We start from the raw sequence: 57,671 nt of genomic DNA, 5'->3' as shown, positions 1-57,671 counted from the left end.
GCAACAAGGCATTGAGACCGTATTTGGTTACCCAGGTGGTGCCATCATGCCAATCTATGATGCTCTCTACGATGGCGGGGTTGAGCACATCTTATGTCGCCATGAGCAAGGCGCGGCAATGGCGGCGATTGGTATGGCTCGTGCAACGCAAGATATCGCGGTGTGCATGGCAACCTCAGGTCCAGGGGCGACTAACTTGGTCACTGGCCTCGCTGATGCCTTTATGGATTCCATTCCACTGGTTGCTATCACAGGTCAAGTCGCGAGCTCCCACATCGGCACCGATGCATTCCAAGAGATGGACGTGATTGGTATGTCTCTGTCATGTACCAAACACAGCTACCTAGTGACTGATATTGAAGAGCTTGCACCCACATTAGCGGAAGCATTTGTGGTAGCAAAAGCAGGACGTCCCGGTCCGGTTATTGTTGATATCGCTAAAGATGTTCAATTAGCCGAAGCACCTGTACACACTCTTCCAGAGTTTACTCCACCCGCAATTCCTGTCGCGACAACCGATGCCATTGAACAAGCACAATACTTCTTGTCTCAGGCAACTCGCCCTGTTTTATACGTAGGTGGTGGTGTTCAACTGGCGAAAGCGACCGACTCTGTTCGTGAGTTTTTACGCCTTAATCCAATGCCTGCCGTTAGCACATTGAAAGGCTTGGGCACCATCGAACGTGACGACCCACATTACCTTGGTATGTTGGGTATGCACGGCACCAAAGCCGCTAACCTTGTGGTTCAAGAGAGTGACCTATTGATTGTTGTTGGTGCGCGTTTTGATGACCGAGTAACAGGCAAACTCGATACCTTCGCACCACATGCGAAAGTGATTCATATCGATATCGATGCAGCCGAGTTCAGTAAACTGCGCCTTGCCAATGCGCCAATTCGCGGTGACATCAACAAGATCATGCCTCAGTTGGAACTCAGCCAAGATATCTCCTCTTGGATTCACCATTCTGAAGGCCTTCGCAGTTCATTCAAGTGGCGTTATGACCACCCGGGCGATCTGATCTTCGCTCCACTGCTGTTGAAGCAACTGTCAGATATGATGCCAGCAAGCTCGATGGTATCTACCGATGTTGGTCAGCACCAAATGTGGGCTGCTCAACATATTCAGCCTCGCGATCCACAAAATTTCATCACTTCGGCAGGTTTAGGCACCATGGGCTTTGGCTTACCTGCTGCGATGGGGGCATCGGTTAGCCGACCTGATGACCAATCGATTCTGATCTCTGGTGATGGCTCGTTCATGATGAACGTACAAGAGCTTGGCACACTGAAGCGCCGTCAAATCCCAGTAAAAATGGTGCTGCTGAATAACTCTCGTTTGGGCATGGTTCGCCAATGGCAATCACTGTTCTTTGATGGTCGCCACAGCGAAACCATTTTGGATGACAACCCTGACTTCGTGATGCTCGCGAAAGCGTTTGATATCCCGGGCAAAACCATCACACGTAAAGAAGAAGTTGAACCGGCATTGAAAGAGATGCTTGAGAGTAAAACCGCTTACCTACTTCATGTCCTCATCGATGAAGAACAAAACGTATGGCCACTAGTACCGCCAGGTGCTTCAAACAGCGAGATGTTGGAGAACACATAACATGAAAAGATACCTATTAGACATCAAAGCCGATGATAAGCCTGTCCTGCTAGAGCGTGTTCTTCGTGTTATCCGTCACCGTGGCTTCATTGTTAAACAAGTCGCGGGCACTCAAAATCACGAAAGCAAAGTGGCGAGTGTTGAGATCATTGTCGACAGTGAGCGTCCGATCTCTTTCTTGGTAAACCAGATCGAAAAGCTGTGGGATGTGCGTACCGTTGACGTTATCTCTATCAGCCGCAATGAACTACCGAACAACAATTTACAACAAAAGATAAACGCATAAGGAACCGCGAACATGACAGCTAAAACAGCAGACTATATTTGGTTTAACGGTGAAATGGTTCCTTGGGCAGAGGCGAACGTTCACGTCCTGACCCACGCAATGCACTACGGTACGTCAGTATTTGAAGGGGTGCGTTGCTACAACACCCCAAAGGGGCCGGTGATCTTCCGTCACCCAGAGCATGCTCGACGCCTCAAAGATTCTGCCAAAATTTATCGCTTCCCTATTCCTTATACCGAGGAAGAAATTATGGAAGCAACACGCGAAACGCTACGCCAAAACAAACTTGAGTCGGCCTACATCCGCCCGTTAGGCTTTGTCGGCAACGTTGGCTTGGGCGTATGCCCTCCAGAAGGCTCAGAAATGGAGCTGATCATCGCCGCTTTCCCTTGGGGCTCTTACCTCGGTGAAGAAGCGCTCGAAAATGGCGTAGATGCGATGATTTCTAGCTGGAACCGTGCGGCTCCAAACACGATCCCAACCGCAGCAAAAGCCGGTGGTAACTACCTATCTTCACTATTAGTTGGTGGTGAAGCGCGTCGTCATGGTTACGATGAAGGTATCGCCCTGAGTGTTGATGGTTACCTGTCTGAAGGTGCAGGTGAGAACATCTTTGTGGTGCGTAATGGCGTGCTCTCCACACCACCAGCGACCAGTGCAATTCTGCCGGGCATCACTCGTGATTCGATCATGACACTAGCCAAAGACATGGGTTATGAGATCCGTGAAGAGAATATTGCTCGTGAAGCGCTCTACCTTGCTGATGAAGTATTCATGACAGGTACAGCTGCCGAGATCGTTCCGGTTCGCAGTGTCGACAAAATTACAGTAGGTGAAGGCAAACGCGGCCCTATCACTGAAAAAGTTCAAGCGGCTTACTTTGGTTTATTCAATGGCACCACAGAAGATAAATGGGGCTGGTTAGACTACGTTTACCCAGAAACCGCTTCTCAGTAACCCATACACCAACAAATAAGTAGCAACAGCCCAATATTTTATAAGGATTCTAGCAATGCCAATCTATCGTTCAGCAACGACTACCCACGGACGCAACATGGCTGGTGCGCGCGCTTTATGGCGTGCAACTGGCGTTAAAGAGGATGATTTCGGTAAACCGATCATCGCGGTTGTGAACTCTTTCACTCAATTTGTACCTGGCCACGTCCATCTTAAAGACATGGGGCAATTGGTTGCGGGTGAAATCGAGAAAGCGGGCGGTATCGCAAAAGAATTCAACACCATCGCGGTGGATGACGGTATCGCAATGGGCCACGGCGGCATGCTGTACTCACTACCATCACGTGAGCTTATCGCAGATTCAGTCGAATACATGGTCAATGCACACTGCGCCGATGCGATGGTGTGTATCTCGAACTGTGACAAAATCACTCCGGGAATGATGATGGCAGCAATGCGTCTTAATATCCCTGTGATCTTTGTCTCTGGCGGTCCAATGGAAGCAGGTAAAACCAAGCTTTCCGATCAAATCATCAAGCTCGACTTGGTTGATGCTATGGTTCAAGGTGCCGATCCGACTGTTTCAGATGAGCAAAGTGAGCAAGTAGAACGCTCTGCATGTCCAACATGTGGTTCGTGCTCTGGTATGTTCACCGCCAACTCAATGAACTGTCTAACCGAGGCACTTGGCCTATCTCAGCCAGGTAACGGCTCGATGCTGGCTACCCACGCAGACCGTGAAGCACTGTTCATCAATGCTGGTAAGCGCATCGTTGAACTGACGAAGCGTTACTACGAGCAAGATGACGAATCGGCACTGCCGCGCAATATTGCCGACCGCGCAGCATTCGAAAACGCGATGGCACTCGACATCGCGATGGGTGGCTCAAGTAATACCGTTCTTCATCTACTGGCAGCAGCTCAAGAAGGTAACGTTAACTTTGACATGACTGATATCGACGAGATGTCTCGCCGTGTCCCGCACCTCTGTAAGGTGGCCCCTTCAACGCCTATCTACCACATGGAAGATGTGCACCGTGCTGGTGGCGTCATGGCGATCCTAGGTGAGCTTGATCGTGCCGGCCTACTCAACAACCAAACTCGCACTGTACTTGGTCTTACCATGCAAGAGCAGCTTGCTCAGTACGACATCATGCAGACCGAAGACGAGGCAGTGCTTAAATTCTTCCGCGCAGGTCCTGCGGGTATTCGCACCACTAAGGCCTTCTCTCAGGATTGCCGTTGGGACCGCCTTGATGATGACCGCAAAGAGGGGTGTATTCGCACCAAAGAGAATGCATTCAGCCAAGAAGGTGGCCTAGCGGTACTGTCAGGCAACATCGCGGTCGATGGTTGTATCGTTAAGACTGCGGGTGTTGATGAAGAAAACCTTAAATTCCAAGGCCCAGCTATCGTATTCGAAAGCCAAGATAGCGCTGTTGATGGCATCTTAGGTGGCAAAGTGAAAGCAGGCGAAGTGGTTATTATTCGTTACGAAGGTCCTAAAGGCGGACCGGGTATGCAAGAGATGCTCTACCCAACCACTTACCTAAAATCGATGGGGCTAGGCAAGTCTTGTGCACTGCTAACCGATGGCCGTTTCTCTGGTGGTACATCAGGTCTGTCTATCGGTCACGTCTCTCCAGAAGCTGCGAGTGGCGGTGTGATTGGCCTGGTGAACACTGGCGATATCATCACTATCGATATCCCGAGCCGCTCAATCACACTGGATGTTGCTGAAGATGAACTGGCAGCACGTCGTGAAAAACAAGATGCACTGGGCTGGAAACCAGAAAACCGTCAACGTGAAGTGTCATTTGCACTGAAAGCTTATGCAAGCATGGCAACCAGTGCCGACAAAGGCGCAGTGCGTGATAAGTCTAAGCTTGAGGGCTAACTATGAGTGATGACACGGTCAGCCTCCACCAACAAACTGGCGCAGATTATCTGCGTCAGATCCTGAGAGCGCCGGTTTACGAAGCGGCAATCGTGACCCCTCTCCAAGAGATGCCGCGTTTAAGCACGCGTATTGGCAATCAGGTGCAGCTTAAACGAGAAGACCGTCAGCCGGTGCACTCATTTAAGCTGCGCGGTGCCTACAACATGGTATCAAGCCTTTCTGATCAGCAAAAAGCCGCAGGGGTGATTACAGCATCAGCGGGGAACCACGCTCAAGGCATGGCGCTGTCTGGTGCTAAGCTAGGCATTCAAACCACGATCGTGATGCCAAAAACCACACCGGACATAAAGGTTGATGCGGTACGTGGCTTTGGCGGTAACGTCGTTTTGCACGGCAGCAACTTTGATGAGGCTAAGGCAGAGGCTGAACGCCTTTCAGCTGAACACGGCTACACCTTTGTGCCTCCTTTCGATCACCCGCTGGTGATCGCAGGGCAAGGCACAATGGGCATGGAGATGCTTCAGCAGAATGGCCACATGGATTACATCTTTGTGCCTGTTGGTGGTGGTGGCTTGGCCGCTGGTGTTGCTGTGTTAGTTAAACAGCTGATGCCAGAGATTAAGGTCATTGCGGTAGAGCCGGAAGAGTCAGCTTGCTTGAAAGCGGCACTCGATGCGGGTGAGCCCGTGGTGCTTGATCAGGTCAGCATGTTTGCTGATGGCGTAGCCGTTAAACGCATTGGTGAAGAGACATTCCGCCTATGCCAACAGTACATTGATGGCCATATTGCGGTGTCTAGCGATGAGATCTGTGCGGCAGTCAAAGACATCTTTGAAGACACGCGCGCGATTGCTGAACCTTCAGGGGCGCTGGCTCTCGCTGGTTTAAAGAAGTTTGCCGAGCAGAATCAACTGCAAGACAAGCAATTGGCGACGGTATTGTCGGGCGCGAACACTAACTTCCACGGTTTGCGTTATGTCTCTGAACGTTGTGAGCTGGGTGAGAAGCGCGAAGGTTTGCTGGCAGTGACCATTCCAGAGCGACAAGGTGCGTTCTTGGAATTTTGTAACCTGATTGGCGGCCGAGCGGTGACGGAGTTTAACTACCGCCACAATGATGAAAGTCTTGCCAATATCTTCGTGGGTGTGCGTTTGCAAAACGGGCAGGAAGAGCTCGACCACATCATCAATGACCTACGCCAAGATGACTATCCGGTTGTTGATCTCTCTGATGATGAGATGGCCAAACTGCACATTCGCTACATGATTGGCGGTAGACCAGCGAAGCCATTGAAAGAGCGTCTATACAGCTTTGAGTTTCCAGAGTACCCAGGGGCACTGATTAAGTTCCTTGATACCTTAGGCACTCACTGGAACATCAGCTTGTTCAACTATCGCAACCACGGTGCCGATTACGGCCGAGTACTGTGTGGCTTTGAACTTGGTGATGATGATTTGGCGCAGTTCTCATCTCACCTCAGAGAGCTAGGTTATCAATGCAAAGATGAAACCGATAACCCTTCTTACAAGTTCTTCTTGTCTTAAGCAATAGACCTGTAGATTGAATATCAACCCCAAAAGAGCGAGTGAATACTCGCTCTTTTTTATCGGTGAAGATTTGGCTCAAACTTGAAAAGGATCATCCAATAAAGAGATCACTCGATCGCTTCGCGATGATCCAACCAGTCCTGATAAAGTTGCTCGCTCGATCCTAGGTATTTCACCATCCATTCGATCAATTTATGATTATCGTCTTTTCGCCACACCAGACAACAATGACTCTGTGGGCTAGGCTCAGGCAAGATTTTCTCCACCAGCAAGCCTTGCTTGATAATAGGCGCGGCGATATGTCTTGGCATGTAGCCCACTCCAACACCATTTTTGAGACACTCAATCGCACTGTGCCAGTTGGGTAACAATAGCCGTCTTTGATTACCATAGTGCCCAGTGTGGCGTTTAGGTAGCACGCTAGAGGTATCATCCAAACAGATTGCTGGAAACTGACTCACAAACTCTTCATTGAGGCTTTGCTCTCGCACACACGGGTGACTTGGCGACATCACAAACGCCCAATCTAAGCGTCCCATGTCTTTCACCTCAAAGTCACCACCGACTGGAATCGCGGAAGTAGCACCAATCACGATGTCCGCCCGACCCTGTGCAATGGCCTCCCAAGAGCCGTTGAACACCTCCATGTTGATCTGAAGTTCTGCAAACTCAAACGTTTGGTAGAACTCTTCAATCATCGGTTTCATCTTGTCGAGCTTCACCACGTTATCGAGCGTTAACCTCAAGGTTTTCTTCCAACCACGAGCAGCGCGTCGCGTCTGGGCGCTGACCTCTTCCATTTGCCTGAGCAGAGCACGCGCCTCTTCAATGAACAGTTCACCTGCAGGCGTCAGCTCAACCTTTCTCGGTAAACGTCTGAAAAGTAATACATCCAGTTCTTGTTCGACCTGCCTAACACCATAGCTGATCGCTGATGGTACTTTATGCAATTGCTCCGCAGCAGCCGTAAAACTACCTAGGCGAGCAACCGTATCGAGCATTTCTAAAGAGGATTTAGAGAACATAAGCCTTCAAATTTTTTGATTGATAACCACATATTTTAGCGTTTTATTTTATCAGGTCTGAAAAATAGAATGTCAGCATAAATAAACAGGGGCTTTCACTTCTGTCTATCAAACAATTTTTTTGATGATAAATGCATCACTACTTTTAGCTTAATGGCATCTTATGAATATTTCTAAATTTCAATTGGTCTACCTTGCAGTACTTTCAATGCTTGGTTTTATTGCGACCGATATGTACCTTCCTGCATTTAAGGCGATGGAAATCGATTTCGCAACCGGTCCTGAGCAGATCGCCCTATCTCTTACTGTGTTCCTTGGTGGTATGGCTATGGGTCAGCTTCTTTGGGGTCTGGCGAGTGATAAATACGGCCACCGAAATACACTAGCAGTTGGTCTTGTTATCTTTACGGCAGCTTCATTCGGCTTGGCATTCAGCACCGAGGTATGGCACCTACTGACACTGCGCTTCATTCAAGCAATCGGTGTATGTGCACCTGCGGTAATTTGGCAAGCAATGGTGATTAAGCGTTACTCTCAAAGCAGCAGCCAACAAATTTTTGCAACCATCATGCCTTTGGTAGCGCTCTCTCCAGCATTGGCACCTCAACTTGGTGTTCTACTGGCTGACAACTTCGGCTGGCACAGCATCTTCATCACGTTAACGCTGATGGGTACACTGCTGGTAGCAACCACGATGGCTCAACCGAAGGAAGCGCCAGAAGTAAAACAAACATCTATCAAAACAGACATTAAGACACTTCTTAAATCAAAGCCTTACATGGGCAATGTATTGATGTTTGCATCGGCTTCAGCGGCGTTCTTCGCTTACCTAACCGGTATGCCAGAGATCATGGCTCAGCTAGGCTATGAAGCAAAAGACATCGGCTTAAGCTTTATCCCACAAACTATCGCATTCATGGCAGGTGGTTACTTCGGTAAGCAAGCAGTGAAGAAATATGGCGATAGCGTAGTACTAAGAAATCTAATTGGTTTATTCAGCGTTGCTGCAATGCTTATCTTCATCGCATCACAGTGGGAACTGACATCAATCTGGCCTCTACTAGCACCTTTCTGTTTGATTGCTGTAGCAAATGGCGCACTGTACCCAATCGTCGTAAACCGTGCCCTATCAAGTGCGAAGCAAAGCCCTGCAACAGCGGCAGGCCTACAGAACAGTCTGCAAATCAGCATCAGTGGCCTATCAAGCGCATTGGTAGCTGCAATGGCGAGCCAAGCACTAAGCGCAACAGGCATCGCGGTTGTGATTTGTTTGGCCGCATTGTGGGTTGGCTACATTGTTTCGAACAAGGAGCTGTCTGAGCATTTCGCGACACCAGATAACTCTCGAGTAGTCGCTGACGAGAAACAAGACTAGTTCCTCATTTACGGAAACAAAAAAGAGCGAGATTACTCGCTCTTTTTTCTATCTAAATTTTACTTCTACTTATTTCGCAGCGACTTCACCATCGACCACTTCTAGCGCAGGCGCTTTCTGGCGGCTGTATTCATCATAGTTAACCACTCGGCTACGACCCATGTCTTTGGCCATATAGAGTGCGTTGTCAGCCATCTTAACCAGAGATTCGGTATCAGAGGCTGGCTTAGGATAGGTCGCCACACCAATTGAAACTCCAAGCTGACCTAATGATAGGCCTTTGTGTTCAAGGTGCATAGAACGCACAGCATCACACAAGATTTGTCCAAACTCAGTCGCTTGCTGCATGGTGTAATGCGGAAGCAGCAAAGCTAACTCTTCACCACCCAATCGACAAGCAATCTCATCTTCACTCACACTTTGTTTAAGTAGCGCACTGATCTCTTTCAATACGAAATCACCCGCATCATGACCAAAATTGTCATTAAAGCGCTTGAAGTGATCGAGATCGAGCATCAACAACGACAATGGTTGTTCGCTGGTGGCAGAATTCATTGAGTGCTCTTCCAGCTTCTGCTCGAAGAAGCGACGGTTGAATAAGCCAGTCAGTGGATCGCTCAATGCTTGAGAACGCAGTTTCTCTTGCAAGCTGAGGTTGGCCAAAGCGAGCCCCAAGTGCTCCGAAACACTAAAAGCCAACTGTTCAATAATCGGGTCAATCTTGATATCACCTTGACCAAAGTAGAGGTGCATAATACCAATGGTATTGCCGTGTGCTGTCAGTGGAATACACAAGGTTTGATTGTTGTCCATTTCGTGCATGTGACCACAAGTAAGAGAATGAAAATCATTATTCGATAGGTGGGCACGCCCTTTGCGAAGCGACCAGCACTCTTCCGGAGCAAAGCTTACACTGCCTGGCCATGTTTCTCCCCAATCAAGCTGGGTAACCAACTGGTTACGCGAGGCGCGTATCAGAGAGACACTGCCATTCACCTGACCAAGAATACGCGGTAATATATCTGAAACGATCTGCTGCGCCTCAACCATGTTGCTGCACGCGGCCAGCATAGTCGCAAGGCGATGCATCAGCTCAATTTCATGGGTTCTTTGGCGAATGCGTTCATCCTGCTTCTTTTGCTCCTCTTCCACTCGATGAACGATTTGGCGATTGCTCACGTAAGAGGTGCCAATCAAGAAACTTAAGCTCAGCACGACCATGCCTACCAGTATTCCCATTAATTGGAAGTTCATCTGTTTCAATTGATGCATTGGTGAGGAGATCACGACAACGAAATCTTGCCCGTTAACGCTCTCTTTCATTGAATAATAGATTCGGTCTATGGAGGTCACGGTACTAAAACGGACATCACTGCCAATACCTTGCTGAAGCGCTTGTTGGAATTCGGGGCGGTTAGCGTGGTTTTCCACTCTCGCCAATGCATGCTCAGATAAGTCCGTATCCCCTATCACTACCCCATCGGTATTGATCACTTGAATTCGAAGGCGAGTATTGGCTTGAGTTAACCCTCCAATATAGTGATCAACATCCACGCCAGTCGTAAATAACTCACTGTCTTCACGAATTTCATAGATAACATCGGACATCAAAGAAACAAGATGATCGCGCTCATTCTCCACCACTAACTTTTCCAAGGTGACATAAAAGCCATAGAGACCTATTAACATTGAAAAAGACAAAATAATGATCGGCAATGTTTGCCATTTCTTTTCAACCAATATCACGATGCATTAACCCAAACTTACCGAACTGTAACCTGAATACTAACAATCCTCCAACAAAATGCAATTGGCAAATCTATTCTTTAGCTGTCAGTAAATTCTGACAAAAAAGCCAGTAACTTGCGTTACTGGCTTTGATTGGAATTAGATTTTACTAGCTGGTAGCGAAAGGTTACTTCTTCGTCGGACGTTTCCAGTCTGCGATCTTACGCTCTTTAGCTCGGCTGATAACCAGCTCATTTTCCGATACATCACGTGTAACTGTAGAGCCAGCACCCAACGTCGCACCATTACCAATAGTAACAGGTGCTATCAGTTGACTGTCTGAGCCTACAAACACGTCATCACCAATGATGGTCTTAAACTTATTCGCCCCATCGTAGTTACAAGTAATTGCACCCGCACCCACGTTTACGCGCTGACCAATTTCAGCATCACCAAGATAAGTCAGGTGGTTGGCTTTAGAGCCTTCACCAAGGCAAGTGTTCTTCACTTCAACAAAGTTGCCGACGTGCGAATTGTTACGCATATCCGCACCCGGGCGTAGACGAGTGAAAGGACCAACAGTACAGTCTTCACCAACGGTCGCCCCTTCAATTACGCTGTATGGACGAACGATGGTGTTGTCGTCAATCTCACAGTCTTTCAATACACAGCCCGTGCCGATAACCACGTTATCGCCAATGCTTACGCTGCCTTCGATGATAACGTTGGTATCAATCTCAACATCCATACCGCACTGAAGCTCGCCGCGCAGATCAAAGCGACTTGGATCGCGTAGCATAACGCCCTGCTTCAATAGCTTGTCAGCTTGCCCAGCTTGGTAAGCGCGCTCTAGGCGAGCCAGTTGTGAACGATCGTTAACGCCTTCCACTTCAATTGGGCTGACTGGGTGTACGGCTTCAACGGCACGACCTTCATCGTGAGCAGCTGCGATAACGTCAGTCAGGTAGTATTCACCTTGTGCGTTGTCGTTGCTTAGGCCGGATAACCAACGCTTGAGATCGCCGCCCGTCGCCACCATAACGCCAGTATTGATCTCTTTGATAAGCTTCTGCTCATCGGTGGCATCTTTTTGTTCAACGATAGCCACAACTGGGCCATTACGACGAATAATGCGACCGTACCCCATAGGGTTGTCTAACACGACTGTAAGCAGTGCAATGCCACCGTTTGGTTGAGCATCCAATAGGTTTTCAATGGTTTCAGGAGAGATCAGTGGCACATCACCGTATAGCACCAATACTTTTTCATCATCAGCAAAATGCGCAGAGGCCTGATCCACTGCGTGGCCGGTGCCTAGCTGCTCCGCTTGCAGCGCCCAATTAACCGATTCTTCAGCTAAGGTTGCCTTCATCTGATCACCAGCGTGGCCGTAAACCAGATTGATGTTTTGAGCGCCTAGACCATTACAGGTATCGATAACATGCTTCACCATAGGCTTGCCCGCAAGCGTATGCAGAACCTTTGGCATATTAGAATACATGCGAGTACCTTTGCCCGCCGCGAGAATTACTGCACTAAACTTCATTGTAAACCTATCCAACGTTATTTTTATTAAGCAGTCATTGTAACCGTTTTTGACAAATAACTAAAATCAGCAGCTATTTAACCACTTAACCAATACGGATAAATTAGAGAAACGTTTTTGGTCATCCAAATATGCAAAAAGGCGACCCTTAGGTCGCCTTTATCTCAGAGCCAATCATCTTATAAAAGATTAACGGCGCTGCTTTGTCAGTTCGATAACTCGTAACTGAGCAATGGCTTTAGCCAGTTCACCGGCCGCTTGTGCGAAGTCTATGTCGCCATGCTGATTTTGGATATTCTCCACAGCCTTGCGCTTAGCTTCTTCCGCCTTTGCTGCGTCTAGCTCTTCACCACGGATAGCCGTATCAGCCAGTACAGTTGCTGTACCAGGCTGAACTTCTACCATACCACCAGAAACATAAATGATTTCTTCGTGGCCGTGCTGCTTAACAATACGCACCATGCCAGGCTTGATAGCGGTCAGCAGTGGACAGTGACCATGGAAAATACCAAGTTCACCCTCACTACCGGTCACCTGAAACGTTTCAACAAGACCAGAGAAAAGTTTTTTCTCTGCACTCACTACGTCTAGGTGAAAGGTTATTGCTGCCATATCGCCTCCTAGTTAGCCTTATAGCTTCTTAGCATTCTCAATAGCATCGTCGATAGTACCGCAGTACATGAACGCTTGCTCTGGAATGTCATCGTATTCACCAGATAGTAGACCTTGGAAGCCACGTAGAGTCTCTTTAAGAGGTACGTAAACACCTGGGTCACCAGTAAATACTTCCGCTACGTGGTAAGGCTGAGTAAGGAACTTCTCAATCTTACGAGCACGAGATACTACTTGCTTATCTTCTTCAGATAGCTCGTCCATACCTAGGATAGCAATGATATCTTTCAGCTCTTTATAGCGCTGAAGTGTAGACTGAACGCCACGAGCTGTGTCGTAGTGCTCTTGTCCAACAACCAATGGATCCAGTTGGCGAGAAGTAGAATCTAGCGGGTCGATCGCTGGGTATAAACCCATTGCTGCGATGTTACGGTTAAGTACAACCGTTGCATCCAAGTGCGCGAACGTTGTTGCTGGAGACGGGTCAGTCAAGTCATCCGCTGGTACGTATACCGCCTGTACAGACGTGATAGAACCTGCTTTCGTTGACGTGATACGCTCTTGTAGAACACCCATTTCTTCAGCAAGCGTAGGTTGGTAACCTACCGCAGAAGGCATACGACCTAGAAGTGCTGATACCTCAGTACCTGCAAGCGTGTAACGGTAAATGTTATCAATGAACAGTAGTACGTCACGACCTTCGTCACGGAAGCGCTCTGCCATTGTTAGACCAGTCAGTGCAACACGTAGACGGTTACCTGGTGGCTCGTTCATCTGACCGTAAACCATTGCTACTTTTGATTCTTCAGGTTTTTCGATGTTTACAACACCCGCTTCCTGCATCTCAAAGTAGAAATCGTTACCTTCACGAGTACGCTCACCTACACCTGCAAATACAGATAGGCCAGAGTGTTGAAGTGCGATGTTGTTGATAAGTTCCATCATGTTAACGGTCTTACCTACACCAGCACCACCGAATAGACCGATTTTACCACCCTTAGCGAATGGACAAACCAAGTCAATTACCTTAACACCCGTCTCTAGAAGAGCTGTCTCGTTAGACTGTTCTTCGTAGCTTGGAGCTTGACGGTGAATTGCGTAGTGCTCTTCTGCACCGATTTCACCACACTCATCAATCGCGTCACCTAGAACGTTCATGATTCGACCTAAGGTCTGAGTACCAACTGGTACTGAGATTGGAGCGCCAGTATTTTCTACTGTCAAACCACGACGTAAACCATCAGAGCTACCCATTACGATTGCGCGAACTACGCCACCGCCAAGTTGTTGCTGAACTTCAAGAACTAGACGCTCTTTCACTTCATTAACATTCAGAGCATCGTATACACGAGGTACTTCGCCCTGTGGGAACTCTACGTCGACTACCGCACCGATGATCTGTACGATCTTACCTGTAGCCATCGTTAATCCTCTAACTATTTAGTTTTACCTAAGCTTAAAATGAATAAGCGATTAAACCGCTGCTGCGCCTGAAACGATTTCAGAAAGTTCTTGTGTAATAGCCGCTTGACGCGCCTTGTTGTACACAAGCTCTAAATCTTCGATTAGGTCATGAGCGTTGTCGGTTGCAGCTTTCATTGCAATCATTCGAGCCGCTTGCTCACAAGCAAGGTTCTCTACCACACCTTGATACACTTGAGATTCGACATAACGAACCAATAGTGCATCTAGTAGTAGTTTTGGCTCAGGCTCATAAATGTAGTCCCAAGCATGATCGCGCTGCATGTCTTCGCTATCCGATTTCGGCAAAGGAAGTAATTGATCGATCGTTGGTTCTTGTACCATAGTGTTTTCAAACTTGTTGAACACTACGTACAGGCGATCTAATTCACCTTCATCATATTTCTTCAGCATTACGCTTACAGAGCCGATTAAGTCCTCAAGGCTTGGGCTATCGCCTAGGCCAGAAACTTGAGCTGCTACTTTCGCGCCGCTGTTGTTGAAAAATGCTGTTGCTTTTGAACCTACAATTGCAAGCTCAACATCAGCACCTTTACCAGACCACTCTTGCATGTCATTCATGGCTTTCTTGAACAAGTTAATGTTCAAACCACCACAAAGACCACGGTCTGTAGAAACGATGATGTAACCAACACGTTTGGCTTCACGTTCCTCAAGATAAGGATGCTTATACTCAAGGCTGCCGTTAGCCAAATGACCGATCACTTTACGCATTGTTTCTGCATATGGACGAGTAGCCTCCATAGCGTCTTGAGAACGACGCATTTTTGAAGCTGCTACCATTTCCATTGCTTTCGTAATCTTCTGTGTGCTTTTAACACTACCGATTTTATTACGTATCTCTTTTGCGCCGGCCATCGTTACTCTCCGTTAATGGTATGAGGTGACCCTAAGGCCACCCACCAATTACCAGGTCTGGGTTGCTTTGAAATCGTCAACAAGCTTCTTCAGCTCGGCTTCGATATCATTGTTGTAAACACCCGTTGTGTCGATCTGTGTCGCTAGATCTGCATATTGACTACGAGCAAACGACAGTAAAGCTGCTTCAAAATCTAGAACTTTAGAAAGCTCTACGTCTTGAAGGTATCCACGCTCTGCTGCGAAAACGACAACAGATTGGTCAAATACAGACATCGGAGCATATTGTTTCTGCTTCATCAGTTCTGTTACTTTTTGACCATGGTCTAGCTGCTTCTTAGTCGCGTCATCAAGATCCGATGAGAACTGTGCAAATGCTGCAAGTTCACGGTATTGAGCTAGAGCTGTACGGATACCGCCAGATAGTTTCTTGATGATTTTAGTCTGCGCTGAACCACCTACACGAGATACTGAGATACCAGGGTCAACCGCTGGACGTACGCCCGCGTTGAATAGCTCAGTTTGCAGGAAGATCTGACCATCGGTAATCGAGATTACGTTCGTCGGTACGAATGCAGATACGTCACCAGCTTGCGTTTCGATGATAGGAAGAGCAGTTAAAGAACCAGTCTTTCCTTTCACTTCACCTTTCGTGAATTCTTCTACGTAGTGTTCGCTTACACGAGCAGCACGCTCTAGTAGACGAGAGTGAAGGTAGAAAACATCACCTGGGAACGCTTCACGACCTGGTGGACGCTTAAGCAATAGTGAGATCTGACGGTAAGCAACAGCTTGCTTAGATAGATCATCATAAACAATCAGTGCATCTTCACCGCGATCACGGAAGTATTCACCCATCGCACAACCAGCATACGGTGCAAGGTATTGCAGCGCTGCAGATTCAGAAGCCGATGCAACAACAACAACAGTGTTTGCTAGTGCGCCGTGCTCTTCTAGTTTGCGAACTACGTTAGCAATAGTCGACGCTTTTTGGCCGATTGCAACGTAGATAGAGAAAATACCAGAATTTTTTTGGTTAATAATCGCATCGATCGCCATCGCTGTTTTACCAGTCTGACGGTCACCGATAATAAGTTCACGTTGACCACGACCGATAGGGATCATTGAGTCAACTGACTTGTAACCAGTTTGAACAGGTTGATCTACCGATTTACGGTCGATTACACCTGGTGCGATAATTTCTACAGGCGAAGTCAATTTCGCATCAATAGGACCTTTACCATCAATTGGCTCACCTAGCGTGTTTACCACACGACCAAGCATTTCAGGACCTACTGGTACTTCTAGAATACGACCCGTACCTGTAACTTTCATGCCTTCCTGTAGGTCAGCATATGGGCCCATTACAACAGCACCAACCGAATCACGGTTCAAGTTAAGTGCTAGCGCGTAACGGCCACCCGGTAGTTCAATCATTTCACCTTGCATCACGTCCGCTAGGCCGTGAATGCTAAGGATGCCATCGCTTACCGAAACGATAGTACCTTCATTGCGAGCTTCACTAACAACGTCGAAAGATTCAATACGTTGTTTAATTAGATCGCTAATTTCAGTGGAATTAAGTTGCATGCTCCAATCCCCATTAAGACTGCAATGCATCGCTCAGGCGGTCTAAACGACTGCGCGCTGAGTTATCGATGACTAGGTCTCCGGCTCGAATAATAACTCCACTAAGTAGAGTCTCATCTATACTGCAATTCAGCTGAACTTTGCGCGCTAAGCGCTGTTCCAATTTGCTGCTGATCTCTGCGCGTTGTTCTTCAGAAAGTGCAACAGCTGAAGTTACTTCAACGTCGATCTCTTTCTCGTGCTCTTGTTTGAGCAATAAGAACTCTTTACAGACATCAGGAAAAGCCATTAAGCGGCCATTCTCTGCCATTACTTTTATCAAGTTCTGGCCGAATTCATCAAATTGTTCGCCACAAATTACAATGAATACTTCAGCTAATTTTTCAGCAGTTTGAGAACTGCTTAAGAAATTGTGAACATCATCATTTTGTGCCACTTCGGCAGCAAAAGTAAGCATCTGACCCCATTGGTCTAGCTCACCTTTCTCTACCGCAAAGTCAAACGCTGCTTTAGCATAGGGGCGTGCGATTGTAGTCAAATCAGACATATACAGCCCCTTGCTTTAAAGTTTTGCAGTAATGTTGTTAAGAAGATCATCGTGTACATCTTTATCGATTGTACGCTCAAGGATTTTCTCAGCACCAGCAATTGCCAGAGTTGCGACTTGTTTGCGCAGGTCATCACGGGCACGTGTGCGCTCAGCTTCAATTTCTGCTTCCGCTTGCGCTAAGATTTTCTGGCGTTCTGCCTGAGCCTCTTCGCGAGCTTCATCAATAATTTGAGCCTTGCGTTTGTTTGCCTGTTCAATAACCTCAGTTGCGGTGCGCTTCGCTTCTTTCAATTGGTCAGAAGCGTTGGCTTGTGCTAGATCCAAGTTTTTAGCAGCGCGTTCAGCGGCTACTAGACCGTCAGCAATTTTTTTCTGACGCTCTTCAATTGCTTGCATGATTGGTGGCCATACATATTTCATGCAGAACCAAACAAACATAGAAAAAGCAATTGCTTGACCTAACAGAGTTGCGTTCATATTCACAACAGCTACCCCTCGTTAAGAATCAACTACAAAAATTTAATTAACTAATTAACAGTTAATTAGCCTGCTAGTTGACCAACAAATGGGTTAGCAAACGTGAATAGTAGTGCGATTACGATACCGATCATTGGAACAGCATCCAGTAGACCAGCGATGATGAACATCTTAACTTGTAGCATTGGAGCCATTTCAGGTTGACGCGCAGCGCCTTCTAGGAATTTACCACCAAGAATAGCAAAACCAATTGCAGTACCTAAGGCACAAAGACCAACAATAATAGCAACAGCGATTGCTGAAAAACTTAGTACAGTTTCCATTTACGTTCTCCGATTAACATTAATAGTTAGAATAAAACTTAAAAATTTTAGTGATCGCCATCTTCATGGGCCATTGATAAATAAACAATTGTCAACATCATGAAAACAAATGCTTGAATCAAAATAACCAAGATATGGAAGATAGCCCAAGGTAGAGAACCTACCCATTGTAAATACCACGGTAGCATTGCCGCACAAAGAATGAATACAACCTCACCGGCGAACATGTTACCGAATAGACGCATACCGAGTGATAGAGGCTTCGCGAGTAGCGATACCACTTCAATCAGTAGGTTAAACGGAATCATGATTGGGTGATTAAATGGATGTAAAGCAAGTTCTTTGGCGAATCCACCTAAGCCTTTTACTTTGATGCTGTAGTAGATCATCAGAGCAAAAACACCTAAGGCCATTGACATGGTTATATTAACATCAGCTGAAGGAACCACTTTCAAGTAAGGGATACCTAGCCAATGCTCCGCAGGATATGGTAAGAAATCGATAGGCACTAAGTCCATCAAGTTCATTAAAATAATCCAGCAGAATATAGTCAGTGCTAATGGAGCAATCAGAGGGTTGCGTCCATGGAAAGTTTCCTTAACGTTGTCATCAACGAATTCCACTACCATTTCAACAAAACACTGAAGCTTACCAGGTACACCTACTGTTGCTTTCTTAGCGACGGAGCGAAAAACCCAAAGGAATAACACCCCTGTCAACACAGAAAAAAACAGACTGTCTATATGTACGTTCCAGAAACTTGTCTCCTCTACAAGACCAAACTTAGCTAAAGAAAGGTTTTGTAAATGGTGTGCAATGTATCCGGATGCTGTTGGCGCAGCCATAACTCATCCTATTTTTTTATTGTTAATGAAAAGCACTGGCGCAAAGATATTAATACCTAGAACCAGTAAATAGGTCAGTTTGAGGGGAATTAATTCCACCTGCATATACATGTAGACAATAGAGAATAGTAGAACTGTGATTAAGATTTTTAGCACTTCGCCTGCATAAAACGACGCCGTCACTAACTTGGTTGCACGAGCTCCACAAAAGAGGAAAGCGCACACACAAAAAACCACATTCGCGATGACAAAAATACCACCACCAATTAATGCAGCAAAACCCCAATCAGGATTAACAGCTAAACCTAACCCTATCGCCAATAATATAACCGCGCTAAGCTCGATCAATAACATTTGCTTTGCAAGCACTCGTCCTGGTCTTACTAACGCAGTTACCATGTATTCGTTCCTCTTTAAGCCCATTTGGTCACTCAATACAAGGTGACCAGAGAAATTGGCAAAAATTATACGTTCAGCTAAAGTGATTGCAACAACAACACAGCAATCATTTACATTTTTGTATACAAACCTACATTTATTGAAATAATTTGTATTTTTATTACATGATTGAGCGGACTCAATTATCTCATTTAATGTACCAATTTGGCAATAAGTTGCTCTAATTCGTCGGGTTTATCAAGTAAAATTGTCACTTTTGACTTACCACTAACAGAGCGTATAACTGAAACTTTTGCTTGCAACTTTTCAGTGAGTCTTCGAGAAAGCTCTAAGGATTCTTTGTCCTCGGGCTTCAATTTGCTCTCAACCTCTGGTTTTAAACACTTTTTGACAAGTTGTTCAGTTTGACGCACCGTCATTTTTTTAGTTGCTGCAGTGTTGGCCGCATCAACCTGAATCTCACCTTCTAGGGCAAGCAGTGCTCGAGCGTGGCCCATCTCAAGCTGTTTTGATACCACCAAAGCCTTAACGGGGTCAGCCAACTGATTCAAACGTAATAAGTTACTGACCGTCGCTCGCGACTTGCCAATCACCTCAGCCACCTTTTGGTGTGTCAGTTCAAATTCGTTCTGTAAGCGCTCTAGCGCTTGCGCTTCTTCGATAACGTTAAGGTCTTCGCGCTGAATATTCTCGATCAACGCCATCGCAATCGCCGCTTTGTCTTCAACCCTCTTGATTAAGCATGGCACTCGCTTAAGGCCCGCTTGACGGGCCGCTCTCCAGCGACGTTCACCCGCGATAATCTCAAACTGGTCGTGTGCCAGAGGGCGTACAACGATCGGCTGGATAATACCTTGAGATTGAATGGATACAGCCAGCTCTTCTAGTGCTTCCGGCGCAATATCCCTACGTGGTTGATAAACACCAGGTTGTAAACAACCAACAACCAGTTCCGTCAACTCACCATCAGCAGATAAAACCTGACTTTGAGACGCAACTTGCTGTTTTTCACGAGCCAACGAGCTAGTTGCAAGTAATGCATCTAGCCCCATTCCTAAACCACGCTTAGACATTGAGTGAATTCCTTTGGTTAGACCTATACGGGTACTTCTTCACGACGCAACATTTCCCCTGCAAGAGCAAGGTATGCCTTAGCACCTGAGGAATATTTGTCGTAGTACATTGCTGGCTTGCCATGACTCGGCGCTTCTGCCAGACGTACATTTCTAGGGATCACAGTTCGATAAACCTTGCTACCGAAGTGTTTTTTGAGTTGATCAGATACTTCATTTGATAAGCGATTACGAGGATCGTACATCGTGCGGAGAAGACCTTCGATCTTCAAATTTTCATTTACTACCGCAGCAAGCTTACTGATGGTATCCATCAACGCGGTTAAACCTTCTAGAGCAAAATATTCACATTGCATCGGAACCAATACGGAATCAGCCGCAGCCATCGCATTAATTGTAAGAAGGTTTAAAGAGGGGGGGCAATCGATAAAGATGAAATCATAGTTATTACGAACTGACGCCAATGCATTCTTAAGGCGAACCTCACGAGCAAACACTTCCATCAACTTGATTTCAGCAGCCGTGACATCACCATTGGCGGCGATGAGATCGTAATGACCGGATGTCCTTCGACAAACAACCTCATCAAATGGGGTATCTTCTACGAGCAGGTCGTAAGCGGTGGCTTCAACCTGATATTTGTCGACACCACTCGCCATAGTGGCATTACCTTGAGGATCGAGGTCAACAACCAATACCTTGCGTTTTGTTGCCGCCATTGATGCTGCTAAATTGATGCAAGTTGTTGTTTTACCTACGCCACCTTTCTGGTTGGCAATTGCTACTATTCTACCCACTATGGCCTCGCTGATTATCCCTGTCGCGATAAAGTAACTAGATGACGCTCCCCATCAAGCTCTGGAACTTGAAGAGCCTTAATGTCTGTCACTGAACACCATTCAGGTAACAGATCAATTTCGTCTCTAGGATGTTGTCCCTTAAGAGCCAAAAATACACCGGATTGCTCTTTAGGTAAATGGTGACACCACTCTACCATGTCTGTCATTGACGCAAATGCACGACTGAGCACTGCATCAAACTTTTCTTCCGGTTGAAACTCTTCAACACGACTTTGAACGGGCACCACGTTGTCGATCCCCAGTTCATGAATCACCTGCTTGATAAAACGAATACGCTTACCCAAGCTATCTAGCAAATAAAACTCGCAGTCAGGGTTCATGATTGAGAGCGGAATCCCAGGTAAACCAGGTCCCGTACCGACATCGATAAAGCGCTTACCTTGTAAGTGAGTGCTAACAATGATGCTATCTAAGATATGTTTCACCATCATTTCTAATGGATCACGAACCGATGTCAGGTTGTAAGCTTTGTTCCATTTATTCAGTAGCTCAACGTAGCCAACCAACTGGCCACGCTGCTTTTCAGATACTTCAAGTTCAGTCTGGCCAATCAGGTGATCCAGTTTTTCGCGTAATGCGCTCATTATGCTTCCTCACCTTTTTTTAACAGGCCGTGTTTTTTCAAGTAAACCAACAGAATTGAGATCGCTGCAGGTGTGATACCTGAAATTCGCGAAGCAATACCAATTGAGTCCGGTTTGGTGGTGGTTAGTTTAAGAACCACTTCGTTAGAAAGCCCTTTCACTTGGCTGTAATCAATATCAGCCGGCAGTTTGGTGTTTTCATGACGCAGTGATTTTTCAATTTCATCTTGTTGGCGTTGGATGTAGCCTTCGTACTTCACTTGGATCTCAACTTGCTCAGATGCTTGTTGATCTTCCAGTGCAGGAGCAAAACGATCCAGAGCCGTAAGCTGTGAATAAGTCATCTCTGGACGACGCAGAAGATCTTCACCACTGGCTTCGCGAGACATTGGGGTTTTCAATATTTGGTTCAGTTGATCAATATCTTCAGATTTTGGATTAATCCAAGTATCTTTGAGACGTTGACGTTCCTTCTCCATGTTTTCCATCTTCTCGTTGAAACGAGCCCAACGAGCGTCATCAACAAGGCCAAGTTCACGCGATTTTTCAGTCAAGCGGATATCGGCGTTGTCTTCACGAAGTAGCAGACGGTATTCCGCGCGAGACGTAAACATGCGGTAAGGTTCTTTGGTGCCCATGGTAGATAGATCGTCAATAAGCACGCCCATATAAGCTTGATCACGACGCGGGCTCCAGCCTTCTTTGCCTTGGGTAAACAAACTCGCATTCAGACCCGCCATCAAGCCTTGTGCTGCCGCTTCTTCGTAGCCAGTGGTGCCATTGATTTGGCCGGCAAAGAATAGACCCTTAATAAACTTGGTTTCGTAAGTCAGCTTAAGGTCGCGAGGATCAAAGAAATCATATTCGATCGCATAACCAGGACGAACGATGTGCGCATTTTCAAAGCCCTTCATCGAGCGAACAATTTGAACCTGTACGTCAAACGGTAAGCTGGTCGAGATGCCATTCGGGTACAGCTCGTGGGTCGTTAGACCTTCTGGCTCAATAAAAATTTGGTGGCTATTTTTATCTGCAAAACGCATCACCTTATCTTCAATAGATGGGCAATAGCGAGGACCAATACCCTCAATTACCCCCGCGTACATTGGGCTGCGATCGAGATTAGCGCGAATAACGTCATGCGTATTTTCATTGGTATGTGTGATGTAGCATGGAATTTGACGAGGCTGTTGCGCTCGGCTACCCATGAATGAAAATACCGGAGTTGGGTTATCGCCATGTTGGACTTCCAGCTCAGAAAAATCAACGCTACGTGCATCGATACGAGGAGGGGTCCCTGTTTTTAGGCGATCAACTCGGAATGGAAGATCACGAAGACGGTCCGCCAAAGCGATCGACGGTGGATCACCAGCACGGCCACCTGAAGAGCTTTCCATACCAATATGGATCTTTCCGCCTAGGAATGTTCCGACTGTCAGTACCACAGCACTGGCGCGGAACTTAAGCCCCATCTGAGTCACCACACCCACCACTTGATCCTGTTCAACGATCAAATCATCAACCGACTGTTGGAATAGGGTTAAGTTTGGTGTGTTCTCAAGAGCATTACGCACAAAAGCCTTGTAAAGAGCTCGGTCAGCTTGTGCACGAGTTGCACGTACCGCAGGGCCTTTTGATGCGTTTAATGTTCGGAATTGAATACCTGCATGATCAATAGCTTGCGCCATTAAACCACCCATCGCATCGACCTCTTTCACCAAGTGGCCTTTACCGATCCCACCGATAGCAGGGTTACAGGACATTTGTCCTAACGTATCGATATTGTGCGTAAGCAATAACGTACTTTGACCAGTACGTGCAGATGCGAGTGCGGCTTCCGTTCCTGCATGGCCACCACCAACAACGATGACGTCAAATTTTTCGTGATAAAGCATGAACCGACCTCAGGTATTCAAATGTTTTCTAGACAGAGAAAAAGGAGCGATATTCTACCTGTTTTCATAGCATGAGAAAACGTTTTTGGGATTTTTCGAATAAGCGTTTTTTAATTAATATAGATAAGATCTTTAAGGAGATCTTTTATTAGATCTATTATTAGGATCGAGTGCATTTGTGGATAACTCAGAAATGATCAACGAGATCATGGATCTTTTTTTGATCAGATGGTGTGATCTAACTTTGATCAGGATGAGGATTAGCTGGGATCAAAATGGCTACTTATTCACAGATGAAAATTAGCCTAAAACTTGTTATTTGGATAACTATAGGTTAATCACCGTATATGTATGATCTTATCCACAGCCAAAATGGGAAATAGATCGTCAATTTTCGATGTTTTTGATAAAAAGTTATTCACAACCCTGATATTCAGGCGTAAAAAAAGCGGCAAAAGCCGCTTTAGTAGAGAAGGGAGAGGCTAAAACTGGTCACTATGATCGTTATACCACGCCTCTGCGGCATCTTCTGGGACCGGAGTTTCCAGTACATCGATGGTAAAACAGTCAGAAATAGGTTGTGCACCGAGCTCTCTCAGTTGGTTGTGGACTGATTTTCCAGCAACACAGAAGGTGTCGTAACTGGAATCCCCAAGCGCCACGACAGCATAGCGAACCTGACTTAAATCTGGAGATTGCTGGGTCAATGCGCCGATAAACGGTTTAATGTTATCTGGAAACTCGCCAGCACCATGGGTTGAAGTCACCAGTAACCAAAGGCCTTGCTGTGGAATATCATCGTATTCAGGCTGATTATGAAGGCGTGTCTCGTGACCTTGGGCATCAAGAAGATCATTTAGGTGATCGCCGACATATTCGGCACCGCCTAAGGTGCTGCCTGTAATAATGTGGATCATTACGCTGTCCTTACAAAAGAAAAGGCCAGCATAAGCCAGCCTTTTAAAGTTATTTACCAATACAGAAAGTGAAGTTTCCCATAATAGCTGGCCTCGCGCGACGTCTTGGGGACCGATTGGGGACCAAATTACAATTTATGGTCAAATACTTACTTCCCAAGATGACTTCCATCATAGATCAGGATGGGAAAAGTGGGAATGGTGGGAAACGGTTTTCCAGCGCTCGTTAATTTAACGGATCTTTAGTTTTCTTCTGGATGGATAAATAGGTGTGCTTTCCCTTGTTCAAGTAGGTATGGCGTTGTTACGGTTGTGTCGTTGATCTTAATCTGACCAGATGCAATGTACAGGTAAACCCATTCAGGCAGCTTACTGCTTACTGCGGCATACATTTGATCTGTCGGAACATTGCTATCACGCCCAGGAGTCACTCGGAAGCGGTGGTAATACACATTATGGTTAGACTCGAACGCATATGAGTTTTGTGCTGAGCTAACAAATGAAGGGGAGGCGGCTTTGCGAGGTTCAAATATTTCAGCGGCAATGTAGCAGAGATCTTTGTTGGTCATGCCTTGTTGGTACTCTGGGCAACCAAACTCTTCATTGTGGAAGTAGAACTCTACTTTGCGATCAGAATTCCCATTGGTAACTTCATAGCTTAACCCCATTTCCTTGAGGGTATCTTCCATCGCCACTTTCATCAGCTTTACCAGCTTTGCCTGTGCTTCTTCAGAGGTCGCAGCTTCGCTTTGTGGCATCCAAGCAACCACACTGTTACGAGAAGCTGTACCGGGTTGTTCCAAAACCGATGTTAGCAAACCCATACCTAGGCCAGCCCCCAGATCCATATTAGCGCCGAGCGATGAGGTGAATAACAGGGTATTGGTGGCAGTGTTACCAGTGAATTTTAGAGATTCATATTCAGATCGCGGCACGGGACGATCTTTTACTTCGTATAGGCCACCCGCTTGAGCGATATTGAAAGCTTTACTGTGAGTATTATCGTAAGTAGCAGGAGTTGATGTTGTCGCGCATCCAGTCAGCAAAATTGGGGCTGCAGCCAATAGCATGGCTAGCTGGTTTATGTTCATGTAATGATTCCTTTCGTTTTAATCGTAATGCCTTAACCGTGGGAATGGTCTCGCCAGACTTGGGGCTTTCCTTGCTTTCTTTGTGGGTGGTAGCGTAGGCCAGCCTGATGTGCTCCATGCTGGGACCAAAACTGCTGCCAATCTATATAAGAAAATCCTATCCAGAAGAGCTGAGCGAGTAGACGAACCCTGTGAATAAGAAGAAGATATCTTTTGATCCAGCAGGTGATGGGGAAAGTGATCGCAGCAAATTGTCAAAAAGGATCCGAGATCATCAATGCAGATAAGATCACCAATAGTCCTAGTAGATTGATCAAGTGCTTTGCTAATCCACTGAGATTTTTTGATGTTGGTATCAAAAACTACCATCAACGTTTCCATCCATATCAACGTCTATTCCGCCAAGGCCCATCATGGGCGAACCTGTTGCAGAGTTGAACTTCGGTTGTTTTTTCCTTTTGCGGATTCTTCTGGGGTGTTCGTACTGACGGTGCAGACTCCAAACGTGCTTCGCAAAATAAGTTAGCGCAGTAGCTATGCCAAGAAGCCAATGAAAGTAGATAAGTGCTAACCAAAATAGCATTGCAGCCAGGCGTTGTTTATGAATAAAGTTCAGAGGAGTTTGAAGCCAGGCAACAAGTGGGATTGCCGTTAGCGCCAATCCCCATGACTGGTATGTGGCGACTAAACAGCCAAGAGAAAATAAACAAAAGAGCGCAAAATTTATCAATGTCTTCATGCCGTTCTCTCCGCTAATCAAATTTATGCTTAGTTATCCTAAGTATACAGGTATAATAAAAACTTAGAAAATCTAAGCATCAAAGGTTGATGATGATTCTCACTTGTCTAGAACAAACGTATTCCCACAGCGCCTTAAACAGGCTAGAAATCGAGTTGGCATCAGCCAAAGAGAACTCGGTATCCGTTTGGGTATGGATCCAAGTTCTGCGAGTGGCCGAATGAATCATTATGAAAAAGGCCGCCACATGCCTGATGTCGGTACACTCAAGAAGCTGGCAGAAGAGTTGGGTGTACCTGTTGCATTTTTCTTCTCTGACTCTGATAGTTCAGCTGAGCTGGCTTGCCTAATAGAACAGCTTAATGAAAAGGAAAAACAAGCACTCATCACTCAGCTCAAGCAAGAGTTGGATAAGTCAGATAACGCTTAGTTCTACTTCTCCCGCCCTGCGTACCAGAAGACGCCACCTACAGCCGCTACCGTCAATAGTAAGCCGCACAACCATATCCAAAGTTCCATAAGACTTCCTCGATTATTTGTTTACCTTTAGCTTAGCTTTCCTAAGTGTCTACTACCTAAATTTTACCACCGATTTTGAAAATGCAAGCACAAGCGAAAAGCTCCACCCCGAACGGTGTGGAGCAAGCAAACACGTTAAGTATTATATTTTTCTATGGCTTTGGTGAGCTCTTTTACTGCTTTAGTTAGTTTGGTCATGCGGATGACTCGCTGATCGAGCTTCTCTAACTCATCGAGTAAATGCAAATACAGCGGGATCTCCCAGTCCATAGTGTTTGAAAAACGTCTCAATACCCCTTCGGATACTTCTTTTTCTTCAAGCTCTTCGTCTGGATAGCGATGAAGAATGAGGCGATACCATGTGATCTCTGGTAAGCCTTTTGATTTTTTGACTTTGAATTTGTAGCGTATTGGATATTTCACTTTGTACTCAGCTGTCAGAACTTTGCACAGCTTTTTCAATCGTGCTTCAAGGTCTTTAGCCGCATCCATCAGTAGCTTGGATTCATCTGTGATAAATGCAGGTAGCTCGCTTGTTAACTCTGGTAGTGGTGATTGTTCGCTAAGTACAATGTCAAAGTCTGATAGCTTCAATGCGCTGTGATGATTGGTGATACCAACGTTGGGTTCTTTAGTCATCTTGTATCTCCATTTTTTGGAAGTGTTCATGTAGCTTGTGAAGTCGTTTTGTACAGGTTTGGGTCTTCTTCTTGATGGATAGGATTTCATGACGCACTTCTCGTATAAGGGCGAAGGCATCTTCCGTGTACTCTATAAGGTCGGATTCCCATTCAGTGTTAGCTTTTGAAAAGCGGCTCGGCGGGTAGCGAAAGCCTTTGCCTTTGCGGATGTGTGTCGAGCGAACACGGTGCTTTTTGTTGTGTCGTTGCGCCATTTGGTTCTCACTCATGTACCAGTTGTGGTGCCATGCGGCCTCGAAAGCGTTGTCACGGTTGCGGACTCGACAAGCAAAATGACCGGGGTTTGTGTCTTTGTAAGAACGGTGGATGCGCCAGAAGTTGTTGGCGTAGTAACTTGCTAAAAACTCCAACAAGTAAGGCTCTTGATCGGTAAAGTGCTCGACTTGTGCCAGAGCATTGAGTGATTGTGAAAGTGCTAGCTCGAAAGCTTGTTTCTCTTCGGTTGGTTTGCGCTGCTGTGCCATTTTATGCCAGCGATAAGCTGCGCTGTTCTCATCTAACATCGTTAGGTTACTCCTTTTTTTGCTCATTGGTGAGCTATTACCGTAACCCTGATGCCTTTTAGTCATAGCATGCGTAATTGCCCATTTTGGGCGTTAGATAATTGCCCCATATCCCAGCAGCTAAAGCAGCAATAGAAGAGATTCCTTTCCTGGGAGCTGACCTGTCGCTTTCCAAATCTCTATCTTTGTGGGAGGTCGAAGCTAATAATCCATGACTTGTTAATGACGGTTGTTGGGATGCTGATACTCACAGTCCAGTACTTGTGGGATATGGCTTAAGATTTTTGTTTGTTCTGGGATTTGATGAGTGGTAATCCAATTATTGTGGGATGTAGAAGGAATTTATTGCTGATGCCCCTAACGACTTTCACATGTGAAAGCCCATGGGGCTGCACGCGGAGTGCTGTGAGCAAGAGTGCTTTTGGGTTGCTTTTCGATGTGCTAGTTGTATGAGATAGCCAGTTGAAATCTCAAAGTGGTTTTTCGATGGTGTTTTGGCGAGATAAATGACAGACCCGAGAACGATGGTACCGACATTGATGTCGGTACCATGGCTGGTTCAACCTAGTTAGTCGCGTTATTTGTCTTTTTTGAGTATTGCCTTGAGGGCTGCAATATTAGCAAGTGCGCCTTCGGATTCTTTTAAACGGCGGCGTTGCTCAGCAAAGCGCTCAAACTCCAATTTCGCCTTATTATCAGCATCCTTTTTGGAGATTTTTCCCGCTCCGCTTAATACGTCCCGATCATTAAAACTTAGAAACTGGTCTAGCTTATCGGCCCAGTCCTGTAGGAATACCTGCTTGCGGCGAAGCGCTTGATCTTCAGCAAAATCGAGCCACATATTGACGATGCGATTGAGTTCTTTAATCTCATCTTCGCGCAGGTAGTTCTTGGCAATGGTTACGTCTGTTTTGCGTACTTCGTCACCTTTGAAACTGGTTAGGCCCATATCAGGTTTACTAGCATTCACACGACTTGCAATCAGTTCAGCAGCAGTCATACGAGTGCTGGCGTAATGGAGTTTATTCTGAATGGTTTGGAAGAAGAGGGTAGTCTCTTTATTGGAAGGCTCGTAGTCTGCCGCCATGGTAAAGATCTCTTTAACTCGCAGATAAACACGACGCTCACTGGCTCGAATGTCGCGGATGCGTTCGAGCATCTCATCAAAGTAATCTGGCACCGCAGAGTGGCCGACGGGTGGGTTTTTGAGGCGTTCGTCATCCATTGCGAACCCTTTGATCAGATACTCCTGCAAAACTTGTGTTGCCCATTGGCGGAACTGGGTACCACGGTGTGATCGTACTCGGTAACCAACAGCCAGGATAGCTTCTAGGTTGTAATGATCTATTTGGCGATTGACCTGCCTTGCCCCTTCTAATCGAACTATCCGGAATTTCCGGATGGTTGCGTTTTGAGCAAGTTCTCCTTCGTTATAAATGTTAACAAGGTGCTCATTGATGGTGCGGACATCTTTGTCATAAAGCTCAGCCATCGCAGCTTGTGAAAGCCACAAGGTGTCTGATTCAAAGTGGCACTCTACGCGAGTTCTACCATCTGCACTGGTAAACAGAACGAACTCACCATGCGGAGCTTGTGGGGTGTTATCTGTCATTGAATTAACCTTCTTACGTTACTTATAAGGGGCTATTTTTTATCCATAGCGGTTACAGAGTTAGCGAGTCTTTTTTCTTTGCCAAATGGGGTCGTATAGAAGCGTTGTTCAATGCCATAAAGCAGTAACTTCAACTCATCGTCAGTAGATATTTCAAACTTCTGATTTTCTTTGTCGAATTTAAGCTTTTGCTCACCACAATATCCGTCGATATAATCAAGCATGTTGGCTTTATCATCAGCAGACATCGCATCAAGTGTTGTCATAGCGAGACCAATACGCTTTCTATTGGGCTTTGATACGTTGTCTACGTTGTAGTCGTTACCGAGCTCTATAAACTGTGCATCTAAGAACTGCTTAACCTCTTCTTTTGTTGCTTCTTTGTATAACTCATCAATACCTTTAAAAATGCTTGATATTGTTGCCAGGTTCTTGAATATCAAGGTATCCGCCGCCTTGAAGTACAGCGCATCAGGTAAAGCGTTTATCACTAAACGTGTTTGGCTTTTCTCTATTTCTGCGGCTTCACCAAAAACAAGTGTTTTGCGTTTTACGAATAGGCTTGGAGTGATTTTTTGAAAGTAAAAATCACTCCCTTGAATTGCAAATAAGTAGGAAATCTTAGCGAAGTTATCTTTGGTTAAATCATCGTAGTCTTTTGAGTCATAGTCTTTTTTTAGCAGCTCAATACAAAACTTTTTTTGGCTAAAGCCTTCAATTTTAAACCATGAGTCTTCGTCAAGGTTATGGTCTGGGTTGTATGGAATACAGGCATTTAAGTCGATTGTGACGGTATCAAAAAGAGATTGATCAGATACCAACTTGAAAATGCGTTTTTTTGCTCTGGTTTTTATGTGTGCCAGTATATGGTCCATCATTATTCTCGCTCGATAAATGTGTAATTATTGATTCGATAAGCCACAGGTATTTCGATGTCATCTGGCTTTTTGTAGCGCTCTCGGCTAATCAGGAAAATGGCCGTTCCGTTTTTGGTTGTAATGTTATAAAACTCATAACCAAACAGTAAAAACAATGGGTTAAAGTAGAGTGCTTGCGATAAGAGAGTAAAAACAAACAAAACTCCGTAAACAAACCACAATGTTTCCCAGTTACCAATGCTCAATGCTACGAAAAAGTAACCCAAATAACTTGGCAGGAAGCTGTTGTTGGCATGCTCAATACTTGCTATTTCACCAGCTTTAAACTCGTCTTTCCCCAAATATTTACTCAGCCAAATACTCAATCCAGTCGATAAAACAGGGATAAGAAAATAGAGTAAATATGATACTGCGTTCGGAAATGCTGCTATCCAATCGAAGCAAGCTAAATCACCAAAGAAATACCCGAGCGAGTACCCTTTTTGTACTGCAAAGATAATCACTAGTAGGGATGTTGCATTGAAAGTAAGTAACACTCGAAACGCAGTATTCATCATTTCGCCTCCACCTGTTCTGCACCTTGCTTCATCATGTCAAAAATCAGCTCAACATAACTTGCCATTACCTGAGGGTCTTTGAGTAGCGTTCGGGCGATATCGCCTTCTTTCAGCAGAGCTTGGACAACGGCTTGCTTCACCGCTTGAGGCAAGTCGCCTTTGAGGGCTATCGACTTGTCGTGCTTTTCTACCTGCTCAACCACAATCGGGTTTTCCGTTACACGGGTGATCGTACCGTTGGCAAAGTTTCGGCGGCCAGGTTCATCGCCGACATCGCCAAACAGTTCATTGAGGCGGCGGATGATATCGGCAAGAAACGCCTGTTCGCGATCGGTTGGGTCGTTGTAGTTGGGGCGTATAGGCTCAAGTACCTGATTTACCGCTTCTGGAATGGGCTCTTTGTCGTAGCTGATTTTGAACTTCTCTAACACCAGAGCGCTAAGGTCGATATTTTCTGGTGTCACGCCTTTTAAACGACGTGCTAGCAAGTGAGCAAACGCGGCAAAGTTTTCCAGCTCAGGATCACCAAACTCAATCAATTGCGCCATGTAGCTGTAGTGCTTCACAAATCGAGCTAAATCCGACTTAAAACGCATCAGCGCTTCGCGCTGCTTGGTGAACTCACTGCGTTGCGACTCTGCGTAGTTCGCCGCTTTCTCATCACCCGCAAGGTGCGCTTTGTTGTATTGCTGATCCCAATGGTTTGCAGCATCAACCAGCTCTTTAAGCTTAACGTTGAACACATCGGTAGGGCGCTGTGAGGCAGCAAGCAGCTTTTTGTGCGCGTGTGACTTTTTGTCGGGTGCTTGGCCGAGAATCGATTTACCACGCGCTTGCTTAAACAACTCTAAATCTTGATGATTGTAGATGCTTTGCTCATCCAGAATCTCTTTGATGTCATAGATGACGTTTACATCTTGTACTTCGTTGAGTTGCGCGCCTTTGTCGTACTTTTTAAACGCATTGAGAATGGTCTGCGGCTCATTGGCAAAATCAATCACATAAGTGGTGTCTTTGCCTGGGTAGGTGCGGTTTAAGCGGGACAGGGTTTGTACCGCTTCTACATCTGAGATCTTCTTATCCAAATACATGGCAACCAGCTTTGGTTGGTTAAAGCCAGTTTGGAACTTGTTGGCGACTAACATGACGCGATATTCGGTTTTCTCGAACTCGTGGCGCAGATCAGCCCCATGTGTGTCGGGATTTAAGTTGTACTCGGTGTACTCTTTGTCGAAATCAATCCCCAGTGGGTCTTGGTTGTCTTCATCACCCAAGTCTTTACCGGGTACTTTGCCTGAGAAGGCAACCAAGGCTTGAATACCTTCGATACCATGCTTTTTGATGTACTTATCAAAGGCAAGCTTGTATTTCACCGCCTGCGGCCTGCCAGATGTGACCACCATGGCTTTGGCTTCACCTTCCAGAAGGTGAGCGATATTGGCCTTGAAGTGCTCAATAATGAATTCGACTTTTTGGCTGACAGTGGTTGGGTGCAGTGACATCCAACGAGCCAAAGCGCGACGGGCTTGCTTGCTGTCTACGCGCTTCTCATCCAGATTGTTCTCACCAATTTTATAAGCCGTGTCGTAGTGGGTGTAATTCTCCAGCACATCGAGAATAAAGCCTTCATCAATGGCCTGACGTTGGGTGTAGAGGTGGAACGACTCTGGTTTGTTTTCATCTGACACTGGCTGGCTAGGGTCTTTCGGGCGACCAAACAGCATCTTAGTGCTGTGCTTGGGTGTTGCCGTAAAAGCAAAATGCGAGACGTTCTTGGGCATGGCACGCGCTTCTTGCACCTTAGTAAGAATGTCCTCAATACTCATTTTCTCCAACTCCCCCGGGCTCAGGTTTAGCGTAAGCGCTGCGCGTAAACCTTTGGCGGTAGAGCCAGTTTGCGAGGTATGAGCCTCATCAATGATCACCGCAAAGTTACTTTGTGCCAAAGATTGATTGGTCAGAATTGCTTCTAACGCATACGGGAAGGTTTGGATGGTAGCAACAATGATCGGCGTGCCAGTTAGCAGCGCTGCAGTCAGCTGCTTTGATTTCGACTCGCTACTCTTTTCGCGGTCAATCGCCTTAATCACCCCATATTGATGATCGAGCTGCTGCACCGCATCTTGCAACTGCGAATCCAGCACGGTGCGGTCGGTCACAGTGATTACGGATTTAAAGACCGCTTTACCATCGGTGCTACGCAAGCGGATCAAATCATGGGCCGTCCAGGCTATAGTCGAGGTTTTGCCTGAGCCAGCGCTGTGCTCGCAAAGATACTGCATGCCTGCACCGTTGTGGCGGGCATCGTCAATCATCTTGTTTACCGCATCAAGCTGATGATAACGGGGAAAAATCTGCGTCTCTTTACGCTGAACTTTGCCGTTGCTATCGGCGACTTCTTTGGTTTCAACATACACAAAGCTGTAGAATATACGCAACCAGTTATCTTTTTGGGCGATCTCTTGCCAGAAATAGCTGACCGGATACTCACCATCTTCACCCGGTAAGTTGATATGCACGGGTAAATCAGAAGTAGAACCGTCATGGCCTTTGTTAAAGGGCAGAAAATAGGTGTTTTCTCCCGCCAGTTTGGTCGCCATGGCAATTTCAGTATCTGACATAGCAAAGTGCACCACGGCACCGCGTTTAAAGGTTAACAGCGGCTCTTTGCGCTTGGTATTTGGGTCAACGGGCAAACGGTCTTGTTTGTACTGCGCAATGGCCGATTCTATCGACTGAGTGAAATCGGTTTTTAGCTCGGCGGTGGCAACGGGTAGGCCGTTGATAAAGAACACCAAGTCAATTTCCCACTCGCGGGTCGGGCAATATTTCAGTTGGCGAACCACGCGCAAAATGTTGTGCTCATAACGGGCAATACGCTCTTCATTGCGCGCATCTTCGGGTTTGCGTTGGCCCATGGCAATGGTGCCGCACCCTGCAATGGTAAAGCCTTTACGCAACACATTAATGGTGCCACCTGTTTTACTGGTAAGTGCTTTTTCTAAGCGCTCCAGTAGCACCTGCTCGGCATTCGCACCATGCATTTTATTCAGTTTATGCCAGGCATCTGGCTGGGTAGCCTTTACCCAATCCATAACATCTTGCGGGTAAAGGGCGCGTTGTTGGTCATAGTGGCTGGAGTGGCCTTCTTTCCAGCCATTGTTCACTAACTGCTCGGTAATATATTGTTCAAAATGCACTTCATGATGTGCTGCCATTACACCGCCTCCCTGACGTCAATTTTCCCAGTTACAGCCTCGCTGATTAGAGATGTACGGCGTTCCTTTAGTAGATCAATCGACCGACTGGCTTCAGTAATGAGCTCATCGATCACATCAGCATTCGCTTTGGCACTTTCAACAATTTGTTGCTGCTCAAACTCCGTAGGTAATGGAATTCGGAGTGCTTTGATATTTGCGAAGGTAATGGTAGGCACAAGCCCTGGAGAACATAAACTAGCCATATCAATAAGAGTCAAAACCAGATAAAGATAATGCGGGTTGATTCTTCTAGGGATAACTCCGAAGAGGTTATCATCAACTACCGCATCATCACTCAACAGTCGTCGTTTATTTGTTAGTAGTGCGGCTCCAACTCGGGGAAATATAACTGTTCCTTTTGGAAATAAATTAACCTTGAGTTCTTTAGTTAGCTGATAACTAACGTAGTTGGTTGAGCTATTCATTTCAATTTCATTGCCAGAGCGATTCATATCGTTAACCTTAAACCAGGCAACTTCCCCAGAAGAATTTCCTTGATAGGCGTGAGAAAATGCAAAGCCCTGGTCAACAGTACCAACTCTGCGTATCTGAACCACATCCCAATGCTTCGGCACTTGCCCAACCCATTCGATACCAGAATCCTGCATCTCCACGTTAGGGTTAAGCCCCTTAGTGACCACATGGCTGATCAGTGCTTGGCGTTTTTCTTTGAGCAGCTTGATAAAGTTCTGTTTTTCTTCGATCAGACTGTCGATGCGCTGGGTTTCGCGATCGAGGAATGTCGCAATGGCTTTTTGTTCAGCTATTGGCATTAAGGGAACGAAGATATTCTTCATGTCTGAATATCTCGTACTCCATAAGTCCGCTACTATTCCTTTACCGTACTTATAGAACTCTTCCTGAAAGTTGTAAGAACGCAACAGATGATGAGCAAATTTAGGTTCATATAAGCGTGGTTCTAAAATGATCGAAATTAAAGATACAGAACCATCATAGTCAGAAGTTCCTGATGAGCCTTTTCGGTCTGAGCGACTATTTATTACAAAGTCGCCAATACAAACCTTTTTTCGGTTATCCCCTGCATCAGTTTTTGCAACGTGTTCCATTTGAGGAAGGATGCCGTTTTTGGTAACGGATAACGCAGCAAAATCTTTGTCACTGACTTTTTCATTTCTTTCCGTGAAGCAAGCCCCTAGCTTGACCAAATCCCAATGAGATGGGATGTCGCCAAGCCAGTCTAAGTTTGAATCTTTGTATGCACTATAGGGGGTCATCATTCCGCCACCTCATTGAGCAGTGCCTGAATACGTGCTTCACATGCCTTTAGCTCGCCGTCAATTACACTCAGCTCGCGTGGCGGCACGTACTGGTAGAAATAGCGGTTAAAGTTAATTTCATAACCGACAATGCCCACTTCTCCGTCTTTTTCATCACGCACCGAATGATCAATAAAGGCATCTGGCACATGTGGCAGTACTTCTTGCGCAAAGTAATCCTCAACATCACGATCAAAGGGAATGCTTTCGGTGTCTTTGAGTTTCGGGTCGGCGATCACTTGGCCTTTATCATCCAGCACGGGCTCGAATTGCGGATCAATTTTGACAAAGTGCGCGGTTAAGGCCGTAGTCAGTGCTTTCGGGCACTTACCAAAGTCACCCTTGTTGTGATTTTGTTTTGCGGCCAAATGAGCCCATTCATAAGGCTGAAGGCCAAGGTTTTCGGTGAGGTGTTGTACCCAAGCGGCTTGTTGCTCTGGCTTGAGCTTTTGGAATGCCACTAAGTCTTTCAGCTGGGCGATACCATTCTCAGTAATATTAAGTTTGGCGCGTAGTGGACGCTGAATGGTGACTTTGCGGTAGGCAAAATCGGTGGTGCTAAAGAGCTTGCAGTTATCACTGGCTTCAAAGCCATCGTAGGCTCGGACAATATCGTTGATCTGCACATCGCTGAGGTACTTACGCTTACTGCCTTGCGACTTACGCATTGGCGTCCAGATGTCTGCCAAGTTAATCAGTTGCACCTGATCCTTACGTCTTGGTTCTTTATGGTTAGACAAAATCCAGATGTAGGTACCAATTCCGGTGTTGAAGAACATATCAGTTGGCAGGGCAACAATCGCTTCTACCAAGTCTTGTTCCAGCAGCCAGCGGCGGATTTCTGATGGGCCTGAGCCTGCATCGCCGTTAAATAGTGGCGAACCAGAGAGCACGATACCGACGCGGCCACCGCCGTTTTCTGGTGCTTCCATTTTTGAAACCAGATGCAGCAAAAACAGCATCGAGCCATCAGAGATACTTGGTAAACCGGGGCCAAAACGACCAGCGTAGCCAAGGTTTTTGTGTTCTTTAGTCACTTCGGTTTTGGCTTTATCCCATTTAATGCCAAATGGCGGGTTGGCAAGGCCGTAGTGGAACTTGTCGGCACGTAACTGATCGTCTGATAGGGTATTACCTTGCTTGATGTTGTTGGCATCAAAGCCACGGATCATCATATTGGTCAGCGCCATGGCATGAGTTGCTGGGTCGAGCTCTTGACCAAAAGGCACCACTTTGGCGCTGCTGCCCATCTCTTCAATTTGGCTGATGGCATCGGAAAGGAAGCCGCCCGTACCACAGGTTGGGTCATAGATGGTGCGGATCACGCCTTTTTCATCAAAGATTTCTTCGTCCGCTGCCAATACAAGCTTAGTAGCAAGGCGCACGGCATCGCGCGGGGTCATGAATTCCCCCGCCTTTTCATTCACTGAGCTAGCGAACTTAAAAATCAGCTCTTCATAGGCATCTGATAATACGCGGTCGGATACCACCTCTGGGTGCAGGTCGAGATTGGCAAAGTAGCTCACCATGCGGTAGAGCAGCTTGGCTTTTTCCAGATCTTCTATGGTTTGACCAAATTTGAACTCATCAAAGATGGTACGAACGTTTTTGCTGAACTGGCTGATGTAGTGTTCTAGGTTGTCGCCTGTATCTGACGCGCCTAAGGTTTCTAGGCTGTATTCACTGGTGTTGTAAAAGGCGAATCCCGCAACTTCTGGCAACACTAAACTAAGGTCAATGCCGGATTGTCTCTCGGCCAGATAGAACTTGCGTACTTCCTCACGAGTGGGTTCCAACACGCATTCAATACGACGCAGTAGCAAAAAGGGCAGGATGATGCGAGCAAAATCGGTGTGTTTGAAATCACCCCATAGGTCATCTGCCATACGCCAAATAGCACTGGAGAGTTTGGCGCTTTGTTCTTTGTCTTGTAATTTCATTGATACTGCCTAAATAAAGTTAAATCGTAAAAATCAGTGTGTTGTTTGGTTGTTATTTTTCTGCTAGTTAAGCGCTTCGGCTAAAGATGGCTTGCCAGCGACAAAACGCATTGCGGTGCCTATCTGTCCATTGGGTGCAAATCACGTAGGTTTTTTTATCTCGCTGGGCCACTTTCGTGGTGGAGTAGCGGTTTCTCTCTTTGGCATCTTTGGCTGCACTACGAATGTCTTCTGGCCGTGGTGATTTAGCCAGTTTAAGCACCGGGAATGACAACCCAAAGGTGTTGCGACAATAGGTTAGCTGTGTGAGGTTTTCTATTTCGCTCTGTGGCAGAGCGTGCTCAACCAAGTCTTGGATAGACTCGGTAATCTCGGCATTGCTGACTTTTCGCTGTGTTTGACTGTGTGAGGCATCCTGTTCCTCGCTATCAAGAGCAACTGAAAACGGAAAACCTTTGGCCTGAACGGACTTTGCCAGAAATACGTTGATGGCTTGCTCAATCGGTAAACCTAATTCAGCAAAGATACTCGTGGCTTTTTCAAGAAGTTGAGGGTCTATCTTGGTTGCTTTCATATGACTCACAAAACCTACAAATTGTAATTTTTGTATCTTAGCGAGTTTGGTGCGTAGTGGCGAGTACTTGAGTCAAAAAAAGCGAGACGAAATAGGTGTAGTGATTTGCTTTGGATGAGGGGGGTGTACCGTTTTCGTTAAATCGGTACAGTTCGGTAACGTGCTAGTGATTAAAAGTTAATTTATAACAATGTTTTACATTGATTGGTCAGTTTAACTGTACCGTTTTAGGTGTACCAGACAAAAGCGGTACACTTGGTTGTTCTATCCGTTCAAAGCTTCATATTTTGCTAATTTCACATGTGAAAGTGAGTCTCTAATCACTATGCGTTAACCATGGTGAACAGCTTAACGCATTAGCAGGTTACTTAACGCATAGCACTTTGTGGCTTGGTGAATAACAGTGAAGCAATGCCTACTCACATTACCGCATCATTATCTGATGCTTATTTCTTTTTTGACTAACTCTGGCTCCAGCTTTATTGCTCTAGTTGCCCAAAATGGGCCTGAGCACCGCGCGCCTTTGCGTTACTCACCTTGCAAACTATTCCTTGATTATTCATTAACTGTTAGGAGTAGTTATGACCGAGCAAAAACAATCAAGTCAGCTATTAAGTTATCAAGAAGTCTGTCAGTTGACTCAGCTATCGCAGGCGACCATTCGCCGTTATGTGAAAAATGGTTCCTTTCCCTCTCCAGTGAATTTATCGCCAGGTGCACGAAGTGTGAGATTTCGCCTTGCAGATGTTCAGAAATGGCTTTTGAGCTTGTGATGAGGGCTTGGTATGTATCGAAACAAAGATAAGGTACTGGAGTACTGTGACAAAGAAGAAGGTTGGTTGGCTATTAGCTCTGAACTTTCTGTCGTAGCACGAGTTAGGGCACAAGATAAAAAATCAGGTTACGGTGCCTGTATTGAGTTTGTGAATATGGATCTTGTTCCTGTCCGGTTGGTTGTACCTGCAAATCGAATTTTAGGTAGCGCAAGTAACACATTGCGTGAGGAACTCTTTGATCGCGGCTTTTGGCTAGAAGATGATAAATACAACAGGGGTCTTGTATTGCGCTACTTACGCCAACAGATAAAACAAGCGCCATCTGGCATCAGTGCATTTAATACAGGCTGGCATGACGATGTATTCGTGACGACTGAAACCACTTTTGGTGCATCCGAGGAGCCATATTTTTATGCTGGAGCAATTGTTGATAGTAATTTTGAAGTAAAAGGTAGCTTAGAGCACTGGCAACAAGAAATCGGCTGTCTTTTGAGTGGAAATCCAACTTTGATATTTGCTGTTGGAGTCGCACTTGCCGCACCCCTATTAGCACCTTCCGGAGGGGAGAGCTCGGTATTTCATCTAATGGGGTCGTCAAGTCAGGGGAAGTCAGGCGCGATTTATGTTGGATCGTCAATTTACGGCTCCCATTCGTATAAGAAGACTTGGCATAGCACGAACAATGGCATCGAATCTGTATCAGTCAATTACAACGATGTCATGTTGCCTCTGGATGAGATTGGCATGGCAAGAAGTGAAAATTTGGATACAGCGGCTTACCAAATTGTGAATGGCGATGGAAAGTTAAGAATGTTAATTACAGGTGCTTTGGGTAAACAAGCAAAGTGGCGAACCCTTGTACTTAGCACTGGTGAGGTTGGTTTGATCGATTTGCTGGAAGAGATCGGCAAAAAGCCCGCCGCTGGCCAATTGGTCAGAATAGTTGAGATACCGCTGACGGAAAAATATGGCTGTTTTTCTAACATTCACCGATTTAATGATTCTCACGAGTTTGCCAAACATTTGGAGGAGGCAACGAAAAAGCACTATGGTTCGTTATTTCCAGCTTGGATGTGCTTGATAGTAAAGCAGCCAGATCTGGAACTGTTGTTAAGATCGGAAACGGATAGGTTGATGCAGCGCTGGAAAGAAAGCTGTATGTCAGCTCAAGTCCTCAGAGTTCTACATCGTTTTTGCTTAGTTGCTGTGGCACTCTCGCTGGCCTCTCGACACAAACTCGTACCGTGGAGTGAAGAAGAGTCTCTATTCTCTGTGCACAGCATTTTTCAACGCTGGATTGCAGCCAGAGGGCACACTCAAAATCACGAAGAGTTTGAAGTGCTCTTGGCATTGAAACAAGCTCTCGCCAAATGGGAAAAGCAGTTAAGCGAGGTATCCAGCGGTAGAGCATCAAACACGGGGTACTTCCGACGAGATGGAGATGAGATCCAGTGGCTGATTCATAAAAATGTGTTTATTCGTGATCTCCAGCTGCGCAAGCAATACATCAGCCAGCTGACTCCTTTGATTCAACGACGCTGGTTTGAATCAAACGAGGGAGCCAGGGGGACACTACGAGTAAAAGTGAACGGTAAGTTGGAAAGGTTCTTTGCCTTTACACCTTCTCAAATTATCGAAGAACTAGAGGAGCTGACAGTCGATGCGTAATCCGTTTCCCAGTTTTCCCACATTTCTCAACGCAGCGACATGGAGGGGGAGTTATGACAAGCAATGAACAGGTCCTTCTCCAGTCCATTTTGGCTAAAATCGATCATGTCGAGCGGGTTGTGTTAGAGCAGCGTTTGCAGCAACAAAAGGTGGAGCTACTTGGAAAGGACATTCTAACCGTTGATGAATGTGCTGCTTTGCTGGGTTTATCAACCAATCAACTTTATAAGCTAACGAGCTCGGCAGAGATCCCTTACTTTAAGCTTGGCAAACACCTCCGATTTGAGCGTCAAGCAATCATGGATTGGGTAGAGCAGCAGCGTGTTTCATCTCTCCATGAGATAGAAAAAAGGGCAGCAAACTATGTCGCCACCACTTCTCGTAAGTAGCACTTTCATAGCAGCGGCCTCAGGCCGCTGAATCCTTTCCAGATGAAGCAAAAATATCGGGGAATGTCAGCATGGCTTCCATCCGGCGTTGCTCTATGATATCGGCGTAGATCTCGGTTGTCTTGAGTTCGCTGTGGCCGAGCAGTTTCGATACTGCGTATATATCGATTCCTCGGCTAAGCTGAATTACAGCAAAGGTATGACGACCAGCATGGAATGTAACGTGCTTACTTATTCCAGCAGCCAGAGCCCATCTAAGCAGTTCTACATTTATATAAGAAGAGTATTTCAATCCCTTGAATACGCGCTCGTGAGAGGCTTTGGGGCTACCCAAAAGTGATTCTGCTGACTTTGGTATGTCTAAATACTGAAGGCTCTTAGCATCGCCGTGAGAGAGTTTGACCTGGTCGAAGATAATTCGTTTGTGATTATTGAATGTCTCTATTTCTGACCAAGTAAGTCGATGGATATCGCACCAACGCATCCCCGTTGCACATGAGAACAAAAACGCACGTTTAAGGACTGGGTAGCGACATTCTGTGTGAGCTAACGCGTTGACCTCATCCAATGTGAGATAAACCCGCTTAGTCGTTTTCGCTTTGATACTGGTCACTTGTGAAAGCGGGTTATCGCGAATAATACCTTCTCGATGTGCTTCGTTGATCGCCGCTCGAACTTTATTGAAGTAGGAGCTTTGTGTGTTGCGAGATAACGTGGTATCACTTTTGGTTTTCGCTTCATTGGTCAGGTAATACTTAAACCCATCTAACCAGTCTTTATCCAGCTCATCAAAGCTAAGATCATGTTTCCCGCAGTAGAACTGCAGGTGTTTACGAGCTGACAGCCAGATCGAGTGGTTTGAGGTTGAGGTGGTTTGTTCTTTGATATCAACTTGCCGTTGAAAGTAATCAATGAAGCTAGCTGAACGCTTGGTTCGATCCTCAAAACCATGCTTTTGGGATTGCCACTCAACCAGCCGTTTACTCTTAATGGTTTCGGCGAGAAGCATATGTTCTTTGTTGTGTTGGCGCTGGGTGGGTGTTTTAGGTTTGTCGTGAACGTACAGGTCTAAGGTTTCGTAACTGCGCTTACGTTTATTTTGGCGTCCACCTTGCGTATTTGTGGTGTAGCCATAGTCATAAACTAAGCGTAGTGAGCGTGTGCCGTCAGTTCTAAGTGTTCGTTTTTCAATGGAAATTTTCATTTTAGCCCCCAATTGGTCCCCAATACGGCATTTATCATGTCATTGGGGGCCAACTGGGGACTAGATTTGGCAATTAACGGCAACGGATGGAAACAAACGGCAAATGATGATCTAATAAAATCAGTATGTTATCTACCGTTGCTTGCTGTTGTTTTCCGTTATTTGTCCACTTTACTTCCCAATACAGAATGAAGAGAAGATACGGCCGAGTAGATCATCGGAACTGAATTCACCCGTGATTTCATTGAGGTGCTGCTGGGTGATACGAAGCTCTTCCGCTAAGATCTCACCTGCCATGTAGCCTTCAAGCTGCTGTTGACCGATATCCAAATGCTCTGACGCACGTTCTAGGGCGTCTAAGTGGCGGCGACGTGCCATAAAGCCACCTTCATTGCCACCAGCAAAGCCCATGCACTCTTTTAGATGACTACGCAGAGCGTCAACACCTTGACCCGTTTTCGCCGATAAGCGAATCAGAGTTGGATCGTTAACATGACAAATTCCCAGCTCTTCACTGGTTTGATCCGCTTTATTACGAATGACCGTAATACCAATGTTTTCTGATAGACGATCAACGAAATCTGGCCAGATATCTTTTGGGTCTGTCGCATCTGTTGTGGTGCCATCGACCATAAATAAAACTCGGTCTGCCTGAGCGATCTCTTCCCAAGCGCGTTCGATACCAATTTTTTCGACTTCATCAGACGCATCACGTAGGCCTGCTGTGTCAATAATGTGCAGTGGCATACCATCAATATGAATATGTTCACGCAGTACATCACGCGTGGTACCGGCAATATCGGTCACAATCGCCGATTCTTTACCGGAGAGCGCATTCAATAGGCTCGATTTTCCTGCATTCGGGCGACCAGCAATCACTACCTTCATACCTTCACGCATGATGGCACCTTGGTTGGCTTCTTGGCGCACGGCTTCTAGGTTGTCGATGATAGCCTGTAAGTCAGCACTTACTTTACCGTCAGCTAGGAAATCAATTTCTTCTTCTGGGAAATCGATAGCAGCTTCAACATAGATTCGTAGGTGAATCAGTGAATCGACCAGCGTGTTGATGCGCTTAGAGAATTCACCTTGTAGCGATTGCAACGCTGATTTTGCCGCTTCTTCTGAACTTGCATCAATCAAGTCAGCTATCGCTTCTGCTTGGGTTAAATCCATCTTGTCGTTCAAGAAGGCACGCTCTGAGAACTCGCCTGGACGCGCAGCACGTACGCCAGAGATGGTTAGGATGCGCTTGATTAGCATGTCCATAACCACAGGGCCGCCATGGCCTTGCAGCTCTAACACGTCTTCGCCAGTGAACGAATGTGGGTTAGGGAAGTAAAGCGCGATACCTTGGTCGAGCTCGATGCCATCGGCCGATTTAAAAGGCAGGTACTCAGCGTAGCGAGGCTTAAGTGTTTTGCCTGTTACTTCTAGGGCAACCTGAGTCGCCAATGGGCCGGAAACGCGGATAATACCGACGCCACCACGGCCGGGCGCGGTCGCTTGAGCAACAATTGTATCTGTAGTCATAGGTGTGCCTGCTAGCATGTGAAAGCCAAAAAGGGGCGTTCACGATTAATCAATTAGCTGAATTGTAATCAGCTAAAAACAAAAAGGCGACCTTTTGGTCGCCTTTCTTTATCTCTTTCTAATATCGAACTTACTTAGAATGTAAGCCTTTCTTTTCCAGCGCGCGGTAGATAAGCGTTTGCTGAATCAGAGTTACGATGTTCGATACTAGCCAGTATAGAACCAGACCTGAAGGGAAGAACAGGAAGAAGAATGTAAACATAACCGGCATAAAGGTCATGATCTTCTGCTGCATTGGATCCGTTACAGTTGTCGGGCTCATCTTCTGGATTAGGAACATTGAAGCACCCATCAGAAGTGGCAAGATGTAGTATGGGTCTTGTGCTGAAAGGTCAGTAATCCAACCGAAGAACGGTGAGTGACGCAGTTCAACAGACTCCATTAGTGCCCAGTATAGCGAAATGAAGATAGGCATTTGCAGAAGGATAGGTAAACAACCACCTAGTGGGTTTACTTTCTCTTTCTTGTAAAGCTCCATCATTTCTTGGCTCATGCGTTGACGGTCATCGCCAATACGCTCACGCATTGCAGTCAGCTTAGGCTGAAGCATACGCATTTTCGCCATAGACGTGTACTGAGCTTTCGTTAGTGGGTACATAGCACCACGAACGATGAAAGTTAGGATGATGATTGCCACACCCCAGTTCGATACGAAGCCTTGAATGAACGAAAGCAGAGTATGAAGAGGTTTAGCAATGAACCATAACCAACCATAGTCAACTACTAGGTCTAGGTTTGGTGCAACTTCAGCCATTTGAGTTTGAAGCTTAGGGCCTGCCCAAAGCGTTGCTTTAAAGCTAGCTTCGTCGCCAGTCGCAATGGTTTTGTTCGGCATGCGAACACCGATGTCGCCAAGGTTACCAATCACGCGAGTGTAGACATTGCTGCCAGCTTCATCGCGTGGGATCCAGGCCGTTGCAAAGTAGTGCTGAATCATCGCTGCCCAACCTTGACCATTCGCTAGGTTAAGAGATAGGTTGCGATCTTGCATATCGTCGAAGCTGTATTTTTTGTAACGCGTATCTTCCGTAGAGTAAGCACCACCACGGTAAGTTGGCATTGTTAGGCTACCACCGTCATCCATCACGTTTTGACGTAGGTGAGCGTACATGCCGAATGTTGCGTTATTGCCAGAGTTGTTGATTACATCGTATTCAACGTCAATCGCGTAGCTGCCACGCTTCAGTACGAATGTTTTTGTGTAATCTAGGCCGTTCGCTTGGTACGTCATAGGGATGCGTAGTTCATCCTGACCTTCAGCCAGCGTAAAGCTGTCTGCTGAAACCGTGTAGCTCGGGCGGTTAGTGCTGCTTAGATCGATACCTTGAGGACCCACTAGACCGCTTTGAGCGATAAATTGGTGGCCCGGTTCGTTCTTAAGAAGAACAAAGGTGTCTTCAGAATCAAACTCAGCAGAGTAATCGTTTAGGTTTGCTTTAACAACATCACCACCAACCGTATCAATTGACAGAGTTAGTACATCAGTTGTTACTGTGATAGTTTTTGCTGAAGCAACTTGACCCGGAGCTGGGTCTAGATCATCTGCATAAGATGGCGCTGGTAGGGTGCTGCCAGATTGTGCCTGCTCAACCGCTTGTGGCGCTGGGTTCTGAGCTACGTTCCATTGTTGGAACAGTAGAAAAGAAACCAAAGCCAGTGCGATTAACAGGATATTACGTTGAGAATCCATCGTTATTTATCTCTGTCTTGTTTTTGGACTGGTGGAACGGGGTCAAAGCCCCCTTCATTCAAAGGATGGCATTTTAATAGACGTTTGCCTGATAACCAACACCCTTTTACAAAACCGTGAGCTTTCAACGCTTCTATCGCATATAAAGAGCAGGTTGGAGTAAATCGGCAGCGTGGGCCGATGAGTGGACTAATAAACCACCTATAAAAATAGATGGGTATTAGCGCTATCCACGCGAAGGGCGAGACAGGCGAAGCCATAATTTGTCGAGTAGCTTGAACATTTCTTCATTGCTTAAATCTTGCGCGCTCTTCTTAGCGATTACAACAAAATCTTTGTTAGGAAGTTTGTGTTGATTGTTACGAAAGCTTTCACGAGTAAGACGCTTGAATCGGTTACGACCCACGGCGGTTTTAATCTGCTTTTTCGGAACGGCTAGTCCAAGGCGAGGATTTGAAAGTGAGTTATTTCTAGCAATGATGGTGAAATGAGGAGAGCCAGCTCGATGAGCTTGCTTGAAGACATTTTGATAATGTTCGGGAGTTAACAAGCGTAACTCCCGACCGAAGGCTAGCTTATTCAAAATAATCAAAGATTACTTAGAAAGACGCTTACGGCCTTTTGCACGACGTGCATTGATTGTTGCGCGACCGTTCTTAGTAGCCATGCGAGCACGGAAACCGTGAGTACGCTTACGCTTTAGAACTGTAGGTTGAAAAGTGCGTTTCATTGTAATTACCTTACTGATCAGTAGTTTTAGGTTTTTGTTAAACCCGGCGTGGGCATTTTTTCTCTTCTTTATATAAGAAAGGAAAACCGACGCCTCTCAACAAAGAGGCGGAATTGTAATCACTGTCACAAAAAGTGTCAATGATTGGGTTAACTAAAATTCCGGTCGGGGGATTATACGTAGTTTAACTAAAATCACAAGGATCCTTAGTCGATCCCGACTTTATTTAGGAATTTCTTTAATTTAGGATCCTGTGGATGACCAAAAATATCCTGTGGAGATCCCTGTTCGATAATATGGCCATCAGCCATGAAGATCACTCGGTCTGCGACCTCTCTCGCGAACTGCATTTCATGGGTCACCACCAGCATAGTTTGATGCTGATTTGCTAATTTTTTCATTAGGTTAAGCACTTCACCAACCCACTCAGGATCGAGTGCTGAAGTCGGCTCATCAAACAGTAACAGTTCAGGCTGAAGGGCCATCGCGCGACCAATACCGACTCGTTGCTGCTGGCCTCCAGAGAGCGCGGCTGGGTAGCTATCGGCTTTGTCCCCCAAACCAATGTCATCTAGGATTTGTTGTGCTTTTTCATTGGCTTGCTGCTTTTTCCAACCACGCACAGTAATCAAGCCTTCCGCAATGTTTTGCTTCGCGGTCTGATGAGCAAACAACGCATAATTTTGGAATACAAAACCGGTTTTACGGCGCAGTGCCAGCACCTCGGCCTTAGTGTGTTTTTGAACATCTACCTTGATATCATCAATGGCAATTGTGCCTTGGTCAGCTTGCTCTAGAAAATTCACACAACGCAGCAGGGTAGACTTACCAGTACCACTCGAGCCTATGATGACAATGATCTCACCTTGCTTGATTTCCAGGTCGATCCCTTTCAACACTTCGGTGTCACCAAACTGCTTGTGGATATTGTGTAATTTGATCATCGTACGTACGCCTTATTCAGTTTCACTTCGGCCCAAATTTGAATGCGAGTCAGGATAATCACCACCCCCCAGTAAATTAGCGCAACCGCTAAGAACGCTTCGAAGAAACGGAAGCTAGAAGAGGCTTCCATCTGAGCTTTAGCCATGATTTCGGCCACGCCTAGGGTGAATGCCAGCGAAGTCGACTTAATCATATCGATGAAGTAGTTCATTAGTGACGGCAACGCCACGCGGGTGGCCTGCGGTAAGATCACTCGGCGCATCGCTTGGCTTGTTGTCATGCCCACCGAAAGGCTGGCTTCCATCTGGCTGCGATCAATACCGAGAATCGCGGCGCGAATGCTTTCTGCCATGTATGCAGCAAAGTGAAGGGTTAAGCCGATAACAGCGGCGCTGAAGGCATCCAACCCAACCATCCACGGGAACACCTGCGGTAAACCGTAGTAGAGGAGGAACAGCTGTACCAGCAGTGGTGTGCCTCTAAAGAAGCTAATATACAGCTGACTCAGTTGGTCGAGTACTGGGATTTTGAACACGCGAATGTTAGCCAGTATCAAAGACAGGATCAGAGCAAAAAACAAACCCCAGATCGCCATCTCCATGGTGGTGCCTAAATACTTCAGCAGTATTGGCAGCAGCTCTAGCATGTAATGAAAGTCAAATCCCATAATCTATCTCGTCTTGTTATTGGCAGTTTGGTTCTATTTGAACATATTGTTATATCAGGCTTTTTATCCGAGAGACAAAAGCAAAAAGCCCACCGCTATGTAAAGCTGTGGGCCCTGAATGGAGAAAGTGAGTGATTACTTCTGAGTAATGTCTGCACCAAACCATTTCTGAGAGATAGCTTCTAGCGTACCATCTGCGCGCATAGCTGCTAATGCTTTGTTTACTTCTGCTTGCAGTTTTTTACCATTCTCGTTGTCTACGAAAGGCCAGCCATTCTCAATCGTTTCAAAAGGCTGTCCAGCCAACTCTAATGGTAGCCCCGTCTTTTTGATCAGCTCCAGTGCAGATAAGCGATCCATCACGAATGCATCGGCACGGCCTAGTGCCACATCATGTTCAATACCCGTATCGTAGGTTTTGACGTTGATTTTGCCATCTTTGTCGTAGTTGCGAAGCAGCTGCTCAAAGTTTGAGCCTAAATTTACTGCAACCGTCTTACCTTCAAGATCTTCGATGCCTTGAATGCTGTCATTGCCTTTACGAACGGTAATTTGTGCCCCGTCTACCACGTACGGGTCAGCGAATAGGTATCGAGCCTTACGCTCATCTGTCATTGTAATTTGGTTCGAAATGGTATCGATACGACCCGTTTCAAGAAGACCGAATAAACCTGAGAAGTTTGCCGTTACGTATTCAACCTTGTAGTCGTTACGTTGACCAATTTCATCCCATAAATCCACTTCAAAACCTTGTAGCTGGTCTTGTTGGACGAAGGTGAATGGGAAATAGCGACCTGACATGCCGACTTTAACTTCAGTTGCGGCTTGAGCGGTAGCAGCAGAGAGTGCGATAGCCGCAATTGCAGCCTTAATCCAGTTATTCATTTGGTAACTCCTTATATTTATGGGGTTGGATGTTACTGGGAAAATACTCAATAGAATAAATAACCAGATGTTATTAACCATAACTAGATAGCATTCTCAATTTGGGGATAACTAGCAAGGATCCGGGCATAAGTGGATCATTGTGTGAGTAAATTAGGGGCAAGATATGTGGATCAACCCATTAATGATACATTTATTGTGAATAACTTGGATCTTATTCACTGGAACAGTGATCAATTGCTGGTGATCTGACTTATCAACAGGTAAAATTACCGGTCATTTCATATAACTTAAATAGAGTGGGGGCACCGTGTCATCTTCGCTTTGGTTGCAGTGTTTGCAACAGCTTCAAGAAGAGTTACCAGCTACAGAATTCAGTATGTGGGTGCGTCCGTTACAAGCGGAGCTCAATGACAATACTCTAACTCTATTTGCTCCGAACCGATTTGTGCTCGATTGGGTTCGTGATAAGTACCTAAATAGCATTAACCGTTTGCTGCAAGAATATTGTGGCAACGATATCCCACACCTGCATTTTGAGGTGGGCAGCAAGCGAGTGACAGCTCCAAAGCCAACGACACCCGCACCGACACGCACGGCAGCTGATGTGGCCGCTGAGTCATCGGCACCTGCGCAGTTACAAGCGCGCAAGCCAGTCCATAATATTTGGCGAGATGAAGAGCCTGTGGCGGTTGATTTGAATCACCGCTCAAACGTCAACCCAAAGCACAAGTTCAATAACTTTGTTGAAGGTAAGTCGAACCAACTGGGTTTGGCTGCGGCACGTCAGGTTTCTGATAATCCTGGAACCGCCTACAACCCGTTATTTTTATACGGTGGCACAGGTCTAGGTAAAACGCACTTGTTGCACGCGGTGGGTAACGCCATTGTTGATAATAAACCGAATGCGAAAGTGGTTTACATGCACTCGGAGCGCTTTGTTCAGGATATGGTAAAAGCCCTGCAAAACAACGCGATCGAAGAGTTTAAGCGTTACTACCGCAGTGTGGATGCGTTGCTTATCGATGATATCCAATTCTTTGCCAATAAAGAGCGCTCTCAAGAAGAGTTCTTCCATACCTTTAATGCACTGTTAGAGGGCAACCAACAGATCATCCTAACCTCTGACCGTTATCCAAAAGAGATCAATGGGGTAGAGGATCGTCTTAAATCTCGCTTCGGCTGGGGTTTGACGGTAGCGATTGAGCCACCAGAGCTTGAAACGCGTGTTGCGATCTTGATGAAGAAAGCCGAAGACCACCAGATTCACCTTGCGGATGAAGTGGCGTTCTTTATTGCTAAGCGTCTACGCTCGAACGTTCGTGAGCTCGAAGGCGCGTTGAACCGCGTGATTGCTAATGCCAACTTCACTGGCCGCCCAATCACGATCGATTTTGTACGTGAAGCGCTGCGTGACCTACTCGCCCTGCAAGAGAAGTTGGTCACGATCGATAACATTCAGAAGACCGTCGCTGAGTACTACAAAATCAAAGTCGCCGACCTACTGTCTAAGCGTCGTTCTCGCTCTGTTGCTCGCCCACGTCAATTAGCGATGGCGCTAGCGAAAGAGCTGACTAATCACAGTTTGCCAGAGATCGGTGATGCATTTGGTGGCCGTGACCACACGACCGTGCTGCACGCTTGTCGTAAGATTGCTCAGCTGCGTGAAGAGAGCCATGACATCAAAGAAGATTATTCGAACTTGATTCGTACCCTTTCTTCTTAATACACAGTATTCTTAACCTTAATAAGCAGAATCTTGGCCGTGCCTTATTACGCCGTGCCATTTAGACCGTAAGAGCAAGATATGAAATTTACCATTGAACGTAGTCACCTGATTAAGCCATTGCAACAAGTCTCTGGCGCACTAGGTGGTAGGCCTGCACTTCCAATTCTAGGGAACCTACTGATTAAAGTAGAAGATAACGTGTTGTCGATGACAGCCACAGACCTAGAAGTTGAACTGATCAGCCGTGTCACGCTTGAAGGTGATTTCGAGGCGGGCAGCATTACTGTCCCTTCGCGTAAGTTCCTTGATATCTGCCGTGGTTTACCAGACAGCTCAGTGATCACAGTGGTATTGGATGGTGATCGTGTGCAGGTTCGCTCTGGTCGTAGTCGCTTCTCATTGGCAACCTTGCCGGCGGCGGATTTCCCAAATATTGAAGACTGGAGTAGTGAAGTTGAGGTGTCAGTGACACAAGCTGAACTTCGCGGTCTTATCGAGAAAACCCAATTCTCAATGGCGAACCAAGATGTTCGTTATTACCTCAACGGGATGTTGTTTGAGATTGAAGGTTCTATCCTGCGCAGCGTCGCAACCGATGGTCACCGTATGGCCGTCTCTCAAGTACAACTGGGGGCCGATTTTGCTCAAAAGCAGATCATCGTGCCTCGTAAAGGGGTGCAAGAGCTCGTCAAGCTATTGGATGCACCAGAACAACCGGTAACGCTGCAAATTGGTAACTCGAACGTGCGTGCTGAAGTGAATAACTACGTCTTTACGTCTAAGCTGGTTGATGGTCGTTTTCCTGATTATCGTCGCGTGATGCCGCAAAATACCACCAAGACGCTTGAAGCGGGCTGCGATGAGTTACGTTCAGCGTTTTCTCGTGCTGCGATTCTGTCGAATGAAAAATTCCGTGGTGTTCGCGTTAACCTTGCCGATAGCGAGATGCGTATTACCGCCAACAACCCAGAGCAAGAAGAAGCGGAAGAAGTGCTAGACGTGACCTTTGATGGTGACGCGCTAGAGATCGGCTTCAACGTAAGCTACGTGTTGGATGTGCTGAATACATTGCGTTGTGAGCAGGTTCGTATCTCAATGTCAGACGCGAATGCCAGTGCGTTGATTGAAAACGCACAAGATGACAGCGCGATGTACGTTGTTATGCCTATTCGTTTATAAGCGTTGTTTGTGAATACTCATGTTTACCGAGTCAACAACGTTTACCTACCGAGCCGTGATTGAAGATTAATATGAATACGTTATGCCTTTATCGCGCTTAATCGTTAAGCAGTTTAGAAATATCGAAGCCTGTGACATTCAACCGTCATCAGGCTTTAACTTTCTTATAGGGGCTAACGGAAGCGGCAAAACCAGTGTTCTTGAAGCGGTGTATCTGCTCGGGCATGGTCGCTCATTCAAGAGTTCATTAACCGGACGCATTATACAAAACGAGTGCAGCGAACTGTTCGTACATGGTCGTTTTATGACCTCGGATCAATTTGAGCTGCCCATTGGCATTAATAAGCAGCGCGATGGCACGACAGAGGTTAAAATAAGCGGTCAAACTGGGCAAAAGTTGGCTCAGTTAGCACAAGTGTTACCTTTGCAGTTGATTCACCCTGAAGGGTTTGATTTACTGACCGATGGACCTAAGCATCGCCGAGCCTTCATTGACTGGGGAGTGTTCCACAGTGAGCCCGGCTTTTATGATGCGTGGGGTAGGGTTAAGCGCATCAACAAGCAGCGAAATGCATTATTGAAAACAGTAACCCACTATCGAGAGCTGAGCTATTGGGATCAAGAATTGGCCCGTTTAGCCGAAAGCATCAGTCAGTGGCGCGCTACCTACGTGGATCAGCTTAAAGAAGTCGCTGAAGAGATCTGTGCGACCTTCCTCCCTGAGTTTGAGATAAAGATTAACTACTATCGTGGCTGGGATAAAGATACCCCCTACGCCGAGATATTAGAAAAGAATTTTGAAAGGGATCAGCAGCTTGGCTACACCTTTAGTGGGCCAAATAAAGCGGATCTAAAGATAAAAGTGAACGGCACTCCAGTGGAAGATGTCTTGTCACGAGGTCAGTTGAAGTTGATGGTGTGTGCGTTGCGAGTTGCGCAGGGGCAGCACCTCACACAAATGACAGGTAAGCAGTGCATCTATTTAATAGATGACTTTGCTTCCGAATTAGATAGCCAACGCCGCGCTCGCCTTGCTGAGTGTTTAAAAGCGACCGAGGCTCAAGTTTTTGTAAGCTCTATTACCGCTGATCAGATTGCCGATATGCATGATGAAAATAGCAGGATGTTTCATGTGGAACATGGCAAAATAGAGCAAGGATAATTAGTCAGAGAGTAACTATGTCAGATAATTACGATTCATCGAGTATTAAAGTACTGAAGGGTCTGGATGCGGTTCGTAAGCGTCCTGGGATGTACATTGGCGACACGGATGATGGTACCGGCCTGCACCACATGGTCTTCGAGGTCGTCGATAACTCGATTGATGAAGCCCTTGCTGGTCACTGTAATGACATCATTGTTACTATTCATGAAGACAATTCAGTATCGGTACGTGATGACGGCCGTGGTATCCCAACAGAGCTGCACCCAGAAGAAAAAGTGTCTGCTGCCGAAGTTATCATGACGGTTCTTCATGCTGGTGGTAAGTTCGATGATAACTCATATAAGGTTTCTGGTGGCTTGCACGGTGTTGGTGTTTCAGTAGTAAACGCACTGTCTAAGCAGGTTACTCTTACTATCCACCGTGGTGGTAAAATCCATACGCAAACCTATCATCATGGTGAGCCTCAAGCGCCACTAAAGGTTGTTGGTGACACGGATAAAACCGGTACGGAGATTCGTTTCTGGCCAAGTGAAGAAACCTTCACCAATATTGAATTCCACTACGACATTCTTGCGAAGCGTTTGCGTGAACTGTCTTTCCTTAACTCTGGCGTATCAATCAAACTAGCTGATGAGCGTGAAGAGGATAAGGGCGATCACTTCATGTATGAAGGTGGTACACAGGCGTTTGTTGATTACTTAAACACCAACAAAACTCCGATTATCCAAAAGATATTCCACTTTGATTCAGAGCGTGATGACGGTATCTCCGTTGAAGTTGCTATGCAGTGGAATGATGGCTACCAAGAAAACATCTACTGTTTCACCAACAACATTCCTCAGCGTGATGGTGGTACTCACCTTGCTGGTTTCCGTGCTGCGCTAACGCGTACACTGAACAGCTTCATGGATAAGGAAGGCTTTTCTAAGAAAGCGAAGACAGCGACCTCAGGTGATGATGCTCGTGAAGGCCTAACCGCGGTTATCTCGGTGAAAGTGCCTGATCCTAAGTTCTCAAGCCAAACCAAAGACAAGCTGGTTTCTTCTGAAGTGAAATCGGCTGTTGAGCAAGCGATGGGTGAAAAATTATCTGAATTCCTTATCGAAAACCCAGGTGAAGCAAAAACCGTTTGTTCTAAGATCATTGATGCAGCACGTGCTCGTGATGCAGCGCGTAAAGCGCGTGAAATGACGCGTCGTAAAGGCGCTCTAGACCTCGCTGGTCTACCCGGTAAGCTTGCTGACTGTCAGGAAAAAGATCCTGCACTGTCTGAACTGTATATTGTGGAAGGGGACTCTGCTGGCGGATCAGCTAAGCAGGGGCGTAACCGTAAGAACCAAGCGATTCTTCCACTGAAAGGTAAGATCCTAAACGTAGAGAAAGCACGTTTCGATAAAATGCTTTCTTCACAAGAAGTGGCAACGCTCATCACCGCTCTTGGCTGTGGTATTGGCCGTGACGAATACAACCCAGACAAACTGCGTTACCACAACATCATCATCATGACCGATGCCGATGTCGATGGTTCGCACATTCGTACGCTACTGTTGACCTTCTTCTACCGTCAAATGCCAGAGCTGATTGAGCGTGGTTATATCTACATCGCTCAGCCACCACTTTACAAAGTGAAGAAAGGCAAGCAAGAGCAGTACATCAAAGATGAAGATGCAATGAACCAGTACCAAGTTTCATTGGCACTCGACAATGCAGCTTTGCATGTAAACCCAGAAGCACCTGCGTTTGCTGGTGAAGGCTTAGAGAAGCTTGTTTATCAATACAATGCGGGTATTAAGCTGGTTGATCGTATGAGCCGTCGTTACCCTCGTTCATTGGTTCACGAACTGATTTATGTCCCTCGTCTAACGGCTGAGCAGTGTCATGATGAAGCGGCCGTGGCAGCTTGGGGTAAGCAGCTTGTTGATCAACTAAACGCGAAAGAAGTCGGCGCGAGCCAATACTCGCTTGAAGTTGAAAAACACGAAGAGCTAGGTTTAAGTGTTCCTAAAATTGTCGTACGTACTCATGGTGTAACGCATGAACACCTACTAAGCATCGACCTAATCAACTCAAAAGAGTTTGCTAAATTAGCGGATTTATCTGAAGCGCTTGATGGTTTAATTGAAGACGGTGCCTACATCAAACGTGGTGAGCGTACTCAAGCCGTTTCTAGCTTCGTTGAAGCTTTGAACTGGTTAGTGAAAGAGTCTCGTCGTGGTCTGAGCCTACAGCGATACAAAGGTCTAGGTGAGATGAACCCAGATCAGCTTTGGGAAACCACCATGGATCCTGAAACTCGTCGTATGATGCAGGTTAAGATCGAAGATGCAGTGGGTGCCGATCAGCTGTTTACGACACTAATGGGTGACCAAGTAGAACCGCGTCGTAACTTCATTGAAGATAATGCACTGAAAGTAGCAAACTTAGACGTTTAGTCTCTTTGATACTTCGCTCTTTCGCTTAATTTCTGTGTCAGAGGTGCTCACATACATTCGTATGCTCCGCGCCTCTTCTTTGAACTAGAACGAAATAGCCTCGTCTCAAAAAACTAAATATATTATTAAAAAGACTGCCCGAAATGGCGGTCTTTTTTGATTTTAAGTGATTGAAAAGTATTGGGTTAGAAAAATATTCTAAAATAATCCCTTGAAACTGTTTTGCTCAATCCATATATCTAGTTATGAAGAGGATGATTGTCTTGCTCTACAAGAGAAGAAACAGCCCCTTCACACTCGCTAATTAAGTATCGCTCAACAGAGGATAACTTGGGTAGCACACAACTTGAACATTGATTCATTGTCATGTCCCTGTGTTGTCGCCAATAGAGGTGAAACCCGAGGAATGCGAATTGAATCTCTTAGCTGTTTACTGGATCACAAAGGTTCGATCTAAGTAAAATTCACGGCTAAGACTATTGCTTACTAAAAGGATAGCATTATGAGAACTGTAGATTTCACTCCACTTTACCGCAACGCAATCGGCTTCGATCGTCTATTCAACATGATGGAAGCGAACACATCGAAGAACTCTTCTGGTGGTTACCCTCCATACAACATCGAGCAAAAAGACGAAAACAACTACCGTATTACTATGGCCGTTGCTGGTTTTGCTGATGACCAATTAGATCTGACTCAGAAAGAGAATATGCTAATTGTTAAAGGTGAGCGTAAACCTGAAGCAGAAAAAACCTATGTGTACCAAGGTATCGCAGAGCGTGATTTCGAGCGTAAATTCCAATTGGCAGACTACGTAAAAGTGGTCGGTGCGAGCATGGAAAATGGCCTTCTTCACATCGACCTAGAACGCGAAATCCCAGAAGCGATGCAACCACGTAAGATTGCTATTAATGGTAATAGCCTACTAGAAGGTTAATTGCTGTTAGCTCTTTAGAGCTAAAAAATATCGGGAAGTAAAAGTGAAAGAGCACCTAATGAGGTGCTCTTTTTGTATTTGGTCTACGGTAAGCTAAAAGCTCTGATTACTGTTCTGAGTAAGCTTTTTTCACTTCTTCAGCAATAATATTAATGCCTTTTTGCATCGCTTGATCGTCTTGTACGTAGTTCATACGTAAGCACTGGTGAGCATGATCCCACTCGTCTTCTTGACCGATAAAGAAGTATTCACCCGGAACAATTAACACACCACGAGCCTTGAGTCGGTTGTATAACTCCATGGTAGTGATTGGCAGCTCATCAAACCATAGCCATAAGAAGATCGCGCCTTCAGGTTTGTGGATGCGAAAACGTGGGTCGTCGATAGCGTCTTGTAGCAGTTCAACCGCGCGTAAAGACTTCTCTTTATAGAAAGGTTTAATCACTTCGCTGCTTAAGCGCAGTAAGTCACCGTTCTCAATCATGTGGTTGGCAATTGCAGGACCAACGCTGCTTGGTGCTAGGCTGATAATGCCATTCATGTTGGTCAGTGCTTGGGTGATCTCTTCGCTTGCAATCACGATACCGCAACGCACACCGGGTAGCCCCAGCTTAGATAGACTCATGCATAGAATGGTATTTTCATTCCAGAACGGTTCAACGTCTTCAAAGATGATATTTGGAAATGGTAGGCCGTAGGCATTGTCGATCAACAATGGAATGTTGTTTTCACGAGCCAGCTTATCCAGCTTACGTACCTCTTCGTCAGTCAGTACGTTACCGGTTGGGTTGGTGGGGCGAGATGCACAGATAGCGGCCACTGAGTCATCAATCTTTAGCTGTTCAAAATCGACGTGATACTTGAACTGTCGGTTATCAAGTAATTCGATCTCTGGGTGATAAGAGATAAAGATATCGTCATCAATACCCGCATCGCCGTAGCCAATGTATTCCGGTGCGATGGGCAATAGAATTTTCTTGTGTGAGCCGTCAGGTTGCTGACCCGCTAACAGGTTAAACAGGTAAAAGAAGCCACTCTGGCTACCGTTAGTCAGGCTGATGTTCTTTTCGCTGATGTCCCAGCCATAAGTCTCTTTTAGCATTGCCACTAATGACTTGATGAAGCTGTCTTTGCCCTGCGGACCATCGTAGTTGGCGAGGGCGGCGATGAGTTCTCCACTGGCGAGCATCTCGGCACTGGCTTGGTTAAAGTAATCGAGCATGGCAGGGATAGCGGCAGGGTTACCACCACCGAGCATGATAGCGCCAGGTGTGCGCAGACCATCATTCAAATCATCCATTAAACGAGTGATTCCTGAGTATCGATTAAACTTTTCACCAAACTTAGAGAACTGCATTAGTTTTTTACCTAATTCATTGTGATTGCTTGTTATGTACCATCAAGGCAGGTTTTATCGCTGCCATTCGTGTATTCCTTGAACATACCGCAATGCTTTTATGACGCATAGCTCCAAATGCTCTAACACAAAAAAAACTTTGAGAATGGTGATTTAATACCAATCTAAGTAAAAATATGATCTAATTGAGGCTGTTACTTCTTCGTGAAAAAAGACGCTATGGACAGCCTCGA

General features: G+C 46.0%; 53 protein-coding genes (1 of these 53 running past the window's edge). 15 read left to right on the top strand and 38 right to left on the bottom strand.

Annotation, left to right across the window (positions count from 1 at the left end; all coding sequences use genetic code 11):
* The 5 genes in view from ilvG to ilvA are tightly spaced (at most 55 nt apart) and all read left to right on the top strand, a layout consistent with a single transcriptional unit that may run on beyond the window.
* Positions 1-1,612: the 3' portion of an acetolactate synthase 2 catalytic subunit gene (ilvG, locus tag Q1A70_RS05590; protein WP_299687632.1), read on the top strand. Its footprint begins 35 nt before the window's first position; 1,612 of the gene's 1,647 nt are visible here — the last part of the coding sequence; the start codon falls outside the window, past its left edge; it ends in the stop codon at positions 1,610-1,612.
* Between the two features lies 1 nt (position 1,613).
* Positions 1,614-1,898 (top strand): acetolactate synthase 2 small subunit, encoded by a 285-nt coding sequence (gene ilvM / locus Q1A70_RS05585; RefSeq protein ID WP_009848112.1) that lies wholly within the window; start codon positions 1,614-1,616, stop codon positions 1,896-1,898.
* A gap of 12 nt (positions 1,899-1,910) precedes the next feature.
* Entirely contained in the window at positions 1,911-2,855 is a 945-nt protein-coding gene (locus Q1A70_RS05580; protein WP_299687637.1) for a branched-chain amino acid transaminase, read from the top strand.
* Positions 2,856-2,910: 55 nt separating this feature from the next.
* Positions 2,911-4,752 carry a dihydroxy-acid dehydratase gene (gene ilvD / locus Q1A70_RS05575; RefSeq protein ID WP_299687640.1) on the top strand — a complete coding sequence of 614 codons (1,842 nt, stop codon included), beginning with the start codon at positions 2,911-2,913 and terminating at the stop codon, positions 4,750-4,752.
* A 2-nt stretch (positions 4,753-4,754) separates the two neighbouring features.
* Complete coding sequence (ilvA, locus tag Q1A70_RS05570) at positions 4,755-6,299, top strand: threonine ammonia-lyase, biosynthetic (protein WP_299687643.1); 1,545 nt, start codon at positions 4,755-4,757, stop codon at positions 6,297-6,299.
* A gap of 110 nt (positions 6,300-6,409) precedes the next feature.
* Here the strand turns inward: ilvA and punR are convergent, their stop codons facing one another.
* Positions 6,410-7,327, bottom strand: a complete 918-nt coding sequence (punR, locus tag Q1A70_RS05565) for a DNA-binding transcriptional activator PunR (protein WP_299687646.1) — start codon at positions 7,325-7,327, stop codon at positions 6,410-6,412.
* Positions 7,328-7,490: 163 nt separating this feature from the next.
* On the opposite strand from punR, the gene punC reads away from it, so the two are divergent.
* Positions 7,491-8,702: a purine nucleoside transporter PunC gene (gene punC / locus Q1A70_RS05560; RefSeq protein ID WP_299687649.1), complete on the top strand. Its 1,212-nt coding sequence runs from the start codon at positions 7,491-7,493 to the stop codon at positions 8,700-8,702.
* A gap of 69 nt (positions 8,703-8,771) precedes the next feature.
* Here punC and Q1A70_RS05555 read toward each other — a convergent pair whose 3' ends face one another.
* The 18 genes from Q1A70_RS05555 to Q1A70_RS05470 all read right to left on the bottom strand — a co-directional run bounded on the left by Q1A70_RS05555 (position 8,772) and on the right by Q1A70_RS05470 (position 26,271).
* On the bottom strand, positions 8,772-10,391 hold the full coding sequence (locus tag Q1A70_RS05555; RefSeq protein ID WP_299687778.1) for a sensor domain-containing diguanylate cyclase: 1,620 nt from the start codon (positions 10,389-10,391) through the stop codon (positions 8,772-8,774).
* 226 nt (positions 10,392-10,617) lie between these two features.
* Complete coding sequence (gene glmU / locus Q1A70_RS05550) at positions 10,618-11,976, bottom strand: bifunctional UDP-N-acetylglucosamine diphosphorylase/glucosamine-1-phosphate N-acetyltransferase GlmU (protein WP_299687652.1); 1,359 nt, start codon at positions 11,974-11,976, stop codon at positions 10,618-10,620.
* Positions 11,977-12,165: 189 nt separating this feature from the next.
* Positions 12,166-12,588, bottom strand: coding sequence for a F0F1 ATP synthase subunit epsilon (locus Q1A70_RS05545; RefSeq protein WP_017069564.1), 423 nt, complete (start codon positions 12,586-12,588; stop codon positions 12,166-12,168).
* Positions 12,589-12,606: 18 nt separating this feature from the next.
* On the bottom strand, positions 12,607-14,010 hold the full coding sequence (gene atpD, locus Q1A70_RS05540; RefSeq protein WP_299687656.1) for a F0F1 ATP synthase subunit beta: 1,404 nt from the start codon (positions 14,008-14,010) through the stop codon (positions 12,607-12,609).
* Positions 14,011-14,061: 51 nt separating this feature from the next.
* Complete coding sequence (gene atpG, locus Q1A70_RS05535) at positions 14,062-14,928, bottom strand: F0F1 ATP synthase subunit gamma (protein WP_299687659.1); 867 nt, start codon at positions 14,926-14,928, stop codon at positions 14,062-14,064.
* 48 nt (positions 14,929-14,976) lie between these two features.
* Positions 14,977-16,518, bottom strand: coding sequence for a F0F1 ATP synthase subunit alpha (gene atpA, locus Q1A70_RS05530; RefSeq protein WP_299687663.1), 1,542 nt, complete (start codon positions 16,516-16,518; stop codon positions 14,977-14,979).
* A 13-nt stretch (positions 16,519-16,531) separates the two neighbouring features.
* Entirely contained in the window at positions 16,532-17,065 is a 534-nt protein-coding gene (gene atpH / locus Q1A70_RS05525) for a F0F1 ATP synthase subunit delta (protein ID WP_299687666.1), read from the bottom strand.
* Positions 17,066-17,080: 15 nt separating this feature from the next.
* On the bottom strand, positions 17,081-17,551 hold the full coding sequence (atpF, locus tag Q1A70_RS05520) for a F0F1 ATP synthase subunit B (protein WP_032545592.1): 471 nt from the start codon (positions 17,549-17,551) through the stop codon (positions 17,081-17,083).
* A 59-nt stretch (positions 17,552-17,610) separates the two neighbouring features.
* The gene (atpE, locus tag Q1A70_RS05515) at positions 17,611-17,868 is read right to left on the bottom strand and encodes a F0F1 ATP synthase subunit C (RefSeq protein WP_299687673.1); all 258 of its coding nucleotides are present in this window, start codon (positions 17,866-17,868) and stop codon (positions 17,611-17,613) included.
* 47 nt (positions 17,869-17,915) lie between these two features.
* Positions 17,916-18,713 carry a F0F1 ATP synthase subunit A gene (gene atpB / locus Q1A70_RS05510; protein WP_299687676.1) on the bottom strand — a complete coding sequence of 266 codons (798 nt, stop codon included), beginning with the start codon at positions 18,711-18,713 and terminating at the stop codon, positions 17,916-17,918.
* A 3-nt stretch (positions 18,714-18,716) separates the two neighbouring features.
* Complete coding sequence (locus Q1A70_RS05505; RefSeq protein ID WP_299687679.1) at positions 18,717-19,112, bottom strand: F0F1 ATP synthase subunit I; 396 nt, start codon at positions 19,110-19,112, stop codon at positions 18,717-18,719.
* Between the two features lie 191 nt (positions 19,113-19,303).
* Positions 19,304-20,185: a ParB/RepB/Spo0J family partition protein gene (locus Q1A70_RS05500; RefSeq protein ID WP_299687682.1), complete on the bottom strand. Its 882-nt coding sequence runs from the start codon at positions 20,183-20,185 to the stop codon at positions 19,304-19,306.
* Between the two features lie 23 nt (positions 20,186-20,208).
* Entirely contained in the window at positions 20,209-20,982 is a 774-nt protein-coding gene (locus Q1A70_RS05495) for a ParA family protein (RefSeq protein WP_299687685.1), read from the bottom strand.
* Between the two features lie 14 nt (positions 20,983-20,996).
* Entirely contained in the window at positions 20,997-21,629 is a 633-nt protein-coding gene (rsmG, locus tag Q1A70_RS05490; protein WP_076654327.1) for a 16S rRNA (guanine(527)-N(7))-methyltransferase RsmG, read from the bottom strand.
* Entirely contained in the window at positions 21,629-23,524 is a 1,896-nt protein-coding gene (gene mnmG / locus Q1A70_RS05485) for a tRNA uridine-5-carboxymethylaminomethyl(34) synthesis enzyme MnmG (protein ID WP_299687688.1), read from the bottom strand. Before mnmG ends, rsmG begins: the two co-directional genes overlap by 1 nt.
* 482 nt (positions 23,525-24,006) lie before the next feature.
* On the bottom strand, positions 24,007-24,441 hold the full coding sequence (gene mioC, locus Q1A70_RS05480; RefSeq protein WP_299687691.1) for an FMN-binding protein MioC: 435 nt from the start codon (positions 24,439-24,441) through the stop codon (positions 24,007-24,009).
* A 242-nt stretch (positions 24,442-24,683) separates the two neighbouring features.
* On the bottom strand, positions 24,684-25,532 hold the full coding sequence (locus tag Q1A70_RS05475) for a hypothetical protein (protein ID WP_299687693.1): 849 nt from the start codon (positions 25,530-25,532) through the stop codon (positions 24,684-24,686).
* A 355-nt stretch (positions 25,533-25,887) separates the two neighbouring features.
* Positions 25,888-26,271 carry a hypothetical protein gene (locus Q1A70_RS05470; protein WP_299687696.1) on the bottom strand — a complete coding sequence of 128 codons (384 nt, stop codon included), beginning with the start codon at positions 26,269-26,271 and terminating at the stop codon, positions 25,888-25,890.
* Between the two features lie 103 nt (positions 26,272-26,374).
* Between Q1A70_RS05470 and Q1A70_RS05465 the strand changes: the two genes are divergently transcribed.
* Positions 26,375-26,701 (top strand): helix-turn-helix transcriptional regulator, encoded by a 327-nt coding sequence (locus tag Q1A70_RS05465; RefSeq protein ID WP_081836394.1) that lies wholly within the window; start codon positions 26,375-26,377, stop codon positions 26,699-26,701.
* A gap of 224 nt (positions 26,702-26,925) precedes the next feature.
* On the opposite strand, the gene Q1A70_RS05460 is transcribed toward Q1A70_RS05465, so the two are convergent.
* The 9 genes from Q1A70_RS05460 to Q1A70_RS05420 form a co-directional block, all read right to left on the bottom strand.
* Complete coding sequence (locus tag Q1A70_RS05460; RefSeq protein ID WP_299687703.1) at positions 26,926-27,429, bottom strand: hypothetical protein; 504 nt, start codon at positions 27,427-27,429, stop codon at positions 26,926-26,928.
* Complete coding sequence (gene mobI, locus Q1A70_RS05455) at positions 27,422-27,955, bottom strand: conjugative transfer protein MobI(A/C) (RefSeq protein ID WP_299687782.1); 534 nt, start codon at positions 27,953-27,955, stop codon at positions 27,422-27,424. Before mobI ends, Q1A70_RS05460 begins: the two co-directional genes overlap by 8 nt.
* Before the next feature lie 616 nt (positions 27,956-28,571).
* Entirely contained in the window at positions 28,572-29,606 is a 1,035-nt protein-coding gene (locus Q1A70_RS05450; RefSeq protein ID WP_299687706.1) for a virulence RhuM family protein, read from the bottom strand.
* A gap of 32 nt (positions 29,607-29,638) precedes the next feature.
* Positions 29,639-30,481, bottom strand: a complete 843-nt coding sequence (locus Q1A70_RS05445; protein WP_299687785.1) for an ATP F0F1 synthase synthase — start codon at positions 30,479-30,481, stop codon at positions 29,639-29,641.
* Between the two features lie 2 nt (positions 30,482-30,483).
* Positions 30,484-31,038: a hypothetical protein gene (locus tag Q1A70_RS05440; RefSeq protein ID WP_175463877.1), complete on the bottom strand. Its 555-nt coding sequence runs from the start codon at positions 31,036-31,038 to the stop codon at positions 30,484-30,486.
* Positions 31,038-34,259, bottom strand: coding sequence for a DEAD/DEAH box helicase family protein (locus tag Q1A70_RS05435; protein ID WP_299687709.1), 3,222 nt, complete (start codon positions 34,257-34,259; stop codon positions 31,038-31,040). The genes Q1A70_RS05440 and Q1A70_RS05435 overlap by 1 nt, the downstream gene beginning before the upstream one ends.
* Positions 34,259-35,539: a restriction endonuclease subunit S gene (locus tag Q1A70_RS05430; protein ID WP_299687712.1), complete on the bottom strand. Its 1,281-nt coding sequence runs from the start codon at positions 35,537-35,539 to the stop codon at positions 34,259-34,261. The genes Q1A70_RS05435 and Q1A70_RS05430 overlap by 1 nt, the downstream gene beginning before the upstream one ends.
* Complete coding sequence (locus Q1A70_RS05425; protein WP_299687715.1) at positions 35,536-37,518, bottom strand: class I SAM-dependent DNA methyltransferase; 1,983 nt, start codon at positions 37,516-37,518, stop codon at positions 35,536-35,538. The genes Q1A70_RS05430 and Q1A70_RS05425 overlap by 4 nt, the downstream gene beginning before the upstream one ends.
* A gap of 67 nt (positions 37,519-37,585) precedes the next feature.
* Complete coding sequence (locus tag Q1A70_RS05420) at positions 37,586-38,092, bottom strand: type II toxin-antitoxin system RelB/DinJ family antitoxin (RefSeq protein ID WP_299687718.1); 507 nt, start codon at positions 38,090-38,092, stop codon at positions 37,586-37,588.
* 581 nt (positions 38,093-38,673) lie between these two features.
* Between Q1A70_RS05420 and Q1A70_RS05415 the strand changes: the two genes are divergently transcribed.
* The 3 genes from Q1A70_RS05415 to Q1A70_RS05405 are packed head-to-tail and all read left to right on the top strand — an operon-like array spanning position 38,674 to position 40,925.
* On the top strand, positions 38,674-38,865 hold the full coding sequence (locus Q1A70_RS05415) for a helix-turn-helix domain-containing protein (RefSeq protein ID WP_096070794.1): 192 nt from the start codon (positions 38,674-38,676) through the stop codon (positions 38,863-38,865).
* Between the two features lie 12 nt (positions 38,866-38,877).
* Positions 38,878-40,536, top strand: a complete 1,659-nt coding sequence (locus tag Q1A70_RS05410) for a DUF927 domain-containing protein (protein ID WP_299687729.1) — start codon at positions 38,878-38,880, stop codon at positions 40,534-40,536.
* 53 nt (positions 40,537-40,589) lie between these two features.
* Entirely contained in the window at positions 40,590-40,925 is a 336-nt protein-coding gene (locus Q1A70_RS05405; RefSeq protein ID WP_096070796.1) for a helix-turn-helix domain-containing protein, read from the top strand.
* A gap of 19 nt (positions 40,926-40,944) precedes the next feature.
* On the opposite strand, the gene Q1A70_RS05400 is transcribed toward Q1A70_RS05405, so the two are convergent.
* The 9 genes from Q1A70_RS05400 to Q1A70_RS05360 form a co-directional block, all read right to left on the bottom strand.
* Positions 40,945-42,129 carry a site-specific integrase gene (locus Q1A70_RS05400; protein WP_299687734.1) on the bottom strand — a complete coding sequence of 395 codons (1,185 nt, stop codon included), beginning with the start codon at positions 42,127-42,129 and terminating at the stop codon, positions 40,945-40,947.
* A 171-nt stretch (positions 42,130-42,300) separates the two neighbouring features.
* A complete protein-coding gene (mnmE, locus tag Q1A70_RS05395; protein WP_299687738.1) occupies positions 42,301-43,662 on the bottom strand; it encodes a tRNA uridine-5-carboxymethylaminomethyl(34) synthesis GTPase MnmE in 1,362 nt (453 codons plus the stop codon).
* A gap of 130 nt (positions 43,663-43,792) precedes the next feature.
* Entirely contained in the window at positions 43,793-45,412 is a 1,620-nt protein-coding gene (gene yidC / locus Q1A70_RS05390) for a membrane protein insertase YidC (protein ID WP_299687741.1), read from the bottom strand.
* A gap of 2 nt (positions 45,413-45,414) precedes the next feature.
* Complete coding sequence (gene yidD / locus Q1A70_RS05385; protein WP_004735802.1) at positions 45,415-45,672, bottom strand: membrane protein insertion efficiency factor YidD; 258 nt, start codon at positions 45,670-45,672, stop codon at positions 45,415-45,417.
* A complete protein-coding gene (gene rnpA / locus Q1A70_RS05380; protein WP_299687745.1) occupies positions 45,639-45,962 on the bottom strand; it encodes a ribonuclease P protein component in 324 nt (107 codons plus the stop codon). The genes yidD and rnpA overlap by 34 nt, the downstream gene beginning before the upstream one ends.
* 45 nt (positions 45,963-46,007) lie before the next feature.
* The gene (rpmH, locus tag Q1A70_RS05375) at positions 46,008-46,142 is read right to left on the bottom strand and encodes a 50S ribosomal protein L34 (protein WP_004735800.1); all 135 of its coding nucleotides are present in this window, start codon (positions 46,140-46,142) and stop codon (positions 46,008-46,010) included.
* Between the two features lie 206 nt (positions 46,143-46,348).
* Complete coding sequence (locus tag Q1A70_RS05370; protein ID WP_299687748.1) at positions 46,349-47,086, bottom strand: amino acid ABC transporter ATP-binding protein; 738 nt, start codon at positions 47,084-47,086, stop codon at positions 46,349-46,351.
* Complete coding sequence (locus tag Q1A70_RS05365) at positions 47,083-47,754, bottom strand: amino acid ABC transporter permease (protein ID WP_299687751.1); 672 nt, start codon at positions 47,752-47,754, stop codon at positions 47,083-47,085. The genes Q1A70_RS05370 and Q1A70_RS05365 overlap by 4 nt, the downstream gene beginning before the upstream one ends.
* 135 nt (positions 47,755-47,889) lie before the next feature.
* Complete coding sequence (locus Q1A70_RS05360; protein ID WP_299687754.1) at positions 47,890-48,639, bottom strand: amino acid ABC transporter substrate-binding protein; 750 nt, start codon at positions 48,637-48,639, stop codon at positions 47,890-47,892.
* Between the two features lie 310 nt (positions 48,640-48,949).
* Between Q1A70_RS05360 and dnaA the strand changes: the two genes are divergently transcribed.
* The 5 genes from dnaA (at position 48,950) to Q1A70_RS05335 (ending at position 56,081) form a co-directional block, all read left to right on the top strand.
* A complete protein-coding gene (gene dnaA / locus Q1A70_RS05355; RefSeq protein ID WP_299687757.1) occupies positions 48,950-50,365 on the top strand; it encodes a chromosomal replication initiator protein DnaA in 1,416 nt (471 codons plus the stop codon).
* 81 nt (positions 50,366-50,446) lie between these two features.
* Positions 50,447-51,547, top strand: coding sequence for a DNA polymerase III subunit beta (gene dnaN, locus Q1A70_RS05350; RefSeq protein ID WP_299687760.1), 1,101 nt, complete (start codon positions 50,447-50,449; stop codon positions 51,545-51,547).
* Positions 51,548-51,629: 82 nt separating this feature from the next.
* Complete coding sequence (recF, locus tag Q1A70_RS05345) at positions 51,630-52,709, top strand: DNA replication/repair protein RecF (protein ID WP_299687763.1); 1,080 nt, start codon at positions 51,630-51,632, stop codon at positions 52,707-52,709.
* A gap of 17 nt (positions 52,710-52,726) precedes the next feature.
* On the top strand, positions 52,727-55,144 hold the full coding sequence (gyrB, locus tag Q1A70_RS05340) for a DNA topoisomerase (ATP-hydrolyzing) subunit B (protein WP_299687766.1): 2,418 nt from the start codon (positions 52,727-52,729) through the stop codon (positions 55,142-55,144).
* Between the two features lie 502 nt (positions 55,145-55,646).
* Complete coding sequence (locus Q1A70_RS05335) at positions 55,647-56,081, top strand: Hsp20 family protein (protein WP_299687769.1); 435 nt, start codon at positions 55,647-55,649, stop codon at positions 56,079-56,081.
* Between the two features lie 106 nt (positions 56,082-56,187).
* Here Q1A70_RS05335 and Q1A70_RS05330 read toward each other — a convergent pair whose 3' ends face one another.
* Positions 56,188-57,438 (bottom strand): valine--pyruvate transaminase, encoded by a 1,251-nt coding sequence (locus Q1A70_RS05330; RefSeq protein ID WP_299687772.1) that lies wholly within the window; start codon positions 57,436-57,438, stop codon positions 56,188-56,190.
* Positions 57,439-57,671: the final 233 nt, after the last annotated feature.

The organism is uncultured Vibrio sp., assembly GCF_947488985.1.
GTDB lineage: Bacteria > Pseudomonadota > Gammaproteobacteria > Enterobacterales > Vibrionaceae > Vibrio.
This window is presented reverse-complemented; position numbering and strand designations above follow the sequence as displayed.

Coding starts and splice junctions, on each gene's coding strand:
- ilvM (WP_009848112.1), top strand. CDS start 1,614: ATGAAAAGATACCTATTAGACATCAAAGCCGATGATAAGCCTGTCCTG.
- Q1A70_RS05580 (WP_299687637.1), top strand. CDS start 1,911: ATGACAGCTAAAACAGCAGACTATATTTGGTTTAACGGTGAAATGGTT.
- ilvD (WP_299687640.1), top strand. CDS start 2,911: ATGCCAATCTATCGTTCAGCAACGACTACCCACGGACGCAACATGGCT.
- ilvA (WP_299687643.1), top strand. CDS start 4,755: ATGAGTGATGACACGGTCAGCCTCCACCAACAAACTGGCGCAGATTAT.
- punR (WP_299687646.1), bottom strand. CDS start 7,327: ATGTTCTCTAAATCCTCTTTAGAAATGCTCGATACGGTTGCTCGCCTA.
- punC (WP_299687649.1), top strand. CDS start 7,491: ATGAATATTTCTAAATTTCAATTGGTCTACCTTGCAGTACTTTCAATG.
- Q1A70_RS05555 (WP_299687778.1), bottom strand. CDS start 10,391: ATGTTAATAGGTCTCTATGGCTTTTATGTCACCTTGGAAAAGTTAGTG.
- glmU (WP_299687652.1), bottom strand. CDS start 11,976: ATGAAGTTTAGTGCAGTAATTCTCGCGGCGGGCAAAGGTACTCGCATG.
- Q1A70_RS05545 (WP_017069564.1), bottom strand. CDS start 12,588: ATGGCAGCAATAACCTTTCACCTAGACGTAGTGAGTGCAGAGAAAAAA.
- atpD (WP_299687656.1), bottom strand. CDS start 14,010: ATGGCTACAGGTAAGATCGTACAGATCATCGGTGCGGTAGTCGACGTA.
- atpG (WP_299687659.1), bottom strand. CDS start 14,928: ATGGCCGGCGCAAAAGAGATACGTAATAAAATCGGTAGTGTTAAAAGC.
- atpA (WP_299687663.1), bottom strand. CDS start 16,518: ATGCAACTTAATTCCACTGAAATTAGCGATCTAATTAAACAACGTATT.
- atpH (WP_299687666.1), bottom strand. CDS start 17,065: ATGTCTGATTTGACTACAATCGCACGCCCCTATGCTAAAGCAGCGTTT.
- atpE (WP_299687673.1), bottom strand. CDS start 17,868: ATGGAAACTGTACTAAGTTTTTCAGCAATCGCTGTTGCTATTATTGTT.
- atpB (WP_299687676.1), bottom strand. CDS start 18,713: ATGGCTGCGCCAACAGCATCCGGATACATTGCACACCATTTACAAAAC.
- Q1A70_RS05505 (WP_299687679.1), bottom strand. CDS start 19,112: ATGGTAACTGCGTTAGTAAGACCAGGACGAGTGCTTGCAAAGCAAATG.
- Q1A70_RS05500 (WP_299687682.1), bottom strand. CDS start 20,185: ATGTCTAAGCGTGGTTTAGGAATGGGGCTAGATGCATTACTTGCAACT.
- rsmG (WP_076654327.1), bottom strand. CDS start 21,629: ATGAGCGCATTACGCGAAAAACTGGATCACCTGATTGGCCAGACTGAA.
- mnmG (WP_299687688.1), bottom strand. CDS start 23,524: ATGCTTTATCACGAAAAATTTGACGTCATCGTTGTTGGTGGTGGCCAT.
- mioC (WP_299687691.1), bottom strand. CDS start 24,441: ATGATCCACATTATTACAGGCAGCACCTTAGGCGGTGCCGAATATGTC.
- Q1A70_RS05475 (WP_299687693.1), bottom strand. CDS start 25,532: ATGAACATAAACCAGCTAGCCATGCTATTGGCTGCAGCCCCAATTTTG.
- Q1A70_RS05470 (WP_299687696.1), bottom strand. CDS start 26,271: ATGAAGACATTGATAAATTTTGCGCTCTTTTGTTTATTTTCTCTTGGC.
- Q1A70_RS05460 (WP_299687703.1), bottom strand. CDS start 27,429: ATGACTAAAGAACCCAACGTTGGTATCACCAATCATCACAGCGCATTG.
- mobI (WP_299687782.1), bottom strand. CDS start 27,955: ATGGCACAGCAGCGCAAACCAACCGAAGAGAAACAAGCTTTCGAGCTA.
- Q1A70_RS05450 (WP_299687706.1), bottom strand. CDS start 29,606: ATGACAGATAACACCCCACAAGCTCCGCATGGTGAGTTCGTTCTGTTT.
- Q1A70_RS05445 (WP_299687785.1), bottom strand. CDS start 30,481: ATGGACCATATACTGGCACACATAAAAACCAGAGCAAAAAAACGCATT.
- Q1A70_RS05440 (WP_175463877.1), bottom strand. CDS start 31,038: ATGAATACTGCGTTTCGAGTGTTACTTACTTTCAATGCAACATCCCTA.
- Q1A70_RS05435 (WP_299687709.1), bottom strand. CDS start 34,259: ATGGCAGCACATCATGAAGTGCATTTTGAACAATATATTACCGAGCAG.
- Q1A70_RS05430 (WP_299687712.1), bottom strand. CDS start 35,539: ATGATGACCCCCTATAGTGCATACAAAGATTCAAACTTAGACTGGCTT.
- Q1A70_RS05425 (WP_299687715.1), bottom strand. CDS start 37,518: ATGAAATTACAAGACAAAGAACAAAGCGCCAAACTCTCCAGTGCTATT.
- Q1A70_RS05420 (WP_299687718.1), bottom strand. CDS start 38,092: ATGAAAGCAACCAAGATAGACCCTCAACTTCTTGAAAAAGCCACGAGT.
- Q1A70_RS05415 (WP_096070794.1), top strand. CDS start 38,674: ATGACCGAGCAAAAACAATCAAGTCAGCTATTAAGTTATCAAGAAGTC.
- Q1A70_RS05410 (WP_299687729.1), top strand. CDS start 38,878: ATGTATCGAAACAAAGATAAGGTACTGGAGTACTGTGACAAAGAAGAA.
- Q1A70_RS05405 (WP_096070796.1), top strand. CDS start 40,590: ATGACAAGCAATGAACAGGTCCTTCTCCAGTCCATTTTGGCTAAAATC.
- Q1A70_RS05400 (WP_299687734.1), bottom strand. CDS start 42,129: ATGAAAATTTCCATTGAAAAACGAACACTTAGAACTGACGGCACACGC.
- mnmE (WP_299687738.1), bottom strand. CDS start 43,662: ATGACTACAGATACAATTGTTGCTCAAGCGACCGCGCCCGGCCGTGGT.
- yidC (WP_299687741.1), bottom strand. CDS start 45,412: ATGGATTCTCAACGTAATATCCTGTTAATCGCACTGGCTTTGGTTTCT.
- yidD (WP_004735802.1), bottom strand. CDS start 45,672: ATGGCTTCGCCTGTCTCGCCCTTCGCGTGGATAGCGCTAATACCCATC.
- rpmH (WP_004735800.1), bottom strand. CDS start 46,142: ATGAAACGCACTTTTCAACCTACAGTTCTAAAGCGTAAGCGTACTCAC.
- Q1A70_RS05370 (WP_299687748.1), bottom strand. CDS start 47,086: ATGATCAAATTACACAATATCCACAAGCAGTTTGGTGACACCGAAGTG.
- Q1A70_RS05365 (WP_299687751.1), bottom strand. CDS start 47,754: ATGGGATTTGACTTTCATTACATGCTAGAGCTGCTGCCAATACTGCTG.
- Q1A70_RS05360 (WP_299687754.1), bottom strand. CDS start 48,639: ATGAATAACTGGATTAAGGCTGCAATTGCGGCTATCGCACTCTCTGCT.
- dnaN (WP_299687760.1), top strand. CDS start 50,447: ATGAAATTTACCATTGAACGTAGTCACCTGATTAAGCCATTGCAACAA.
- recF (WP_299687763.1), top strand. CDS start 51,630: ATGCCTTTATCGCGCTTAATCGTTAAGCAGTTTAGAAATATCGAAGCC.
- gyrB (WP_299687766.1), top strand. CDS start 52,727: ATGTCAGATAATTACGATTCATCGAGTATTAAAGTACTGAAGGGTCTG.
- Q1A70_RS05335 (WP_299687769.1), top strand. CDS start 55,647: ATGAGAACTGTAGATTTCACTCCACTTTACCGCAACGCAATCGGCTTC.
- Q1A70_RS05330 (WP_299687772.1), bottom strand. CDS start 57,438: ATGCAGTTCTCTAAGTTTGGTGAAAAGTTTAATCGATACTCAGGAATC.